The sequence below is a fragment of the Frankia sp. BMG5.23 genome (assembly GCF_000685765.2).
Lineage (GTDB): Bacteria > Actinomycetota > Actinomycetes > Frankiales > Frankiaceae > Frankia > Frankia casuarinae.
This window is the reverse complement of record NZ_JDWE01000027.1, coordinates 1-45,814: the sequence shown is the minus strand read 5'-3', so window position 1 is coordinate 45,814 and position 45,814 is coordinate 1. Positions and strand designations below refer to the sequence as shown.

Below are 45,814 nucleotides of genomic sequence, written 5' to 3'. Positions count from 1 at the left end.
GGCTTCGCCGCAGTGCGGGGACCCCTGGCCCAGGGCGCCGTACGGGGCCTCCGTCAGCTCGCCTTCAGCCGGTGAATGTGGGGATCTGAGCACGGTCCGCGGTCCCTGGACCGTGCACTGGCTCCCCACAACTCGACTGCCGCGTCCTCAGAAGAGAGCGGCTGCCAGGGAGCGTCGAGCCGGGGCCACCGCGGGCTCCTCGTCACCCAACGCCTGGAACAGCCCGACGAGGTGCGCTCGGACCCTTTCCCGCTCCGGTCCCGCCGTCCGGCGGACGACCTCGACGAGACCAGCGAGGGCCCCGGCCACGTCTCCCTGCGCGATGCCCAGGTCGGCCGCGGCAACCGCGGCCTCGACGTCGTCCGGATTCGCCACCAGCCGGTTGCGGACGTCCACCGGATCGTACCCATGCACCCGGCGCAGCAGTTCGGCCCGCGCGAGCCCGGTCAGGGCCTCGGGATCCGCGGGCGCCTCGGTGAGCCGGATGCGGTAGGACTCGACCGCGGTGTCGAAGTCGCCACGGGCAAGCGCCGCCTCGGCCGCCGCCACATGTGGGTCACGGGCGGGGCCGCCCGCGGCTGCCGCGCCCGGGACTGCGCCCATCGCCTCGCCGACCAGGGAGAGCAGCTGATCGAGCCAGCTCCGCACCTCCCGTTCGGGCACGGCGCCGGTGAACTCTCCGATGATCCGCCCGCCGATCACCGCCTTCACCGCGGGGATGCCCTGCACGTCGGCGGCCTGCGCGAGGCCCGGGTTCGCGTCGACGTCGATCTTGGCGAGGATCCACCGGCCGCCGTCCGCCGCGGCGAGCTTCTCCAGGATCGGGCTGAGCTGCTTGCACGGGCCGCACCAGGAGGCCCAGAAGTCCAGCACTACGGGAACCTGCATCGACCGGCTGACCACGTCGGTGGCGAAGCTCGCCTCGGTGACGTCGATGACCACGGGCCCGGCTGGCGCGCCGGGACGGGCGTCCGGCGCGGCCGTGGCGGCGCTGCTGGCGGGGGGAGGCGGGGTCGCCGGCTTGGGGTCGAGCGGGACGGCGCCGGCGAGGCGCAGACCGCCGAGGCTTTCGGGCAGACGTCCCGCGCCTCCCGCACCGCGCGGCGATCTGGATGGGACTGGTGGCCTACGTTGCATGCCTCCATCGTGGCATCTGGTCGCGGTCAGTGGGCTCGGCACCGGACGACTTTTCCGGTCCTCATGTCCGCCTCGCCCGGGGTCGGACACAGACGCCCAATCCGGGCCGGCGGGCCGCGGGCCGCGGGCCGTTGCCCGCCGGCCGCGGTCAACGATCAGTGGCGTCCGCGCCGGTCTCGCCCCCGGCCAGCAACCGGTCGATCGCGGCGACCTTCGTGTGCAGAGCGTCGGTGACTCCCGGGCGAAGATCGGCCTTCAGCACCAGACTCACCCGGCCAGCACGGGCCGAGACCGCCTCGGTGGCCCGGCGGACGACGTCCATCACCTCGTCCCACTCGCCTTCGATCGTGGTGAACATGGCGGTCGTCTCATGGGGCAGCCCACTGGCCCGCACTATCCGGACCGCCTCGGCGACCAGATCCGCGACCCCCTCGCCCTGACCGATGGGCGTGACACTGAAGGCAACAAGCATGCGGTCAGACTTATCACGACAGTCCGCTCACCGCGCATCGAACAACGCAGGGCCACTACCCTGCTACGCCGACGCACCGAGGTCGTCGGTAAGCTATTTGCATGTCACGAAACGTCGCCAGAAAACCGGCCGGCGATCCAGTTGAGCAAACCCGGAACAACGGTCTCTGACGGTACGCCCTACCATTGCCCGCCGTGGGGTGGAAGAAGACGGATAATGAGGCGTAGGTGGGGTCACGCATCTTGCTCGACGCGCTGACGGACCTGGCTGTGGTCGTCGGCACGGATGGTCGTGTCACCGACATGGGTGCCGCCGCCCGCGCCTTCCTCGGTGACCGGGTTCCCCGCGTCCCCCATCTGCGCGATCTTGTCGACGTCGTCGATCCCGCGTTCCGCCTCGCTCTCGGTGAGGCGGTGACGGCCGCGCTGGGGCGGACCGGGCAGTGGCGTGGCTCGGTGGGACTCGTCGACCTGGCCGGGGCCACCGTGCCCCATCACGTGACGGTCCGGGTCGACCCGGAGGGCGGGCTGGTCGTCGTCGCTCGGGACACCAGCGACCAGCGCGCCCGCGAGGTCGCCGAGAACGAGTCACGGGCCAAGGACGAACTGATCGCCCGGCTCGGCCACGAACTGCGGACCCCGCTGAACGCCATGCTGGGCTTCGCGCAGCTGCTGGAACTCGAACCGCTCACCCCCGACCTCCACGACGACGTCGAGCGGATCATCACCGGTGGCCGCCACATGCAGGCGTTGATCGATGACGTGCTGGACCTGGCCAGGCTCCGCGCGGGCCGGGGGGACATCAACAAGGGGCCGGTCAACGTCCTCGACATCGTCCAGGGCGTGGTGGAGCTCGTCGAACCGCTCGCGGCGCAGCGCAGCATCCGGCGGGTGATCCATCCGGCGCTGCCGCTCGTCGCCGACGCGGACCGCCGCCGCCTGTGGCAGGTCCTGCTCAACCTTGTCGGTAACGCGCTGAAGTACGGCCGGGAGGGCGGCAGCGTGCGCGTCGGCATCGTGCCCATCACCGGCTCGCGGATCCGTATCGAGGTCGAGGACGACGGCGCGGGGCTCTCCCCCCGGGCGATCGACCGACTGTTCCGGCCCTTCGAGCGCCTCGGCGCCGAGCGCAGCGGAATCGAGGGCAGCGGGCTGGGCCTCGCGCTGTCCCACGCCCTGGTCACGGCGATGGGCGGGGTGCTTACCGTCGCCAGCCGGTACGGCGTGGGAAGCGTGTTCGCCGTCGTGCTCGACGCGGTCGACCTGCGTTTCGAGGATCTCGATGATGACAGCGGGTTCGTGGGCAGTTACGGTGGCCTCCCAGGTCGCTCCGGCGAGTCCGGCACGGTCACCCTCGGCCGTCCTCCCACACCCGGCGGCCTGCGGGTCGTGCACGTCAGTGGCGATCCCGCCCTGCGTTCCCTGGTCGCCGAGACCCTCACCGATTTCCTGGCTGCGGACACCGTGACCGTTCCCCGCGCCGGTCTCGCCCTCGACGCGGTGCGGGGGGCCCGGCCGGCGTTCATCCTGCTCGACCGGGACCTGCCCGACACGACCGCGGCCGAGCTGCTCGCCCAGCTCGCGGCGGACCCGACCGCCGGCGTCATCCCGGCCCTGGTCCTCAGCGAGGACACCGACCCCCGCGAGCGGGCGTACCTGCGCCGAGCCGGCGCCGTGGACGTCCTGAAGATCCCGCTGGATCCCGGCGCCCTAGTCGCCGCGGCAGCCGCGCTCACCACCGCGATGACCGCCCCGAGCTGACCTGACCGGGCCGCCCCGAACGGCGCCTGATGCGGGGAAGAGCTCGAAGTCCAGAAAGTCGAAGCCAGGCGCCACCACGCAGCCGACCAGGACGTGCTGTCCATCGCGCGGGACCGCGGTCTGCCATTCGCCGGCCGGCACGACGAGCTGCGGCGCTTGGCCCGCGGCCAGATCGGGCCCGAGGATCCGCCGGTCGGCGGCGACCGGCGCCCGGCCCGGCCCGCCGAGAGTGAGATCGAGGGCCCCGCCGCCCTGCCAGAGCCAGATCTCGGCCGAGGCCACCCGATGCCAGCCGGACACCTCTCCCGGACGCAGCAGGAACAGGATGGACGTCATGACGGGGCGCCTGCCGCCATGTGCGTCGATCTGGTCGGGACTGGCCCAGGTCCGGCGGTACCAGCCGCCCTCGGGATGTTCTTCGAGACCAAGCTCCCGCACCAGGTCGTCGGCCAGCGTCGCGGGGTCGTCGATGCGGGTCATCGCGGGAGCCTCCCCGAGGCCTGCCGTCACGCCGGAACGCGCAGCACCAAGGCGTCTCCCTGGCCGCCGCCGCCGCAGAGACCGGCGGCCCCGATCCCGCCGCCGCGGCGCTTCAGCTCGTTGGCCAGGGTCAGGGCGATCCGGGCACCGGAGGCTCCGACGGGGTGACCGATCGCGATCGCGCCGCCGTTGACGTTGGTGATCTCCGGGCCGATCCCGAGGTCGCGCATGGACTGGATCGCGACCGCGGCGAAGGCCTCGTTGATCTCGACGAGGTCGAGATCGGCCGGGGTGAGCCGCTCCTTGGCCAGCGCCGCGAGGATGGCGCGCGAGGGCTGGGACTGCAGGGAGGTGTCCGGACCGGCCACGAAGCCGTGGTGACCGACCTCCGCGAGGATCGGCAGGCCGAGCTGTTCGGCCTTCGCCCGGCTCGCCACGATGACGGCGGCGGCGCCGTCGGAGATCGGCGACGACGAACCCGCGGTGATCGTGCCGTTGCCGTCGAAGGCCGGCCGCAGCTTCGCGAGCACCTCGACGGTGGTGTCGGGACGCACGCTCTCGTCCTGGTTGACGACCAGCGGCTCGCCGCGGCGCTGCGGCACCGCGACCGGGACGATCTCGTCGTCGAACAGCCCGTTCTTGGTGGCGGCGGCGGCCCGCTGATGCGACTGGGCGCCGAACTCGTCCTGCTCGGCCCGGCCGATGCCAAGCCCCGCGTTGTACCGCTCGGTGCTCGCCCCCATCGCGATCTGGTCGAAGGCGCAGAACAGCGCGTCGTGCTCGGTGGCGTCGAGCAGCTCGGCCCGGCCGTACTTCACCCCGGAGCGCAGCGAGCGCAGCAGGTGCGGGCCGCCGGTCATGGACTCCATCCCACCGGCGACGACGAGGTCGAACTCCCCGCTGGAGATGTACGTGTCGGCCAGGGCGATCGCGTCGAGGCCGGACAGGCAGACCTTGTTGATCGTGATGGCGGGCACCGACAGCGGGATGCCGGCGGCGACCGCCGCCTGCCGGGCGGTGATCTGACCCGCACCGGCCTGGATCACATGCCCCATGATCACATAATCGACCGCGTCGCCGGACAGGCCGGCCCGCGCGAGGGCACCCGAGATCGCGATGCCACCGAGATCCGTCGCGGTGAAGCTCTTCAGCCCGCCCGACAGTTTCCCGAACGGTGTCCGCACTCCGGCCACGATCACGGAACCAGGCATGGATGCCTCCTCATCTCCAGGAAGATCTTCGGACCGGGACGGCGCCGGCACACGGCATGCGGCATGCGGCATGCGGCATGCGGCATGCGGTGACGTCGTCTCGTGGCGACGGCCTCGAGAACGGCCGTTGCTGATATAATAGCTTGGTCACGTCTGAGATTCCCGGCCGCGATTCTGGCCTCTCAGGGACAAGCGCACCCAGCCGGACCGGCGGGACGGCCAGGAGAAGCGGACCGTCCTGACAGGGACCGTCAGGACAGCTGGCCGCAGGCTGCCACGAACGGCGAGGTGGCCGGGTCCGCCGGCAGGCGTACCTGGTCGGACCGGCTGTCTTGGGCGGCCAGGCCCTCCGGGGTCAGCGCCAGGATGGTCGTGGCCACGGTGAACAGCGAACCGTCGGTCGAGGTCCCGCTGTTGATCCGCAGGGCCCGGTCCATGCAGCGGAACCCGGCGCCGACGTTGCCCTGAACTCCGGCGGCGAGGGTGAGCTGAGCCGGCAGGGAGACGGAGGCCAGCGTGTCGAGACTGGCGTAGCGCACCAGCGCGTAGTTGTCCATCCCGCTCCTCGACGTGGTCTGCACCAGGATCTCGCCGAACCCGTTGGCGTCGATGTCGACGACCGTGTAGTGCAGGGGCACCACGATCGCGCCCAGGTCGACCTGCCCGACAGTTCCGTCCCGGGAGAACACGACCTCGAGTTTGCTCCCGGTCGCCCGCACCTGGTCGGAACGGCCGTCGCCGTCGACGTCGCCCGCCACCGCCGGCTTCACGACGGCCGTCGGCAGCTGAGGGCTGTCCTGGGTCACCGTCGTCGGACTGGCTGACGAACCGGCCGTGACGGGCGGGGAGGACACGCTGGTGCTCGGGAGGGCGGTCGGCGGGGTAGTCGCCGACCAGGTCGCCGCTCCCCCTCCGGACCCACCGCCGGCCCTGGCAGAACGGCCGGTGCCGCCGGTCGAGGGCGCGACGGGTGTCCGGCTCGGCCCCGTCACGGGTGCGGTCACGAGCGGCGGGACGGCTGGCTCGACGAGCTCGTTGCTCGACGGAGGGGGCCGCAGCGCCACCACGGCGAGCCCGATGAGCGCGGCCATGACCATCCCGGCCGCCGTCATCAGCGGCAGACGCCACCGGCGCCGACGGTCGATCCCGGCACGGATCTGCCGGTAAGCGTCCGGCGAGGGCCGGATGGGCTCCACCGCCTCGGTGAGCAGGCGGGCGAGCTCCTCCGGTTCCAGACCACTCACCGCAGGCCCTCCAGCTTGCCGCTCAACGCCGACAGCCCCCGGGAGGTGTACGCCTTGACGGAACCGACACTGCAGCCCATCACCGCCGCGGCGTCCGCCTCGGACATGTCGGCGTAGTACCGCAGCACCACCGCCTCCCGCTGCCGGCGGGGCAGCTCGCGCAGCGCCTGGATGACCGCCGCCCGTTCGACGAGGGAGTAGGCGCCCTCCTCGGCGCTCGCGGCGTCGGGCATCGGCTTGGGAGCGTGTTTGAGAGCGACGAGTCGACGACGCAGTGTCGAACGTGCGAGGTTGACGACGGTCTGCCTGAGGTAGGCCAAGGCCTTGTCCCGGTCCTGGAGCCGCCCCCAGGCCGCGTGGACGCGGATGTAGGCGTCCTGCACAACCTCCTCGCAGAGGCCGAGATCGTCAAGTAGTAACGCTGCAAGACGAACCAATGACCGATAGTGTTCGGAATACAACGCGGTCAGGGCGGCATCGGCGTCCCGCGCGACATCGCTACGGGCGGCGTCGCTCCGTGCAGGCACGGGCCGCCACCCTTCCACGACAGTCATGGGCGCGATCACACCCAGTTGGACGCGTACCGAGCACTCGAAGTTGTCCCAAAAGTTCTATCGCGTCGCGCACGAAACAGACAGCCTCCACATCCCGCGACCCCGCCTCCCACCTATGGGTAACATCTGCCGTCTATCCGCCACCAGCACCAGCGTCCTACGGAGGCCGACCGTGAAGGACATTCTCGAAGCGATCATTGCCCAGAGCCCTCCGTCGCCCGCCCGGCGGGCGGAGTTCGCATCCCTCCCGGTCCCCGAGTCCTACCGCGCCGTGGTCGTGCGCCGGGACGAAATCGGGATGTTCGAGGGCATGCCGTCCCGGGACAAGGACCCCCGCCGCTCCCTGCACGTAGACGACGTGCCGACCCCCGAGCTCGGTCCCGGCGAAGCCCTCATCGCGGTCATGGCCTCCTCCGTGAACTACAACACGGTCTGGACGTCGATCTTCGAGCCGATCCACACCTTCAACTTCCTCGAGCGCTACGGCCGAACCTCTCCGCTTGCATCCCGTCACAACCAGCCTTACCACGTTGTCGGCTCGGATCTGGCCGGAGTTGTGCTACGGACAGGGCCTGGCGTACAGGCCTGGTCCCCCGGGGACGAGGTCGTCGCCCACTGTCTGTCCGTGGAACTTGAGCGTCCCGACGGCCACAACGACACGATGCTGGATCCCGAGCAACGAATCTGGGGATTTGAGACGAATTTTGGCGGACTCGCCGAGCTCGCCCTGGTCAAGACCAACCAGCTCATGCCGAAACCCGCGCACCTGACCTGGGAGGAGGCGGCCGCACCCGGTCTGGTCAACTCGACCGCGTACCGCCAGCTGGTCTCGGTCAACGGCGCGAACATGAAGCAGGGCGACGTCGTTCTCGTCTGGGGCGCGTCCGGGGGCCTGGGCTCCTACGCCACCCAACTCGTGCTACGCGGCGGGGCCATCCCGGTCTGCATCGTCTCCTCGCCGGAAAAAGCCGACATATGCCGCTCCCTCGGCGCAGAGCTGATCATCGACCGCGCCGCCGAGGCCTATCAGTTCTGGAGTGACGAACACACCCAGAACCCCCGGGAATGGCAGCGGTTCGGCAAGCGCATCCGCGAGCTCACCGGCGGCGACGACCCCGACATCGTCCTCGAACACCCGGGCCGGGAAACCTTCGGCGCCTCCGTCTATGTGACCCGCCGCGGCGGAACTATCGCCACCTGCGCCTCCACCAGCGGTTTCCAGCACGAGTACGACAACCGGTACCTGTGGATGAATCTCAAGCGCATCGTCGGCTCGCACTTCGCCAACTACCGGGAGGCCTGGGAAGCCAACCGACTCATCATGCGCGGGATGATCCATCCGACCCTGTCCCGGGTCTACCCGCTTACCGAAACGGGGCAGGCCGCCTACGACGTGCACCGCAACCTCCACCAAGGGAAGGTGGGCGTGCTGTGTCTCGCCCCGGCCGAGGGGCTGGGTGTCCGCGACGAGGCACTCCGCTCCCGCCACCTGACCGCAATCAACCGGTTCCGCGGCGTATAAACCCGGAAATCGGCCAGGTCGACAGCCGGCTCCCCTCACGCTCGCATTGACCGTCTGAGATGCTGAGGTCCTATGACCGAACACACCGATCTCATCCCAATGGCCGGCGAGACCGACGGGCCCCCCGCCTTTGATCTGGTGCGCCGTGGCTACGACCCCAATCAGGTCACCCATCACGTGAACTGGCTCGTCGAGCAGCTACGCGAGGCCGAGGCGCACCGGGCGGCGGCGGAGGCGGCCGCGTCGGAGGCTGCGACCGAGGCGGCCCGGGTACGCGACGATCTGGCCGCCAACCGTCCCGCCTGGGAGGAGTTCGGTGGCCGCGTTACCCAGATCCTCCAGCTCGCCGAGGAGGAGGCGGCCACCGTTCGGGCTGAACGCACCCGGGAGGCCGATGCCCAACTCGAGGAGGCCCGCCGGATCGTCACCGAGGCCGAGCAGACCCGGGAGAAAACCCTGCGCGACGCCGACGAGCAGGCCGCGGCCATCGTCTCGACGGCCCGCGCGGAGGCCGAACGGATCGTCGAGGTCGCTCGGGCCGCGGCCGCGCAGGCCGAGGACGACTCGAAGCGTCGGCTGGCCGACCTCGAACGCCAACGCGAACAGGTGACCTCGCAGCTTGCCACCCTGCGTGACCAGGTGACGGCCCAGCTGGGCGCGCTGCGCGACAAGCTGACCGCCGCCTCCGCGTCGATCGCCTCCATCGAGGCACCGCCGCCTGAGGAGCGTAAGGCGCTCGGCAGCGAGCCGAACGCGTTGCCCGCGTCGGCGGTCTCCCGCGGGGTCTAGCCCGCACGGGAGACCGTCGTCTCGTGGGGTCAGCCGTCACGGACGCGCGGCCGGGCCGCTCGGCATCGGCGTTCCCAACACGGCCGGTGCCAGTGTCGACGGTCCTCGATCCGCTCGGGCGGCCAGACCACCACGTGAGCGGCGCCCGGAGTGATCTCATAATCACAACCGGGACACCGGTAGACCTTGGTGGTCGCCGCGCCGCTCGTCGGTCGCACACCCACTCACCGTCCCGCAGGACGACGACCGGATCCGGCATCCACCAGCCGACCGGGTGCCCGCGCTGCGCATCCGACGGCCGGGCCCGGCGTCGGCGCGCCTTCCTCGTCACCGCCCGCGAGCGGGTCTGCCCGATGCCCGGAACCGATCCCGCCGGGTGCGGGAACCCGAACCCGGGGTATCGCCGGCCGGCGGGCCCGCGACCCACTCGCCCCGGTCCACCACCTCGCCGTCAACGATCCGAGGCCGGTCATCCGCCGCCGGTCCGGCCGAGGAGGCCGTCGTGCGCCCGCCCGTCCCCGCCCCGAACCTCTCGCCCGTCCACCGCACCCGCCCGCCGACCCGCTCGAAGCCGGCCATCACGAGCGAGCGGGCGAGCTTGGCCTTGCGCACGGCCCCCGCCGGACTCGCCAGGGCGGACGACGCACCGATGAGCAGCTGGAAGCCGCGATCGCTGCCACGCCAGTGCTCACGCAGGATCGGCTCCCCGGCTCCGACGGCCAGCCGCCGGAAGGCGAACGCGATGACCGCGACGTCGTCGAGCTGACCCACCACCGGAATCGCGTTGGTCAGCCGGTTCTTCGGCGACACGAGGTACGCGAGCGCCGCGGCGGCCTCCACCTTCGCGGACTGCGGGACCCGCGGATCGGCGACGACCCGCCGCAGCAGCTGGACCAGATCGGGAAGGAACATCGTGACTTCCCGACTGAACGCTCGCACGGCGTCCCTGTCGAGCACGACCATCGCCGCTCCAGCCTCCTCCCGCGCGAATCGGGATTTCCCGCCGACCGTCGACATCCTAGTCCGCGCGGACAGAAGCGATCTTGTTCTCGGCGTGACGGGTGGGCTCAGCGCGGCGGGTGGTCGAGGAACCCCCGGCCGGTCTTGCGTCCCAGGAACCCAGCCCGGACCAGCTGTTCGAGCAGGGGTGCCGGGGCGTAGCCGGGCTCGCGGAACTGCGCGTACAACGAGCGCGTGATCGCGAGCGTGACATCGAGGCCGACGACGTCGGCGAGCGCGAAGGGGCCCAGCGGATGGCCGCAACCGACCGTCATCGCCGTGTCAACGTCCTCGATCGTCGCATAGTGCGCCTGGAGCATCTTCACTGCGTCGTTGAGATAGGGAAACAGCAGCGCGTTGACGATGAACCCCGCCCGGTCGGCGCAGAGCACCGGATGCCGCCCGGCCGCTCGGGACAGCGCCAGGACCGTGGCTGTCACGTCGTCGCCGGTGAGAACCGTGGGCACCACCTCGATCAGCTTCATCGCCGGGGCCGGGTTGAACCAGTGCATACCGATGACGTCCCGCGGCCGGCTGGTGGCCATGGCGCACTCGATGACCGGCAACGAGGACGTGGTGGTCGCCAGCACGGCGCCGGGCGCCGCGATCTTGTCCAGGTCGGCGAACAGCTCCCGCTTCACCGCCAGGTCCTCCACCACCGCCTCAAGCAGCAGCTCGCAGTGGCCGAGCTCACCCAGATCGGTCGTGCCGCGCACCCGGGCCAGAGCCGCCAGCCGGTCGGCGTCGGACAGCCGCCCCCTGGCCACCGACGCCGCCAACGACGACTCGATCTTCGCGAGGGTGGCGGCGAGGGTGCGCTCGCTCCGGGCCCGCAGGAGGACGTCGTGCCCGGACCGGGCCAGCACCTCCGCGATGCCACCCGCCATCGTGCCGCTCCCCACGACGCCGACCGAGCGCACCGGGCGGCCCCGCCCCAGGCGGTCGGCGAGCGGATCGACCGCGTCGACCACCTCGGAGGAGTCCGGTGCCGCGTAGGTGTAGAAACCACGACCGGTCTTGCGGCCGAGCAGGCCCGCGCGCACGAGCTGGCTCAGCAGCGGTGCCGGAGCGTGCAGGTGGTCACGGGACTGCCGGTACATCGAGTTGAGAATCTCGTGGGCGGCGTCCAGACCGATCAGATCGAGCAGGGCGAGCGGGCCCATCGGATGCCCGCACCCGAGCCGCATGGCCGCGTCAATGTCCTCCCGGGCCGCATACCGGGCCTCGAGCATGCGCACGGCGTTGTTGAGATAACCGAACAGCAGCGCGTTGACGATGAAGCCCGCCCGGTCCTCCGCGACGACCGCGGTCTTCCCCACGTCGTTGACCAGGCCGATCACCCCGGCCAGCACGGTCGGGTCGGTGACGACCGTGCGTACGACCTCCACCAGGCGCATCACCGGCGCCGGATTGAACCAGTGGGTGCCGAGCACCCGTTCCGGGCGGGCGGTGCCCGCCGCGAGTTCCGTTACCGACAGGGAGCTGGTGTTCGTCAGGAAGACGGTGGCCGGGGGGCAGATCTCGTCGAGTCGGGCGAAAAGCGCCTGTTTGGCGCTCATTCGTTCGTCGATCGCCTCGATCACCAGCTCGCAGTCGGCGACCGCCGCGAGCTCGGTGCCGAGACGCATGCGGGCCAGCACGGCCTCCCTGGTCGCGTCGTCGAGCTTGCCGTGGCGGCCCGCGCGGTCGAGGGAGTGCTCGACCCGGGCCCGGCTGCGGGCGAGCGCGTCGGCGTCACGCGCGATGCCGACGACCTCCAGACCGGCCTTCGCCAGCACCTCGGCGATGCCCGCGCCCATGGTGCCGAGCCCCACCACCCCGACCCGGCGGTGTCTCACCGCCTCGTCCCGGCTGTTCTCCGGCTTCTTCTCCTGGTTCGCGTTCTCCTGGTTCGCGGCCGGCCCCGTTCCCGATGTGGTTCCCGATACGGGCCTCTCGATCATGCCCAGGCTCCTCTACTTCGGCGCACGGGCCCCGGGCGACGGGTGGGCGTCGCGGGCCGGGCGGTGTCAGACGGCGAACGCCGCGATCCTCCCATATTCTCGAGACGCCGGCCCATGATCGCACTACGGGAACGGACCGGCCGCCGGACGGGGAAGCCGGACGGGCGGCCGTCGCAGGTTCGGCGGACCGGGCAGGCTCGGCGGAATCGCTTTCAGAAAAGCGTCGGAATGGACGGTTCGAGGCCCCGCAGCTCGTCATAGTCGACGACGGCGCAGCCCAGCCCCCGGTCCGCCGCCAGCAGCCGCGCCTGCGGGGTGATGGACTGCGCCGCGAGGATGCCGCGCACGGGATGCGGCAACGCCGGGTCGGCCTCCAGGCGGACAAGGTAACGGGTCAGCTGCTCCACCCCGTCGATCTCACCCCTGCGTTTGATCTCGACGGCGACCGTCGAGCCGTCCGCGTCGCGGCACAGCAGGTCGACCGGCCCGATGCCGGTCTCGTACTCGCGGCGCACCAGGGTGAGTCCGGGCGCGATCGCGTCGGGCCGGTCGGCGAGCAGCACCTGCAGATGCGCCTCCACCCCGTCCTTGCGCAGACCCGGGTCGACGCCGAGGTCGTGCGTGGAATCGTGCAGCACCTGTTCGAGGGTGATGACGAGCTGCTCGGCCGCGCGGTTGGTGACCCGCCAGACCCCGTCCGCCTCGGCGATGACGCACGGGGGACTCATCCAGTTGAGCGGCTTGTACGCTCGCCCGTCGGCGTGGATGGAGACGGATCCGTCCGCCTTGACGAGTACCAACCGGACGGCGCTCGGCAGATGTGCGGTGAGCCGACCGACGTAGTCCACGCTGCAGCGAGCGATGACGAGCCGCATGACGTCACGCTATCGCGGCCGTTTCCGGCGCCCGGCGGCGGTGGGACCGCCGCGCACCGGGCGATCGCCTGACGATCACCCGACATCGCCGCCGCGAGCCGCCACGAGGTCGTCCAGAATCCGGCATCGATCCACGTACCGGGCCGACAACCGGGCGGCGTCCTCGGGCGGCAACCGCCTCAGCCTGGCCGGATCGGCGTTGTCCTGTATGTCGGCCCGTTTCACGACGACGGCAAGCGGATCGGCGGCCACCCGGGCGAGATAGTCGGGCACCGGCTCGCCCTCCCGATGGGACAGCGCGTCGACCGCCGCGACGACCGGGGCCGGATAGCCCGCGGCCACGAGATCCGCGAGGGTGGTCTCGCTGTCCTCGACGACGTCGTGCAACACCGCCGCGAGCTGGGCGGCGTGGGCGTCCACCCCGGCGGTGGGAGCCGTGCGCGCGACTGCCGCCATCACGCGCAGCGGATGGCCGATGTACTCCTCACCGACCTTGTCCAGCTGACCGGCGTGCGCCCGGGTGGCCAGGGCGACGGCGTCGTGCAGGGTGGGCGTCGCGGCGCGGTGCGGACCGTCCGCCTCGCCATGACCGGGCCGCGCGTCGTCAATCCTGGTTGAGGGCACAGACCGACCGTACGACGTCGAGGGTGCCCCGGGCTGTCAAGGGTACCCCGGGCCCATGGCGGTGCAGGTCACCCGGTGCAGGGCGGCGGGGAGACCTTCCACAGGGTGATCAGAGCGCTCGGAAGCACATCACAGGCCCGCGGGCCGTTGCGGACGATCGTCCAGGGCCCGGCTCCGATCCGCCGCCACACGTGCGGGTCGACCGGCGGCGTGGCCGGCCCTTGGACCTCGATGCGACCGATCGCCCAGTACTCGTCGTGCGCCGCGTCAACGCCCTCGACGGCGCCGAAGTACATCCCGTTCACGATCGTCACCTGCCGGGCGGAGATGGTGGAAGCACCCCCGGCCGCCTTGATCGAGTCGGCGACCGTCCACGACAGCGCGAGCCGCAGGGCATCCGGATCAGGCTCGTCGAGGACCCGCATCTGATGGGCCGTGCCCGGTCGGCGGGCGCCCTCCCACGGGGCGGTCCGCAGCGCGGGGGTCAGCTCCGGGGCGGGCGAGGTGGCGGTCCGAGGCGCATGCACGGTGCCGGACTGCCGGTCCGCGGTCACGTAGCCGATGGCCACGCCGAGCAGGACCGCGACCACGAACGCCACCGGGACCAGGACCGACCGGTACTCGCGCACCCCGGCCAGCCCGGCGGATCGCGCGCTCCGATCGCCGACGGCATTCACCCGCGCGGGCACCTCCACGTCCTGCACGCCTCCGTCCGGCATCACACCCTGCCAAGAGCCGGGCCCGTCACCCGAAAGCAGTACCCGATCAGCAGGTACCCGGCAAGCATGCCGCATCGCGTGTCCGCCCGGCACACGGGCGCGCCTGACATGACGGTGCGCAGCCACCCTGGTTCGTTCCGCTCCGGGCTCCGTCCCGATCGGGACGGAGCCCCTCCTGGCGGGCCTAGGTGGTGGTCGAACGGATGAGCCGCCCGGGCAACCCGCTCAGGCGTGGCCGACGTGCACCAGGTCGGCGGCCTCCTCGAACCGCAGCAACCCACCCAGCCGGTCCGCGACGAGCAGGCGTTCAAGCGGGCTCGGCACATCGACCAGCACCATCGAGCGGCCAGCGGCACGGGCTCGGCGAGCGCCGCCAAGCAGCACCCCCAGCGCGGCATGATCGCCGAGCTCCAGGCCCGCGACGTCAACGCGCAGCGGCCCGCTCCCATTGTCGATCGCCGCGTGCAGCAGGCTGCGTAGTGTCCCCACCGTCCGCACATCCACCCGGCCAACCACGCGGGCCGTCTGCGCGCAGCCGGCCCGCGTGTCCCCGGAGCACTCCAGACTCAACACGTTCACGCCGATGTTCATGTGATCTCCCGTCCCGGCCGTCCGGCGCCCCCGCTGTCGTGACGCCGTTGCTACCAGCTATCCGCGCCGATCGCGGGTAGCACTCAGGTGCGGCTCGCCCCGGGCGGACCGCGACGTACCCCCTCGTCTCCATCGAACTGTCGTCGTTCGGCCACAGAGAGGTCGGGCCGGTTACCTCAATGGTGGCAGCGGTTGACGGGCGATGTTTCCTCTGTCGGATTCCGTGGAGGTGTCGAGGCCCGGATCCAGGTCCGTCGCGAGGATGTCTGGGACGATGCAAGGTGGCGTCGAAGAGCGGCACGATCGGAGGTGCGGGATGCCCGCAACGGCCGGGGCACTTCTCCTCGAGCCGCTGATCGCGCTGCTGGCCGTCGGCCTGCTGATGGCGATCGGGCGCTGGGCCCATGCTCCGGCACGGCCGCGGCCGGCCGGTTCCGTCCCCGGCCACGACTTCGGTCTGCTCGTCCCGGTGGCCACCGTGGACACCCCCGCCGAGATCACTCGGCTCCGCGCGGCGCTGTGGGCGCGGGGTATCCGCTCGACCTGGGCCACGGCACCGGCCGGTCCGATTCGCATCGACGCCGCCGGGAACATCATCGCCCGGCCGCGGGACCGCCGCCACGTGCTCGTGTTCGGCACGGACGCGAACCGAGCCGCCCGTGCCCTCGTGAACCTGCTCGGCTCGCGCCAGTCGCCCACCTGACCCCGCCGGCCGGGCCGGCGGGGTCACGATGCCAGCGGGATCAGGCCGATGCCGGTGAAATCAGGCTACGGCGCGGTCGGAGACCCGGCGGATGTCGGCGCCGAGGTCCGTCATGTTCTCGACAAACCGGGCGTATCCCCGGTCGATGTGGTGGACGTCGCTTACCTCGGTGACGCCGTCCGCAACCAGGCCGGCGAGCACGAGACCCGCGCCGGCCCGCACGTCGGAGGCCGTCACCCGGGTGCCGGACAGCCGCGCGGTGGGCCGGACGATGACGTGGTGGCCGTCCGTACGCAGGTCGGCGCCGAGTTTGTGCAGCTCGCGGCAGAAGGCGAACCGGCTGTCGAAGATGTTCTCGGTGATCAGGGAGGTACCCCGGCTAACCGACTCCAACGCGATGATCTGCGGCAGCAGATCAGTCGGAAAGCCGGGGTACGGCAGCGTCACCACGTCGATCGACCGGGGTTGTCCCCGTCCGACGACCCGGAATCCGTCGTCCCGGACGTCGACCTCGGCACCGGCCTGCACCAGCTTCTCTAGGACGATGCTGAGGTGGGCGGCCTGACCGTGCCGGATCAGCACGTCGCCACCGGTCATCAGGGCGCCGATGGCGTACGTGCCGGCGACGATGCGGTCCGCCACCGTCCGGTGTTCCACCGAGGTGAGCTGGTCGACCCCGTCGATGATCAGTGTCGACGATCCCGCGCCGTCGATACGCCCGCCCATCGCCGTCAGCATCGCGCACAGGTCGGCAATCTCGGGTTCCTGGGCGGCATTGTCGATCACCGTCGTCCCCTTGGCGAGAACCCCGGCCATCAACAGGTTCTCGGTGGCGCCCACGCTGGGGAAGTCGAGCCAGATCGAGGCTCCCTGCAGCCTGCCGGAGCAGCGCGCGACGAGGACTCCGGACTCGACGTCAACCAGCGCACCGAGTTTGGTCAGGCCGTTGACATGAATGTCGAGCGCGCGCGATCCGATCGCGTCCCCACCGGGCAGGGCGACCCGCGCCTCCCCACGGCGGGCGACCAGCGGACCGAGCACCGCCACCGACGCCCTGATCTGCCGCACCAGCTCACCATCGGCCGCGACGCCCGGAGCCTGGGGCACCTCAATGCTCAGCCGCCCGCCGGCGGCGTCCCGCTCGACGGTCGCACCGAGCCCCGCCAGCACCTTGGACATCACCGACACGTCCAGGATGTCAGGAACGGCGGACAGCATCGTCCGGCCCGCGGCCAGCAGGCTCGCGGCCATCAGCTTCAATACCGAGTTCTTCGCGCCCGGGACGGCGACCTCGCCGGCCAGCCGGGTACCGCCTGTCACAACGAAGCGCTCCACGAACCTCGATGCTAGGTCCTGGCCTGAAGATCTTCACCGCCACCCGCCGGACCGACCGGCGCAACCCTGCGCGGTCGCCTCATTCCGCTGCGTCGGACGGAAGGACGGACACCCCGTCGTGGGTGCGGATAAACGGCTCGAGCCGTCCGGCCACCGCGTCCGCCACCCGGATTGCGAAAGCCGGCACAAACCGCGTACGGACCTCGTCGATTCCTGGAGATCATGGGGTTACTCGCGGCAGTGATCGCCTTCATCACCACCGCCGCGAACGTCGCTGCGGGGCAGCCGGCCCGACCGGCCGCCGGCCTTCTCACGCTCGCTGGCGGCGTGACGTTGCTCGTCTTCTGGGGCTTTCACGTCCTGCTCGTGGGGACCGAACCGGCCCGGCGTCGGGTCGTCGCGGCGGTCGTCGGGACGATACTCGTGGTGGCGGGGTTTCTCATGACGGAGTTCTCATGACCACGGTGGGGGCCAACGGGTGCGTGTGCTGCGGTCCATCAGCCGGTCGGACAAGCTCCACAATGAGGATGCCGCCGGTTCCCGCGCCGATGGCCTGTGGGTGATCGACGGAGCGACGCCGCTGCACGACGATCCGACGATCAGCGGCCGGTCCTCGGCGGCCTGGCTGAGCGGCGCGGCCGACGCCTTCCTCGCCACGGTCCCCTGGCGGGATAGATCCCTGCCCGAGGTGGTGCGGGAGCTGATCGCACATGTCCGCGCCGAGGGACGGCGCCTGGGGCTCGCCGCGGGTCGGTTCCCGACCGCCACGATCGCCCTCGCCCGGCAACGGGGCCCGCTACTCGATCTGTACCTCCTCGGGGACAGCCCGGTGCTGCTCCGTCATCCCGGCGGGGAAGTGGTCAGTTTCACCGATCCCCAGTTCGATGGGGTCGAAGAGGCGCTGCTCGAACCGGTCCGCGCCGAGCTGGCACGCGGCATCGATGTCGCGCAGGCCTACGGACGGGCACACACGATGACCCGCGAACGCCGCCGGCAGCGCAACACCGCGGCCGGGTCCTGGATCCTCGGTGACGTCACCGCTGCCGCCGACCACGCGTTCGTCACCACCATGCCGGTGGAACCCGGCACGGAGCTGGTGGCGCTGTCCGACGGCTACGCCCGGGCCGTCCGTCCCTTCAGCCTGGTCGCCGACGACGCGGCCCTTGTCGACGTGCTCGCCCGCGGCGAACAGGCCATACTGCTGGAACGGCTGCGGGCGGCGGAACGGGCCGACCCGGACTGCTCGCGGTTCCCCCGGTTCGGGATGAGCGACGACGCGACCGCGCTCTACGCCCGGATCTGACAACCCGGCCGCGCGGTCAACGACTGCCTAGAGTGGTCCCCATGGCAGTGCACCTGACTCGGATCTACACCCGCACCGGGGATGACGGTACGACGGCGCTGGGCGACATGTCGCGGGTGGCGAAGACCGATCCGCGGCTGGCCGCCTATGCCGACGTGGATGAGGCGAACGCCGCGATCGGCGTGGCCCTCGCCCTCGGCGGGCTTCCCGACGAGCTGCGGGCGGTGCTCGGCCAGGTCCAGAACGACCTCTTCGACGTCGGCGCGGATCTGTGCACCCCGGTCGACCCGGCGCCGGCCTACCCACCCCTGCGGATCACCGAGGCCTACGTGGAACGGCTCGAGGAGGCGTGTGACCGTTTCAACGCCGGCCTGCCGAAGCTGGCCTCCTTCATTCTTCCGGGAGGGACTGCCGGGGCGGCGCTGCTGCATGTCGCCCGCACGGTCGCCCGCCGGGCGGAACGGTCCGTCTGGGCCCTCCTCGAGGCCGAGCCGGACCGCACCGGCCCGCTGCCGGCCCGCTATCTCAACCGACTGTCGGACCTGCTGTTCATCCTCGCCCGGGTGGCGAACCCCGAGGGGGACGTGCTCTGGCGCCCGGGGGCGCACGCCTGAGACCCGCTCGATACCCGAGGGTCGCCAAGCCAGTCAACCGAATTGATGACTGACGATCATGAGTACCACGGTGCGCGTGAGGTACAGGACGCGGCAACGGGTCGCGGCCATGGCCGCGACCACCGGCCAGCAGATGCAGACGATCATCGGCCAGGCCGGCGAGGCCTACGAGCGCGAGCTGTTCTGGCGCGGCTTCGAGGAGGGGTACGACCGCCTCGCGACCGACTCGCTCGCCTGGGACGAGCTCGGTGCCGAGCGCTCCGCCGAGGCGGGGGGCGCTGCGGGCTGCCCTCCCACGTCGAGCTCGCGCCCGGCGGCACCGGTCTGCGCGAGACAAGCTACGCGAAGGTCGAGGACGTGAAATCGGTGTCCCAGCAGCGCTTTGGTCGCCGGCTCGGCGTCGTGGGTCCCGATCATCTGCTGCGGATGACCGAGGCCCTGCAGTTTCTGATGGGCCTGTAGGGCCCTGTCGCGACCTGTGACGTGACGCGAAAGACGCGTCCCCCGATGCGGAGAACGCGCCCTTGGCCGCGGGAAACTCAGGTCAGCTTCGCGGTCTCGGCGAGGATGCTGACACCCTGGTGTGTCACCGAGATGAAGCCGCCGTCCACCGAGGCCGAGATCTCCCGGCCACCGGTCTTGACCCGGACCGTTCCGCCCGGCGCCAGCAGACCCAGCAGCGGCACATGGCCGGGCAGCACGCCGAGATCACCGTCGGTGGTCCGGGCGACGACCATGTCGGCGTCGCCGGACCACACCTCCTGCTCGGGCGAGACAATCGCCACCCGGATCGGCATTACAGGTTCTCCGCGTTCTTCTCCGCGTCCTCGATGCCACCGCACATGAAGAACGCCTGCTCCGGCAGGTGGTCGAAGTCGCCCTGGGTGAGCCGCTTGAACGAGTCGATCGTCTCGTCGAGCGGGACGAACTTGCCGGGGATGCCGGTGAACTGCTCGGCCACGAAGAACGGCTGCGACAGGAACCGCTGGATCCGCCGCGCCCGGTTGACGAGAATCTTGTCCTCTTCGGAGAGCTCATCGATACCGAGGATGGCGATGATGTCCTGCAGGTCCTTGTAGCGCTGCAGGATCCGCTGCACCTCACGGGCCGTGTCGTAGTGCTCCTGCCCGAGATAGCGCGCGTCCAGGATCCGGGAGTTGGAGTCGAGCGGGCTCACCGCCGGGTAGATACCCAGGTCGGAGATGGCCCGGTCGAGCACGGTGGTGGCGTCGAGGTGGGTGAACGTCGTCGCCGGCGCCGGGTCGGTCAGGTCGTCCGCGGGCACGTAGATGGCCTGCAGCGAGGTGATCGAGTGGCCCCGGGTCGAGGTGATGCGCTCCTGGAGCACACCCATCTCGTCGGCCAGCGTCGGCTGGTAGCCGACGGCGCTGGGCATCCGGCCGAGCAGCGTGGAGACCTCGGATCCGGCCTGGGTGAACCGGAAGATGTTGTCGATGAACAGCAGCACGTCCTGCTTCTGGACGTCCCGGAAGTACTCGGCCATCGTGAGCGCGCCGAGCGCGACCCGCAGCCGGGTACCCGGCGGCTCGTCCATCTGGCCGAACACCAGCGCGGTGTCCTCGATGACGCCGGCCTCGGTCATCTCCAGGAACAGGTCGTTGCCCTCACGGGTACGCTCGCCGACCCCGGCGAACACCGAGACGCCACCGAACTCCTTGGCGACCCGGCGGATCATCTCCTGGATGATGACGGTCTTGCCGACGCCGGCACCGCCGAACAGGCCGATCTTCCCGCCGCGCACGTACGGCGCGAGCAGGTCGATGACCTTGATGCCGGTGGTGAACATCTCGGTCTTCGACTCGAGCTGGTCGAACGCCGGCGCCGACCGGTGGATCGGCCAGTACGTCTCGGCCTCGATCTGCTTCACGTCGAGCGGCGTGCCAAGCACGTTGAACACGTGGCCCTTGGTGGCGTCGCCGACCGGGACCGAGATCGGCGCGCCGGTGTCGTGGACGGGCGCGCCCCGGACGAGACCGTCGGTCTGCTGCATGGAGATGGCCCGCACGGTGTTGTCACCGATGTGCTGGGCGACCTCGAGCGTCAGCGTCAGCGTCTCGTCGCCGATGGTCCGGTCGACCTGCAGTGCCTGGTAGATCTCGGGGAGTTCGTCGGGAGCGAACTCCACGTCGACAACCGGTCCGATGACTCGGGCGACCCGGCCGATCCCCGGGGTCCGGCCCGGTGCCGTGGCCGGCGAGCTGGTGGTGACGGTCATGGCGTCCTCAGTTTCCGATCAATGCCCGCCGCCGCAGCCTCGGGCTCGCGTTCGCTGGCACCTGGGACGGAACGGCCCGCGTCGCGCGCGCTCCGCCTTCGGCGTCGTCCTTCACGTTCTGTTGTCGTCGCTGTCCTCATCGGTTCCGGTCACACGAGTCCGGCCACACGAGTGTGAACCGCCGCCCACCCATATCAGGTTCCCGAAGCCAGAGCGTTGGCGCCACCGACGATCTCGGAGATCTCCTGAGTAATGGCGTCCTGTCGGGCCCGGTTGGCCTGCCGGGTGTATCTCTTGATGAGGTCCTCGGCGTTGTCCGTAGCCGACTTCATGGCCCGCTGTCGCGCCGCCGACTCCGACGCCGCCGACTCGAGCAGCGCCGCATAGAGCCGGCTTTCCACGTAGCGCGGCAGCAACGCGTCGAGCACCCCCTCGGCGGAGGGCTCGAACTCATACTGGGGCAGCGGACCGCCACGCGGCGGTTCGTCGGTCTCGGTGAGCACCATCGGCAGCAACCGGCGGGCGACCGGCGTCTGGGTGATGGCGCTGACGTACTCCGTGTGGACCACGTGGATCTCGTCCNCCCCGCCGTTCTCGCTCGTGGCGATGAAGGCCGCGATGAGCGCGTCCGCGACCGACTTGGCGTCCGCGTACGACGGCTGTTCGGAGAAACCGGTGTACTCGCCGCTCATCGCACGTCCCCGGAAGCGGTAGTAGCCCGTTCCCTTGCGGCCCACGACGTGCAGGTCGGTCTCCTTGCCCTCCGAATGCAGCAGCTCGATGAGCTCCCCGGTGCGCCGCAGCGCGTTCGAGCTGTACCCGCCGGCCAACCCCCGGTCGCTGGTGATCACCACGACCGCGGCCCGGGCCGCCCCGGGCCGCTCGGTGGTGAGCGGATGGTCGATCGTGGTCTGCGCCGCGACCGCCTCGATCACCCGGGTGATCTCCTCGGCATAGGGGCGGGCCGCGGCGACCCGCGCCCGCGCCTTGGCGATGCGGGAAGCCGCGATCAGCTCCATCGCTCGGGTGATCTTCTTCGTCGACTGCACCGACCGGATGCGCCGCCGGTACTCACGAAGCTGGCCCGCCATGGATCAGCCCTCGTCGTCTTTGCGCGCCGCGGGCCGGTGCACCGGGATCGACTCCTGCCGCACCAGCCCCGGGTCGAGCGGGCTCGGCGCCGGCTCGTTGACCAACGGCTTGCCGTCGGACAGCGTGAACTGCTTCTTGAACTCCGCGACGGCCGACTCCAGCATGGCGATCGTGTCGTCGCTGAGCTTGCCGGTGGTCACGATCGCGTCGTACACCCCCGGGTAAGACCGGCCGACGAAGTCCAGGAACTCCGACTCGAAGCGACGGATGTCCGCCACGGGCACATCGTCGAGCTTGCCGGTGGTTCCGGCCCAGATCGACACGACCTGGCGCTCGACCGGGAAGGGCTGGCCCTGCGGCTGCTTGAGCAGCTCGACCAGGCGGGCGCCGCGCGCGAGCTGGTCCCGCGAGGCCTTGTCCAGGTCGGAACCGAAGGCCGAGAACGCCTCGAGCTCGCGGTACTGGGCGAGGTCCAGCCGCAGGCGGCCGGCGACCGACTTCATCGCCTTAACCTGCGCGCTACCGCCGACCCGGGACACCGAGGTGCCGACGTTGATGGCCGGGCGGACACCCTGGTTGAACAGGTCGGACTCCAGGAAGACCTGCCCGTCGGTGATCGAGATGACGTTCGTCGGGATGTAGGCCGAGATGTCGTTGGCCTTCGTCTCGATGATCGGCAGTCCGGTCAGCGAGCCGCCGCCGAGCTCGTCGGAGAGCTTGGCGCAGCGCTCCAGCAGGCGGGAGTGCAGGTAGAAGACGTCACCCGGGTAGGCCTCGCGGCCCGGCGGACGGCGCAGCAGCAGCGAGATCGCGCGGTAGGCCTCGGCCTGCTTGGTCAGGTCGTCAAAGACGATCAGCGCGTGCTGGCCGTTGTACATCCAGTGCTGGGCGATCGCCGAGCCGGTGTAGGGCGCGATGTACTTGAAGCCCGCCGGCTCGTCAGCCGGCGCCGCCACGATCGTGGTGTAGGCCAGCGCGCCGGCCTCCTCCAGAGAGTTCACCACCTCGCGGATTGTCGACTTCTTCTGGCCGATCGCCACGTAGACGCACTTGACCTGCTTCGACGGATCACCAGAGGTCCAGTTGTCCCGCTGGTTGATGATCGCGTCGATGGCCACCGTCGTCTTGCCGGTCTGCCGGTCGCCGATGATCAGCTGGCGCTGACCACGGCCGATGGCCGTCATCGCGTCGATCGCCTTGATACCGGTCTGCAGGGGTTCCTTCACCGGCTGGCGCTGGACGACCGTCGGCGCCTGCAGCTCCAGCTCCCGGGATCCCTCGGCCACGATCTCCCCGAGGCCGTCGATCGGCCGCCCGAGCGGGTCGACGACCCGGCCGAGGAAGCCGTCACCGACGGGAGCGGAGAGGATCTGGCCGGTGCGGCGGACCTCCTGCCCCTCCTCGATGTTCTCGGATTCACCCAGGATGACGGTTCCGATCTCGCCGACCTCGAGGTTCAGCGCGAGACCCAGCACACCGCCGTGGAACTCCAGCAGCTCGTTGGTCATCGTGTGCGGGAGACCCTCGACCCGGGCGATGCCGTCACCGGTGACGACGACCCGGCCGACCTCCTCACGGCCGGCTGAGGTGGCCTGGAAAGAGTCGACGTACTCCCGCAGGGCGTCGCGGATCTCCTCCGGCCGGATGGAGAGCTCAGTCATCGCTTACGTCCTTCGTCCTTCATTGCGGGCAGGGCAGGTCGCCCCGGGTCGGGATGCGGGTCCGCGGTGGTCGCGGCGACGGGGACCGTCACGATCATCGTGGTCACGGTCGCCGCCTATCGGAGCAGGGCCCGGCGGGCGGCGACGAACCGGCGCAGCACGCTGCCGTCCACCACCTCGCCGCCGACCTGGACCACGACACCACCCAGGATGTCGGGGTCGAGATCGACCTGCAGCTGGATCTGGCGGCCAAAGTACCGGCTGATCGCCGCACCCAGACGGGCGACGACTTCGCTACTCAGCGGAACCGCCGTACGGACGATCGCCACCACCCGACCCCGGCGGGCCGCGGCGATCCGGCTGAACTCGGCCAGCCGGCGCTCGACGTCGCCGTGGATCCGGTCGGCCGCCGCCTGCTGGACCAGGCGCACGGTGACCGGGTGCGCCCGGCCGGCGAGCAGCCGGGTGAGCAGCCTGTCCTTGACTGCCGCCGGCGCGGCCGGGTCGGTCAGCGCGAGCGCGAGCGGAGCGTTCTGGTCGAGGATCCGGCCGAACCGGAACAGCTCGTCCTCGACCTCCTCCAGCGCCCCGTCCCGCTCCGCCTCGACGAGCAGCGCCTCGACGCTCAGTTCGAGCAGCGCGTACTGCAGATCGAACGGCCGCGACCAGCGCGCCCCGACCGCCGTGTGCACGATCCGCAGGCTCGCCGGGGCGAGCTGAGTTCCGAACAGCCGGGTGACCAGCTCCGTGCGCGCGGCCACGGGTGCCCCCGGGTCGGTGAGGGCGCGGCGCACGGCCGGCTCCCGGGCGAGGAGCTCGGCGACGGCCCGGAGGTCCTCGGCGATCCGCCCGGCGTCCACCGGGCGGGGCGCGCCCGGTGCCGTCGCGGTTGCCTCGTCGAGCGTCGCCCGCGCGGCCGCCAAGCCGTGCCTGCTGGCTCCCTCCACCGTCAGCCTCCCGGCCTGACCGGTGCGGCCACGGTACCGACGCCCTCGGCCGAGTTGTCAAGCGCTGCGATGAAGTCGTCGATCAGCCGGTTCTGCGTGGCGCTGCTCTCCAGCTGGAATCCGACGATCTTCGAGGCCAGATCGACCGCGATCTCACCGACCTCCCGGCGGACCTGGGCGACGATCTGCGCCCGGTCGGCCGCGAGCTGGGCGTCCGCCCGGGCCTTGATCTCGGCGATCTCGCGCTGCGCCGCGGCGCGGAGTTCCTCGGTGATCTGCCGGCCCTCGCTGTGCGCCTCCTCGCGGATGCGCGCGGCCTCGGTCCGAGCCTCGGCCAGCTGGGCGCGGTACTGCTCCAGCAGGGCCTGCGCCTCGCGTTGCGCCGCCTCGGCGCGGGCGAGCCCGCCCTCGATCCGCTCGGTGCGCTGCGCGTAGGTCCTGGCGATCTGCGGCCTGATCTTCCAGAAGAAGAAGGCCACGAGCAAGGCGAACGACAACGTTCCGATGAGCAGTTCACTCAGCGGCGGGATCAGAACGTTCTCGTCGGAGTGCCCGCTCTCGGCGGCGGCGATAAGGATGGATGTCGCGCTCATGATTGCCCCGCCGGTTTACGGGAAGACGAAGGGAACGACGAAGCCGATGAGCGCGAGGGCTTCGGCGAGGGCGAAGCCGATGAGCATGTACCGGAAGGCGACCTGCTCGGCCTCGGGCTGGCGGGCGATCGCCTGGACGCCCAGGCCGAAGATGAGACCGATACCGATACCGGGACCGATGGCGGCGAGGCCGTAGGCGACGGCGCCCAGGCTTCCGCTCACAGCGTCCTTGGCGGCGAGAATGTCTGCCATTGCGGTGCTTTTCCTATTCAGTCGGGCACCGGGACTCGCCGGTGCTGGAAGGGTGTGTCGGGAATCTAGGCCCGGGCCGATACCGGCACGCCCGCCGGAGCAGGCGAGGCGAGTTCCTCGGACGGAGCTACCTCGTGCTCTCCGTGCACCATCGCACCGCCGATGTAGGCGGCTGTGAGGATCGTGATGATGTACGCCTGGAGAGCGTCGATGACAAGCTCGAACGCCGTGAGGATGATCGCCACCAGCAGTGAGGCGGCGCCGAACACATAGGGGGGCTTGGGCAGCAGGTAGTCCGCGCCCAGCGAGAAGACCAGCAGCAGGATGTGCCCGGCGAACATGTTCGCGAAGAGCCGGACCGCCAGCGTGAAGGGCCGAACGATCAAGGTCGAGAGAATCTCGATCGGCGCCAGGAGCACGCGGATCCACAGCGGCGCGGTGGGAGCCGGGTCAATCATCTCCTTGAAGTACGGACCGGCGCCGTTGGCCTTGATGCCCGCGTAGTTGAACAACACGTACGTGACGAGCGCCAGAACCATCGGGACGGCGATGCGCGAGGTCGCCGGGAACTGGGCCCCGGGCACCACCGCGAGCACGTTGCAGATCAACACGAAGCTGAACAGGACGAGCAGGTAGGGCGTGTACCTCGTGCCCTTCTCGCCGATGACACCCCGGGCGATCTGCAGATCGATGAAGTCGTAGGCCGACTCGCACAGGTTCTGGAGGCCGCGAGGTATGATTTTAGCTCGGCGGAATCCCAACCAGAAGATCACACCGACAAACAGTGCAGCAAAGATCGTGAGCGCGGTGGCCTTGTTGAGGTAGAGATTGACCGAGCCGATCCCGACATCGAACCAGTGCGGAGTCTGGAAGACCTCCTTGGTGGGGCCTTCGAAGCCCTCGTCGGCGAGGACCGGCACGACAAACACCTCCATGATCGATTAGGTAGCGCGTTCACGGCCCGGCAAGGTTGCCGTGCTCGGCGGCAGATTGCCTCCACCCTACCGGGTTCGCACGACACGCTCACACCGAAGAACGACCCGTCGCCAACCGGGTACAGCGCTCCGAAGGACACCTCGACAAGCCCAGGCCCTGATGGGTGTCGGCAGGCCGACGTCCTGTTGCCCGCGATACTATCCACACCGGCACCCCACAAGCACGGACTCGCTTCGACGTTCGCGCTGGTTCATCCGCGCGTTGTCTATGGGTTTCACTCCGTTGCTACCCATTCCACACAGCGCGACGAGTTGATGACACGCGGCTTCCAGCTGCACCCATCTCCCGCCGTCGGCTACGCCCAGTAGCGTCACAACGTCTGCCAGATGAGCATAATTCGGCTCTCCCTTCCCCGTCTCGGCGACCTGGGTCCACTCTGACCGGAATCGGTTGCGCCGTCGATGACCTTCGAGGTCATCGACGGCGAGGACCGGCCCGATTCAATGGAACAGCCGGGGCGGTCGGTACAGCCAGGTCCAGCAGGACGGAACTACCAGGACAAGCGGGACAGAACGGTCAGGCCGAACGAACTGGGCGAACAGGACCAACGGAGCGTATTTCGCCAAGACCGCCGAGCTGGCCGGAAGCCTGGCTATCCGCCCTCTCACCGGGTAAGTCGATAGATCACGAGGTACATCGCGGCGGCGAGGCCGACGGTCAGTCCGATCGGCAGGAACAGCACGTGAAAGCCGAGAAGGCGATCCGCTCCAAAACCGACCAGTCCCCAGAAGAGCATTCCGGCGATCAACGTGCCGAAGACGTTCCACGCCTCGCCGGGACCGTTTCCCCCCGAGGTCATCAGACCGGCGGACGGCGCGAGGCGTCCCACGCGCCGGGACGCTCCGGGTCGTAGAAGGGCATCCGGGTGTGGGTCGCGACCCAGAGCTCGGCACCCATCCACCCGAAGACCCCGGCGAAAATCGACCAGGCGAAGGCCGGCAGGTCAAGGGCCTCCGTGTCCTGGATCACCACGAGCAGGACACCCAGCAGTGCTACCTTCGCCGCGTAGGTGCCGAGGGCCGCCGGCAGGAGCAGATGCGGCGCCCGGCGCGCGACGGCCCCGACCGCCACCTTGCTGATGCCGAAGAACGCCATGACGATCATCAGGCCGACCGCGGCGCTCAGGGCGCCCGTCCCGCCGCGCAGGACCGCCGCGAGCCCCACCGCCGGGACCGCCAGCACCCCGGTCAGCGCCGCTCCCAGCCGGATCACCCGGGCCGCCGGCACGATCATGCGCGCCGCGCCGATCGCTGGGTCCTGATCAGCAGCGCGATCAGGGCCGCGAGGCCCACTCCGACGGTGGCGACCAGGATCGGCAACGGGGAGTTGGAGAACGACGCGGCGACACCTCCGAACCCGACCAGAGCCGCCCAGAAATACATGAAGAGAACCGCCCTCACGTGCGAATTACCGATTTCCAGCATGCGGTGGTGGAGATGCATCTTGTCCGCCGCGAACGGCGAGCGCCCCGCCCTCGTCCGCCGGACGACCGCGAGCCCGAGATCGAGAAACGGAACGGCGAGCACGGCCAGGGGTATCGCCAACGGGATCAGCGACGGGTACGACCGTGAGGGTCCAGCGTAACCCCCGTAGGCCACCTGACCGGTCACGGAGATCATCGATGCGGCCGACAGCAGGCCTATGAGCATCGAGCCCGAGTCCCCCATGAACAGCCGGGCCGGATTGAAATTGTGCGGCAGGAACCCGATGCAGACCCCGGCGGTCACGGCGGCCAGGAGCGCCGCCGGGGAGGCCCGGTAGAAGCCGTTGATCACTGCGATCTGATAGGCGAAGTAGAAGGTCGCGCCGGCGGCGATCGCCGCGACGCCCGCCGCGAGGCCGTCCAGGCCGTCGATGAAGTTCATCGCGTTGATAAGCACCACCGTGGCGAGGATGGACAGCGGGACCGCGGTCTCCGGTCCCAGGCTCAGCGTCGTCTCGCTGTCCCGATTGATCGCAAACGTCCATTGGACGCCGAGGAGCACCATGATGCCGGCCGTGGCGACCTGCCCGGCCAGTTTGGTCAGGGAGTCCAGTTCCCATCGGTCGTCGGCGACGCCGAGCAGGCAGATCAAGGTGCCGGCGACGAGCACCGCCCGGATCTCCGACCAGTCCTGGGAGACCACCGAGAGGAACGGCAGGCGGTCCGCCACCCCGAACCCGGCGTAGAGCCCGGCAAGCATGGCCAGGCCCCCCAGCCGGGGCGTCGGGGTGGAGTGGACGTCGCGGGCACGTACCCCGGCGACGGCACCGATGCGCATGGCGAAGACGCGTGCCACCGGCGTGGCGAGAAAGGTCACCGCCGCCGAGACCACGAAGACGAGCAGGTACTCGCGCACCGTCGGGCATCTCCCGCCTGCCGGACCCGGATCCGGCTACTGCCGCCTACTGCCGCCTACTGCCGCGGCCGTGCGGAACCGCCTGATCCCCTACCGCGGATCGACCCCTACCGCGGATAGGCCGGATGCCGGGCGACGAGCGCGGACACCGCCGCAGCGACGTCGGCGGCGGCTTCCGGCTCACGCACCGCGTGGGCGATCAGCCCCGCGATCTCCTTCATCTCCCCCTCGCCCATCCCCTGGGTGGTGACCGCCGGGGTTCCCACCCGGATGCCGGAGGAGATCGCGGGCGGCTGCGGGTCATAGGGAATGGCGTTCTTGTTCAGGGTGATGCCGGCCGCGTCGCAACGCGCCTCGGCTTCCTTGCCGCTGACCCCGAGTTCCCGCAGGTCGAGCAGGGCGAGATGGGTGTCGGTGCCACCGGCGACGGGCCGGATGCCCTCGGCGGCAAGCTCGTCGGCGAGCCGCTGCGCGTTGGCCACCACCTGGCGAGCGTACTGCGCGTAAGCGGGCGAGGCCGCCTCCCGCAACGCGACGGCCTTCGCCGCGACCGCGTGCATCAGCGGGCCACCCTGGCTGAACGGGAACACGGCCTTGTCGATGCGGGAAGCCAGCTCCTCACGCGCGAGGATCATGCCCCCTCGCGGGCCGCGCAACACCTTGTGGGTGGTGAAGCTGACAACGTCGGCGTAGGGAACGGGGCTCGGGATCGCGCCCCCGGCGACCAGACCGATGAAGTGCGCCGCGTCCACCATCAGCCACGAACCGACCTCGTCGGCGATCGAGCGGAACGCGGCGAAGTCGATCAGACGTGGGTAGGCCGTCGCCCCACAGATGATCATCTTGGGCCGGTGCTGGCGGGCGAGCTCCCGCACCTGGTCGTAGTCGATCAGCTCGGTGTCCTCCCGCACGCCGTAGGCCACCACGTTGAACCACTTACCGGAGAAGCTCACCTTGCTGCCGTGGGTGAGGTGACCGCCATGCGGCAACGACATCGCCAGGACCGTGTCACCTGGCGTGAGTAGCGCCGCGTACACGGCGAAGTTCGCCGACGAGCCCGAATGCGGTTGCAGGTTGGCGTGCTCCGCGCCGAAGAGCTGCTTCGCCCGGGCGATGCCGATCTCCTCGGCCCGGTCGACCACCTGGCAACCGCCGTAGTAACGCCGACCCGGATACCCTTCGGCATACTTGTTCGACAACGTCGAGCCCAGCGCCGCCAGCACCGCCGGGGACGTGAAGTTCTCGCTCGCGATGAGTTGCAGGCCGCCGCGCAGCCGGTCCAGCTCATCGAGGACCACCTCCGCGATCTGCGGATCCGTCGCGCTCAGCTGGTCGAAGTCCGGGCCCCAGAACGGGGTGCTCATGACGTTTCTAACCTCCTGCGTTAGAACGGCGACCGCGCTGGAACGGCGACCGCGCCACAACCGGCAACCGCGCCACAACCGGCAGCCGATGACCGGTGCCGCCGCGCGGGCGACCCGGTCACCCCATGCTCCTCTGGCCCGGGAACACCATCCACCCGGATCTACCCGAAGCCACCCGCTGTGACCATCGCCCCGCGACCCGGTTCAGGATCGTACGGGACTCTCCCGCCGGGACGATCAGCGGCGTCATGCCCACCCCACCCCGGCCCGGACCGTATCCCGGCCCGGACCGTCCGGACCGGCTCCGGCACGCGGGGTCGCCTGCGAGCTACGGGCTCATCGGTTCACGGGCTCATCGGTTCACGGGCTCCCGGATCAGCGGCAGCACCGCACGCAGCGCGGTGAGGCCAATCGCGCCGCTGCGCAGTACAACGGGCACCTCCCCGGTGCAGTCGACGATGGTCGAGGGGACGGCGGCCGGGCACGGTCCCCCGTCGAGATAGACATCCGCGGCACCGCCGAGCTGGTGCAGCGCCTCGTCGATCGTCGTCGCCGGAGGCTGGCCACTGATGTTCGCGCTGGAGACGGCCATCGGCCCGGTCCGACCCAGCAGCTCGATCGCCACCGGGTGCAGGGGCATGCGCACCGCCACCGTGCCCCGGCTCTCCCCGAGATCCCAGCGCAGCGACGGGGTGTGCCGGGCCACCAGCGTCAGCCCGCCCGGCCAGAATGCGGTGATCAACTCCCGGACCTGGGGGGTCATCCGCTCGATCAGCCCGTCGAGGGTGCGCCAGGAGCCGACCAGGACCGGAACCGGCATGTTCCGGCCACGCCCCTTTGCCGCCAGCAGCGAGGCCACCGCGTCCCGATCGAAGGCGTCGGCGCCCAGCCCGTAGAGCGTGTCGGTGGGGAGCACAACCAGCCCGCCCCGGGCGACGGTGCTGACCGCCGCGTCGAGACCGCGGGCCCGCTCCCGTTCGTCAGAGCAGTCGAAACGTTCCATTGCCCGTCCTCTTCTCAAGGATCAGGGTTCGTCCTCAGGATCGGGGCTCACGGGACGCCCCGCGCCGGCCGGCGACGAACCGGTCCCGGCCGGCCAGGTCCCGATAATCCGCCACGTGCGACCAGCGACCGTCGGCGCGAAGCAGCTCGGGCGCCGACACCCCGTGGCCGTCGGCGTGTTCGATGACGAGGAGACCGCCTGGCCGCAGGAGCCGCGCAGCCACCCCGACAACCGTACGCACCACGTCGAGCCCGTCGGGCCCCCCCCACAGGGCGCGGGCCGGATCATGCTCGCCCACCTCGGGCTCCACCGTGTGGCGGTCGGCGTCGGGGAGGTACGGCGGATTGCTGATGATCAGGTCGACCGTCCCGGCGAGTCGGGTGAGCGACTCGGGCAGCGCCGCGGCGATGTCGGCTGCGTGCGCCGTCACGGGAAAACCGGTGCCGGCGATGTTGCGTCGCAGCCAGACCACCGCCGCCGGGTCGACCTCCACGGCGTGCACCGTCGCGCCGGGCAGCTCCGCCGCCAGGGACAGCGCGATCGCCCCCGAGCCCGCGCACAGATCGACGCACAACGGTCCCGGCCGCCGGGCCCCGGCGGAGCCGGTGAGCTCTGTAAGCGCCCATTCGACGACGGACTCCGTCTCGGGCCTCGGGATGAAGACCCCGGGGCCGACGGTGAGATCGAGGTGGCGGAAGCCGGCGACACCGGTCAGGTGCTGCAGCGGCACCCGCTGCGCGCGCCTGGCCACAAGATCGTCCAGCCGCCGCGCCGCCGCCGCCGTGACGTCGTCGAGCAGTGCCAGCCGGCCGCGGGGCACCGCGAGCACGAAGGCGGCGAGCTGCTCGGCGTCGGCGCGGGGGCTCGCCACCCCGGCCGCACGCAACCGGTCGGTCGCCGCCGCCAACCACGCGCCCAGCGGTGTCAGGTCGGCCGCGTGGCGCACCGGGCTCAGGGGATCCGTGGAGCCCGGATGCGGGGACGCACCCCGGCCCGGCTGCTCCTGCTCCGTGCCCCGTGAGCGCCCCTGCGCGGCCGGCGGGCCGGTCATGACGCCTGAGCCGCCAGCCGCGCGTCGAGGTCCGCGGCGGCCAGCGCGTCGAGGACCTCGTCGAGCTCCCCGTCGAGCACCTGGTCGAGGTTGTGTGCCTTGTAGCCGACCCGATGGTCGCTGATCCGGTTCTCGGCGAAGTTGTAGGTCCGGACCCGCTCCGACCGGTCCACCGTGCGGACCTGGCTGGCACGCGCCAGCGACGCCTCCGACTCGGCCTTCTCCCGGGCCGCCCCGAGCAGACGGGCCCGCAGGATCCGCAGCGCGGACTCCTTGTTCTGTAGCTGGCTCTTCTCGTTCTGACAGGAGACCACCACACCGGTCGGGATATGGGTGATCCGGACCGCGGAGTCCGTGGTGTTGACACTCTGCCCACCGGGGCCGGACGAGCGGAACACGTCGATGCGCAGGTCGTTCGGGTCGATCTCGACATCAACCTCCTCGGCCTCCGGAAGCACCAGGACCCCGGCCGCCGAGGTGTGGATACGTCCGGCGGACTCGGTGACGGGCACCCGCTGGACGCGGTGCACCCCGCCCTCGAAGCGCAGCCGGCCATAGACACCGTCCCCGGGGCCCGCGGGTCCCCGGGCCTTCACCGCCACGCTGACATCACGGTAACCGCCGAGGTCGGAGGGGTTGGCGTCGAGGATCTCGGTCTTCCAGCCGCGCCGTTCGGCATAGCGCAGATACATCCGGAGCAGGTCTCCGGCGAACAGCGCCGATTCTTCGCCACCGGCGCCGGCCTTGACCTCGAGGATGGCGTCCCGGGCGTCGTCGGGGTCGATCGGGACGAGGTAGGCCCGCAGTCGGTCGTTGAGCCGGGCCAGCTCCTCGCCGAGATCCTGGACCTCGTCCCGGAACGACGGGTCCAGCAGCGCGAGCTCGCGGGCGGCAGCGAGGTCTCCCTCCACCCGGTCGAGCTCGCGCGCAAGATCCACGACCGGGGCGAGCTGCGCGTAGCGACGGCTCAGGGCGCGCGCCTTCGCGGGGTCGTTGTGCACCGCCGGGTCGGCGAGCTGCCCCTCGATCTCGGCGTGCTCGGCGATCAGGCCGTCGAGCGGGGACGTCATCGTGGTTCCTTCGCACGTCATGGTCCTGGAACGCGTCACGGTTCCGGGAGGGGGTCGGTGGGACGGGTATCGTCCGTCCCAGACGCGAACGGCGCCCGTCCGGAGTCCGGACGGGCGCCGCGGCCGAGCTACTTCGCGCCGCCGACCTTCTCGCCGGGGCGCCGCCGGCCGAACCGGCGCTCGAACTTCTCGACCCGGCCGCCGACATCGAGGATCTTCTGCTTGCCGGTGTAGAACGGGTGGCACTGCGAGCAGACCTCGGCGTTGACGACGCCGTTCTCCTTGGTGCTGCGGGTGGTGAAGGTGTTCCCGCAGGTACAGGTGACCGTCGTCTCGTGGTAGGTCGGGTGGACGTCAGGCTTCATGATCCCTCTTTCAAAGTGGCCGCCGGGTCGTCGTCTCGCGTGGACGACGTGAACCGGAGCCGGTCTGCTGCCAGTCTGCCAGAGGCCGGATGCACCGACCGCCAGCCGATGCAAGGGTCCCCACACTGCGGCGAAGCCCCCCGACGACCCCCCAGCAAGATCGCCGAAGGCGATCGCGCGGAAACCCCGAACGGCGCCCTGGGCCAGGGGTCCCCACACTGCGGCGAAGCCCCCCGACGACCCCCCAGCAAGATCGCCGAAGGCGATCGCGCGGAAACCCCGAACGGCGCCCTGGGCCAGGGGCCCCCACACTGCGGCGAAGCCCCCCGACGACCCCCCAGCAAGATCGCCGAAGGCGATCGCGCGGAAACCCCGAACGGCGCCCTGGGCCAGGGGTCCCCACACTGCGGCGAAGCCGCCGTGTGGGGGAAGGCTAATCCTGAGGCGGTGCGGTCTTGGCGATCTGCATCAGGAACTCGTAATTCGTCCTGGTCTGCTTGAGCCGATCGAGCAGGAGCTCGAGGGCCTGCTGGGTCTCCCTGGTATGGAGCACGCGACGCAGCTTGTGCATGATCACGAGCTCGTCCGGGGCAAGCAGGATCTCCTCCTTGCGGGTACCGGAGGCGTCGACATCCACCGCGGGGAAGATCCGCTTGTCGGCAATCTTGCGATCGAGCTTGAGCTCGGCGTTGCCGGTTCCCTTGAACTCCTCAAAGATCACGGTGTCCATCGTCGAACCGGTCTCCACCAGCGCCGTCGCAATGATCGTCAGAGACCCGCCGTTCTCGATGTTGCGGGCCGCGCCGAGGAACCGCTTCGGCGGGTAGAGCGCCGTCGAGTCGACACCGCCGGACAGGATACGACCGGAGGCCGGGGCCGCCAGGTTGTAGGCACGGCCCAACCGGGTGATCGAGTCGAGCAGCACGACGACGTCGTGGCCCAACTCGACCAGACGCTTGGCCCGCTCGATGGACAGCTCGGCGACATTGGTGTGGTCGGCCGGTGGACGGTCGAAGGTGGACGCGATGACCTCGCCCTTGACCGACCGCTGCATATCGGTGACCTCCTCCGGCCGCTCATCGATGAGCACGACCATGAGGTGGACTTCCGGGTTATTCGTCGTGATCGCGTTCGCGATGGACTGCAGCACCATCGTCTTACCCGCCTTGGGCGGGCTGACGATCAGGGCCCGCTGCCCCTTGCCGATCGGCATCACGAGGTCGATGACCCGCGTGGTCAGCATGTGGGGCTCGGTCTCCAGCCGCAGCCGCTCCTGGGGGTAGAGCGGAGTCAGCTTGGTGAACTCCGGCCGGCCGCGTGCCTCCTCGGGCTCCATCCCGTTGATGGTGTCGAGCCGGACCAGCGCGTTGTACTTGTCCCGGCGCTGCTCGCCCTCTTGCGGGGCGCGGACGACACCGGTGATGGCGTCACCGCGGCGCAGCCCGTTGCGACGCACCTGGGCGAGGCTGACATAGACGTCGGTCGGGCCGGTCAGGTACCCGCTGGTCCGCACGAAGGCGTAGTTATCCAGAACGTCGAGAATGCCGGCGACGGGGACCAGGACGTCGTCCTCGCGCAGGACCGGCTCGTTCTCGCTCGGGCCGGCCTGCCCGCCGCGACCGCGGTTACGACCGCGTTCCCGGAAGCGGCCCCGCCGGCCACGGGCGGCGAAGTCGTCCTCGCCTTGCCCCCCTTGCCCTCCCTGCCCGGGCCGGTCGCCGCCGGAACGCTCTGCCCCGGACCGGTCACCCTGCTGGGTGCGATCCACGCGGCTGGGACGATCAGCGGACTGACGGTCCGTACCGGAGCGACGGTCCGCGCCCTGGCGGTCCGCCGTGGCACGCTCGCCGCCGGCCTCACCGCCCTGACGGTCACTCGCGCTCACCCGGCCGTTGTCGGCGGAACGATCCCGGCGGTCCTCCCGACTCCGGGGACCGGCATCGGTCTGGCGGTGGGACGCGGCGGCCGGCGGAGCCGACGCGGGCGCCCCGGTCGGCTGGGCGGACACGGTCGGCTGGGCCGAAGCCACGGCGGAGGCGGCCGATCCGGCCCGGGCGTCCACAACCGATCCGGCCCGGGTCTCCACGACCGTGTCCCCAGCCGCCGTTTCGGGCAGGGTCGGCTGCTCGGCGGCGGGGCTCGCCGCCGCCCGAGAGGCTCCACGGCGGGAACGGGTGCGGGTAGCGGTGCCGTCCGAGCCGGCAGCCTGCCGGGACACCCGCGGCGCGGGGGATGTCTCGCTCGCGGCCGGAACCGGTCCGGCGGGCGAGGCCGGCCCCGACTCCGCCGGGGGCGGCGGTGCAAGGGCCGTGGAGGCCGTGGAGGCTGCGGAGGCCGAAGAAGTCGCTGGGGCCGCCGCGACGGGCGTCACGGCCGCGGACTCGTTGTTCTGCACGTTCTGGATCGCGGCGATGAGCTGGCCCTTGCGCAGCCGGCCCACGCCCTGGATCCCCAGGGACGAGGCCATGGCCTGCAGCTCGGGGAGCAGCATCGCGGACAGACCGGTGCCCTGCCGGCGGCGTCGGGTCACGGCCGCACCTTCTCCGGCCGGAGAAGGTGCGGCGAGAGCGGTCCGGGTGATACGGCCTGCGCGCGAGTCACCGTTCCCGGTGGACTCAGCCGAGATGGCGTCTGCGGACGAGGTGCTCGCCGCCGGGTCACTCTCCCGGGGCGATGCAGGCGTCACGGGCGGCGCAGGCGTCACGGGCGGCGCAGACTCACGTGCGCTCTGCGGCAGCACGTTGGTGGTGTCGCTCAAGGTTTTCCTTCCCTGAAGGAACTGGCTCCTGGTGAGCCGGGCGTTGCTTGTGGACCTTCTTCGCCTGCACACATGCCGGATGAAGGGGTATACAGCACCGAATGGGCGAGCATCGCGCCCGTGTACGGCGCCAGCGGCCGACTGCCGCGAGCGAACTCGCCGATCCCGCCTGGGAGTGCCGGTGTGGAGCCGAGGCAACGACGACGAAGCTTATACACCGGAGTCCCGAACCATGTTCCACCTGGCGAGACCAGAGCGGCATGGCGGGAGCGAGCACGCGCCGCGGTGGCAGCGGGTGCAGTCACCAGACTATCCAGCGGCAGACGCCTCGGCAACAACCTTGAGACGTCAGGACTTCCCGATGTGACACACAACCGCGCATCGGGAGCTCACAGCGCCAGCCGTCGCAGCGGATCCCACCGCGGGCAACGGGGTCATGGCGCTGCGGATCGACATCGGATGACGCGTGCACCGTGTCTGTCCACCGGCAGCGGGGCGACGGAGAACCCGGCACCCGCCACGTCCACCGCCGCCGCGGCCTGTTCACCACCGACGGCGAGGGCGATGACGGATGGCCCCGAACCGGACAGGGCCGCCGCGATCCCCCCGCCGCGCAGCCGACCGACGAGGTCCGCCGACGCCGGGACGCCGGGGAACCGGTAGGGCTGATGCACCAGATCCTCGGTGGCACGCAGGAGTGCCTCGGCACGTCGGGACGGCTGCCCGGCGGCCGGCTCGGCGGCCGACATCGTCAACGCCAGCAGCGCGGCCCGACCGAGGTTGCGGGCGGCGTCGGCGAACGGAACGCCGCTCGGCAGCGCCCCGCGCGACTGCTCGGTCGACTGCCGTATCGCGGGGATGAAGATCACGGGTCTCAGCTCGGCGAAGGGATCGACGCGCAGGGACCGGGCACCGTCGCCGTCCTGCCACGCAACGGTGAAGCCCCCGCTCAGCGCCGCGGCGACGTTGTCCGGGTGCCCCTCGATGGCGCTGGCGAGCCGCAGCATGCCCGCGGGCCCGAAGAAGCCGGCTCCGGACGCCGCTCTGGACACCGGGTCCGGCTCGGGTGCGTCATCGGGCGCGGACACGGAGTCCGCGCCGGCGTCAAAGGCGGTATCGGCGTCAAAGGCGGCATCGGTCTCGAAGGCGGGCCCGAGGTCCGGCTGCGCGAGCGCGGCGGCGGCGACGACCCCGGCGACGATCGCCGCGGCCGATGATCCCAGCCCGCGGCCGTGCGGGATCCGGTTGACGCAGTGCAACGCGAGACCGGGCTGCGCCCGGCCGAGGGTGTCGAAGGTCGCCCGGATCGCCCGGACCACGAGGTGCGTCTCGTCCCGGGCGACGACGTCCGTGCCGACGACGTCAACGGTGAGACCGGATCGGGTCGTCTCGACATCGACCTCGTCGTACAGGCCCAATGCCAGGCCGAACGTGTCAAAGCCGGGGCCGAGATTCGCGCTGGTCGCCGGCACCCGGACCCGGACCCGCCGCGACACGCCGTCGGCGGCGGTGACCGGCCCGGACCGGCCGACCCGCTCGGCGAAGGCCGCCGTCCCGCCTGGGCGCGGGGAGGACCGAGTGGTCACGAGCGCTGCAGCCCCAGCGCCTCGGCGGCGCCCGCGACGGTCGGGCGGATCGTTTCCGGCCGGGCCGCGCCGCTGATCGCCCAGTCGGGGTCCTTGAGCCCGTTGCCCGTGACGGTGCACACGACCTGCTCGCCGGGTTCAATCCGGCCGGCCGCCCGTGCCTTCAGCAGGCCCGCGACGCTGGCGGCGCTGGAAGGCTCCACGAAGACGCCCTCCCTGCGGGCCAGCAGGCGGTAGGCGGCGAGGATCTCCCGGTCGTTCACGGCGTCGATCAGACCACCGGAGGCCTCTCTCGCCTCGACAGCGAGATCCCACGACGCCGGGTTGCCGATGCGGATCGCCGTGGCGATCGTCTGCGGCGAGGTCACCACCTCGCCCCGCACGATGGGCGCGGCACCCGCTGCCTGGAAACCGCACATCCGCGGGCGGCCGCTGGCGATCCGGTTGTTCTCCTCGAGGTAGCCCCGCCAGTAAGCGGTGATGTTGCCGGCGTTGCCGACCGGCAGGCAGTGGACGTCCGGGGCCCGGCCGAGCGCCTCCACGATCTCGAAGGACGCCGTCTTCTGCCCCTCGAGACGGAAGGGGTTCACCGAGTTGACCAGGGTCACCGGCGAGGTGTCGGCGAGTTCGCGCGCCACCCGCAGGCAGTCGTCGAAGGAGCCGTCGAGCTGCAGCAGCCGGGCCCCGTGGACAAGCGCCTGGGCGAGCTTGCCCAGGGCAATTTTTCCGCTGGGCACCAGCACCGCGCAGGTGATGCCGGCGCGGGCCGCGTAGGCGGCGGCCGACGCCGAGGTGTTGCCGGTGGACGCGCAGATGACAGCCTGGGAACCGGCGCCGACAGCCCGGCTGATGGCCACCGTCATCCCGCGGTCCTTGAAGGAGCCAGTCGGATTCGCCCCTTCGATTTTGAGATGAACCTCACATTCGGTGAGGTCGGAGAGGTGTGCCGCGGGCAGCAGGGGCGTCCCACCCTCACGCAACGTGATGACGGGCGTGTCGTGTGCGATCGGCAGACGGTCCCGGTACTCCTCGATGATTCCCTGCCACGGCCGGTGCGGCCGATCGGGCGCCGCGGACAGCACCGGCACGGCCGGCTCGTCCGCGAGCGGTGTGGATGACGTCGTGGTCACGGCTCACCTCCCTCAACCCGCATCACGCCGGACACCGCCCGGACACCGGCGAGGCCGCGGAGCTCCTCGACGGTGGCGGACAGTGCCGCGTCCGGGGCGGCATGCGTCACCAGGACGAGGCTCGCGTCGTCGCCGCGGCCGTCCTGACGAACGCTCCTGATAGACACATCGTGACGCGCGAACGCCCCAGCGACCGTCGCGAGCACGCCGGTCTTGTCGGTGACGTCGAGATTCACGTGATACCTCGTCACGGTACGGCCCATCGGCAGCACAGGCAGCGCGGCGTAGGACGATTCACCAGGGCCGCGACGGCCAGCGATACGGTTGCGCGCGACCGCGACCACATCCCCGAGCACCGCCGAGGCGGTCGGCGCCCCGCCGGCGCCCTGGCCGTAGAACATCAGCTGGCCCGCCGCCTCGGACTCGACGAACACCGCGTTGAAGGCCTCCCGCACCCCGGCCAGCGGGTGGGTGCGCGGGATCATCGCCGGGTGGACCCGCACGCTGATCCCCTCGGTCTCGGCCGAGCGTTCCGCCACCACGAGCGCCTTCACAGTGCAACCGAGCTCCCGGGCGCTGGCGATGTCGGCGGTGGTGACCTCACCGATGCCGACCCGGTAGACGTCGTCGATCGTTACCCGGGAGTGGAAGGCCAGCTGGGCCATGATGGCCGCCTTCGCGGCCGCGTCGAACCCATCGATGTCGGCGGAGGGATCGGCCTCGGCGTATCCGAGCGCCCCGGCCTCGGCGAGTGCCTCGGTGAACGACGCGCCGATCTCGTCCATCCGGGTCAGCACGAAGTTGGTCGTCCCGTTGACAATGCCGAGCACCCGGTGCACACGATCCCCGGCCATGCTCTCACGCAGCGGGCGGATCAGCGGGATGGCCCCGGCCACGGCGGCCTCGTAGTAGAGATCGGTGCCGGCCGCGGCGGCCGCGTCGTGCAGCGTCGCGCCGTCCGAGGCCAACAGGGCCTTGTTCGCGGTGACCACCGACTTACCCCCCCGCAGGGCGGACAGCAGCCAGGAGCGGGCCGGCTCGATGCCGCCGACAAGCTCGATCACGATGTCGACGTCGTCCCGGGCGACGAGGCCCGCCGCATCCCCGGTGAACAGCGCCGGATCCACGTCGAGGGCGCGGGCGCGGCCCGGCCTGCGCACCGCGATCCCGGCGAGCTCCAGGGGAGCCCCGACCCGGGCGGCGAGATCGGCGGCGTTGGCCTGCAACAGCCGGACGGTCTCGCTGCCGACGACCCCACAGCCGAGCAACGCGATCCTCACCGCGCCACCTCCGGGGAGGCCGGGTCGGCGCCCGGCTCGACCTTCACGCCCGGATCGACCTTCACGCCCGGATCGACCTTCACGCCCGGATCGACGTCCAGGCGCAGCAGGTCGTCCTCGGTCTCCCGCCGGACGATGATCCGGGCCGCGCCGTCGCGCACGGCGATCACCGGTGGCCGCGCCACGTGGTTGTAGTTGCTGGCCATCGACCGGTGGTAGGCGCCGCTGGCGGGAATGGCCAGCAGGTCACCGGGCCGGACGTCGTCGGGCAGCGGCACGTCGTGGGCGACGACGTCCCCGGACTCGCAGTGCCGGCCGACGATCGTGACGACGTGCGTCGTGGCCAAACCGGTCCGGGAGACCAGCCGGGCGGTGTAGCGGGCGTCGTAGAGCGCCGTGCGGATGTTGTCGCTCATGCCGCCGTCCACGCTGACGAAGGTGCGCAGCCCGGGCAGCTCCTTGACAGTGCCGACCTCGTAGAGGGTCACCGTCGTCGATCCGACGATGGCCCGTCCCGGTTCCACCGCGAGGCGCGGGACGGTCAGGCCCGCGGCGGCGCACTCCTTGCCGACCACGGCGGTCAGCCGCTCGGCGACGTCGGTGACCTCCAGCGGGGCGTCCTCGCCGGTGTAGGCGATGCCGAGGCCACCGCCGAGGTCGAGCTCGGGCAGTTCGAGGTCGTGGGTGTCGCGGATGCGCGCGAGCAGGCCCACCAGGCGGTGCGCCGCCAGGCCGAACCCGGCCGTGTCGAAGATCTGCGAGCCGATGTGCGCGTGCAGGCCGACGAGTTCGAGGGAACCGGCGGCCGCGAGCACGCGTTCCACCGCCTCGGCCGCCGACCCGCCGGCCAGCGAGAACCCGAACTTCTGGTCCTCCTGCCCGGTGGAGACGTAGTGATGTGTGTGCGCCTCCACGCCCGGGGTGACGCGGATCAGCACGCGCTGGCGCACGCCCGCCTCGGCGGCGACGGCTGCCAGGCGGGTGATCTCGGCGAAGGAGTCGACGACGATCCGCCCGACGCCATAGCCGACGGCTGCCCGCAGTTCCGCGACGGACTTGTTGTTGCCGTGGAAGAGCAGTCGATCCGCCGGGAAACCGACCGAGCGGGCCACCGCGAGCTCCCCGCCCGTACAGACGTCGAGATTCAGACCCCCCTCATCCACCCAGCGAGCGATCGTGCGGCACAAAAAGGCCTTGCCCGCGTAGTAGACGTCACATTCGGCGAACGCCCGCCGCCAAGCCGCGCACCGGGCCCGGAAGTCGGCCTCGTCGAGAACGAAGGCCGGCGTGCCGAACTCGGCGGCCAGCTCGTTAACCCGGATCCCACCGATTCGCAGCACACCGTCGGCGTCCAGCCGGGCCGTGGCCGGCCACAGATTCTCCTCCAACGGCTTCTCCTCCAACGGCACCACCGCCGGGCTGTCGATCTCGCTCATCTCGCCTCTGCCTGCCTCATGCCGCCTGGCCTGCCTCATGCCGCCTGTTTCACGCTTTCCAACCGGCTCGTTCCCGAACCCGCCAGGATGCCCGGACGCCCGGACCGACCGCTCGTCACATCCGCTCGGGGGCGCTGACCCCGAGCAGTCCCAGGCCGTTCGCGAACACCACCCGGGTCGCTGCCACGAGCAGCAGCCGCGCGCCGGTGGCCGGACCGGGCTCGGCGTCGCCCTGCGGAAGCACCCGGCAGGAGTCGTAGAACCGGTAGTAGACCCCGGCAAGTTCCTCGAGATAGCGGGCGAGCCGATGGGGGCCACGCAGCCTCGCGGCGGACTCGATCACTCGGGGGAACTCGCCGAGCGCGCGCAGCAGCTCACCCTCCCGCGGCTGGGTCAGCAGGGCGACGTCGACCGGCTCGGTCGCGGCCGTGAGGCCCAGGGAGCCGGCGTCGCGCAGCAGCGAGCTGATCCGCGCGTGGGCATACTGCACGTAGAAGACCGGGTTGTCACTGGTCTGGCGGGCCATCAGGTCCAGATCCAGATCGAGCGCCGAATCCGGCGAAGACCGGACCAGCCAGTACCGCGCCGCGTCGGCCCCGACCGCGTCGACCAGGTCGTCCAGGGCCTGCTCGGACGCCCCGCGGTCGTAGTAGTACTCCGTGCCCACGTGGTACTCCGTGCCCACCTCGAACCCGGCCGCGGGCAGGATGCGCCCCAGGGCGTCCCCGACGGCCGCCCGGCGCGCCGAGGCCAGCGTCACCGGGCCGGTCGGGTTCGCGCTGACGAACTCCAGGTTGACCCGGACACCTCGTGGCCTGACCGCCCGGCCGTACCGGTCACCGGCCGACACCACCGTGCGGGCGATCTCTCCGAGGGCGGCGTCGGCCAGCCGGAAGTTGAGGAACCCCGGGCCGGCGACGTCCACGGCGGCGAGCTCGCTGTCGGTAGCGAGCCGCCGGGCCAACGTCTCCGCGACGGCGCGCGGCGGACGACGGGCGGCCCTGGCAAGCTGGAGCGCGACCGGGGAGGCGTAGTCCCCGTGCTCGGGCGTCTTCGGCCGCTCCACCGTGACGGCGGTCGGCACAGTCACGTCCAAGTCGCCGTCCGCGACCGCGCGGCCGATGGCCGTCACGATGGCGTCAGCGAGATCGGCGGGGGTCATGACGGCGATGTTATCGGCGCCGGGTCAGACCGGCTGGCCGGCAGCCAGCCGCTGGACCACACCGATGAGTTCGTCCGGGTCGAACGGCTTGGTCAGGTAGTAGTCCACCCCGACCCGCATCCCACGCTTGACGTCGGCCTCCTGGGCCCGGGCGGTCAGCATAATCATTTTGATGGCGGCGGTGTCCGGCTCCTCCCGCAGCCGGGCGGCCACGTCCCAGCCGTTCATCCTCGGCATCATGATGTCCAACGTGATCACCTGTGGGGCGATCTCGCGCACCATCTCCAGGCAGTCCACGCCGTCTACGGCGGTATGGACCTCAAAGCCCTCCAACTCAAGGTTGACGACCACGAGCTGACGTATCACCGCGTCGTCGTCGACGACGAGGACTCGGGGGGTGGCAGGGTACACACCGGAAGCTTACGGCGACCCGGATTCCCGATCCGGCGTTCCGTCCTGGTAACGTATGCCGCGTTGACCCGGGGCCCCCGTAGCTCAGGGGATAGAGCACCGCCCTCCGGAGGCGGGTGCGCAGGTTCGAATCCTGCCGGGGGCACGTACAGCATCCACGCGGCGACGAGTTCGCGGGATCGCTGCACGTGGGGCAGCGCCGACTCGGCCCGGCCGATCTGACGGATGACCAGGATCGATCACGCTGCCTCCTCATCCGATGTGTTGTCCGATGTGTCGCCATCAGCTGCCCCTTCCCCGGCAGCCCAGATCAGAAGATCGTGGGTGGCGTCCGCCAACCCCACCCACGGCCCATATCCACCATCGGACAGCAACCCGAGGGTGAGGCCGTTGAGCTTGCAGGGGCCGTCCTCGGGGTCGAAGGCTGGGCGTCTAGGAGTTCTGTGTGGCACGCAGTGCGTATTGCACCGGGACGGGCTGGCCGGTGAGGATCAGCCGCCAGCGGCCGTCCTGCCCGCACCTCATCTGGTCTGAGCGTCCTTCCGGGCCGTCGGAGTCGAGGTATTCGGTAAGCGCGTCCACGTGCAGTCCAGCGGTAGCCGCCGCGGTCACGATCTCGCCCAGGCCGTGGGGATACTGCACGGTCTCCGTGGTCGTCAGCTGGGTGGCACTGCCCGCGTAGAAGCTGGCGGATCGGATGTGGTGAGCGGTGCTGCCCTGGTACGGAAAACCGAACCTGACAGGGTCGACGGTGTCGATCATCTGGGTGAGCGGGTGCCCGTCCACCAGCACCAGGACGCCGCCGGGACGCAGCGCCGTGGCCGCCGCGGTCATCCACGCCGTCACGTCGGCGATCCAGGGCAGCACACCGTAGGAGGCGAACACGACGTCGAACGCGCCGGCCAGGTCCGCCGGCAGCCGCTGGGCGTCCGCCTGGACGAACCGCGCGTCGATTCCCGCCGCGGTGGCCAGCGAGCGGGCTCGTTCCACCGCGACGGGGGAGAAGTCCAGGCCGGTGACCTGCGCGCCGAGCCGGGCCCACGACAGCGTCCCCAACCCGAAATGGCACTGCACATGTAGGAGATCGAGGCCCGAGACGGACCCGACGGCCGCGACCATCTCCTCCCGCTCCCGCCCACTCAGCATGATCTGCCCGGCGAGAAAACCCTCGACGTCGTAGTAGTCGTCCTGCCCGTGCAGGCGCGCCAGCTCATCCCAGCGCGCCCGGTTCAACTCCGTCGCGTCATCCACGAAGCAGACAGCGTAGTGCGGCACATGCCATACGTCCGGGATGCGGGCCCGTGCCGCCGCACCCGAGCCAGCGGGAACGGGCCGTGCCACGGAGTGTGACTACCGACTGCGATCACCCACATGCATCCGACCATCGGGCACTGGCCGCAAGATCATGTCACTTTGACCCGGGAATGCTGTAGTGAGCACGCTCCGGATCACCGCATGCCCTAGGGTCGGGTGGCCCAGGGGAATTGCACCCCTGGGCTCCAACAGAACGGAGCGTGACAGTCTCCCGTCACTCCGCTCTTGTCATCCTCATCGCCAGGCGTTGGACGTCCATGCCCAGTGGGCGAAGAGCCCGGGGCGTTGGCGGGTGATGCGTTGCCAGCAGGCCAGGGCCTTATGGAACGGTCTCAGCCGTTTGTACTTCTTGCGGAGCCAACGCACCAGGTAGGCGTTGATGCGCTGTAGGAGGGGAAGCAGCGCGGAGCGGTAGAACGCCCCGTAGTACTGCGCCCAGCCGCGCACGATCGGGTTGATCTTTCGTGCCAGCTCGTCGAGGGTGTGGCCGGTCCGCAGGTGTAGCCGCCATCGGCGGACCTGCCCGCTGACCTTCTTCTGGGCTTCCTTGCTGATCGCGGGCAGGAAGTTCGTGAAGAACTTCCCGTGCCTGCTGCGTGCCTTGCGGGCGCGGAAGGTGTAGCCGAGGAACGTGAACGACGTGTGCTCATGGGAGCCGCGCCGGTTGCTGTCCTTGCAGTACACGATCCTGGTCTTGGTCGGGTGCGGTCGCAGTCCGACCTGTCCCATCCTGTCGTCGAGCGCGGCCAGCACGTGGCGAGCCCGACTCCTGCTGTCGCAGTGCACGATCGCGTCGTCGGCGTAGCGCTCGAACGCGACGCCCGGGTAGGTCCGGGCCAGCCACGCGTCGAACGCGTAGTGCATGAACAGGTTCGCCAGCACGGGTGAGATCG

The 45,814-nt window shown here is 70.7% G+C and carries 47 protein-coding genes, 1 tRNA gene and 1 pseudogene; 10 read left to right on the top strand and 39 right to left on the bottom strand.

The window, feature by feature from the left end; translation table 11 throughout:
* Positions 1 to 147: 147 nt before the first annotated feature.
* Together BMG523DRAFT_RS13740 and BMG523DRAFT_RS13735 are read right to left on the bottom strand one after the other, a co-directional pair.
* The gene (locus BMG523DRAFT_RS13740; protein ID WP_011438059.1) at positions 148 to 1,137 is read right to left on the bottom strand and encodes a tetratricopeptide repeat protein; all 990 of its coding nucleotides are present in this window, start codon (positions 1,135 to 1,137) and stop codon (positions 148 to 150) included.
* Between the two features lie 148 nt (positions 1,138 to 1,285).
* Complete coding sequence (locus BMG523DRAFT_RS13735) at positions 1,286 to 1,609, bottom strand: MTH1187 family thiamine-binding protein (protein ID WP_011438060.1); 324 nt, start codon at positions 1,607 to 1,609, stop codon at positions 1,286 to 1,288.
* Between the two features lie 227 nt (positions 1,610 to 1,836).
* On the opposite strand from BMG523DRAFT_RS13735, the gene BMG523DRAFT_RS13730 reads away from it, so the two are divergent.
* A complete protein-coding gene (locus tag BMG523DRAFT_RS13730) occupies positions 1,837 to 3,369 on the top strand; it encodes a HAMP domain-containing sensor histidine kinase (RefSeq protein ID WP_011438061.1) in 1,533 nt (510 codons plus the stop codon).
* On the opposite strand, the gene BMG523DRAFT_RS13725 is transcribed toward BMG523DRAFT_RS13730, so the two are convergent.
* The 4 genes from BMG523DRAFT_RS13725 to BMG523DRAFT_RS13710 form a co-directional block, all read right to left on the bottom strand.
* Positions 3,319 to 3,849, bottom strand: a complete 531-nt coding sequence (locus BMG523DRAFT_RS13725) for a cupin domain-containing protein (protein WP_011438062.1) — start codon at positions 3,847 to 3,849, stop codon at positions 3,319 to 3,321. The genes BMG523DRAFT_RS13730 and BMG523DRAFT_RS13725 overlap by 51 nt on opposite strands.
* Before the next feature lie 26 nt (positions 3,850 to 3,875).
* The gene (locus tag BMG523DRAFT_RS13720; RefSeq protein ID WP_011438063.1) at positions 3,876 to 5,060 is read right to left on the bottom strand and encodes an acetyl-CoA C-acetyltransferase; all 1,185 of its coding nucleotides are present in this window, start codon (positions 5,058 to 5,060) and stop codon (positions 3,876 to 3,878) included.
* Between the two features lie 251 nt (positions 5,061 to 5,311).
* The gene (locus BMG523DRAFT_RS13715) at positions 5,312 to 6,304 is read right to left on the bottom strand and encodes a VCBS repeat-containing protein (protein ID WP_023841098.1); all 993 of its coding nucleotides are present in this window, start codon (positions 6,302 to 6,304) and stop codon (positions 5,312 to 5,314) included.
* Complete coding sequence (locus tag BMG523DRAFT_RS13710; RefSeq protein WP_011438065.1) at positions 6,301 to 6,858, bottom strand: SigE family RNA polymerase sigma factor; 558 nt, start codon at positions 6,856 to 6,858, stop codon at positions 6,301 to 6,303. Before BMG523DRAFT_RS13710 ends, BMG523DRAFT_RS13715 begins: the two co-directional genes overlap by 4 nt.
* A 172-nt stretch (positions 6,859 to 7,030) precedes the next feature.
* On the opposite strand from BMG523DRAFT_RS13710, the gene ccrA reads away from it, so the two are divergent.
* Together ccrA and BMG523DRAFT_RS13700 are read left to right on the top strand one after the other, a co-directional pair.
* Positions 7,031 to 8,380, top strand: coding sequence for a crotonyl-CoA carboxylase/reductase (gene ccrA, locus BMG523DRAFT_RS13705; protein WP_011438066.1), 1,350 nt, complete (start codon positions 7,031 to 7,033; stop codon positions 8,378 to 8,380).
* A 72-nt stretch (positions 8,381 to 8,452) separates the two neighbouring features.
* On the top strand, positions 8,453 to 9,169 hold the full coding sequence (locus BMG523DRAFT_RS13700; RefSeq protein WP_043591316.1) for a sugar-binding protein: 717 nt from the start codon (positions 8,453 to 8,455) through the stop codon (positions 9,167 to 9,169).
* A 29-nt stretch (positions 9,170 to 9,198) separates the two neighbouring features.
* Here BMG523DRAFT_RS13700 and BMG523DRAFT_RS27110 read toward each other — a convergent pair.
* The 7 genes and pseudogenes from BMG523DRAFT_RS27110 to BMG523DRAFT_RS13670 all read right to left on the bottom strand — a co-directional run bounded on the left by BMG523DRAFT_RS27110 (position 9,199) and on the right by BMG523DRAFT_RS13670 (position 14,920).
* Positions 9,199 to 9,428: pseudogene (locus BMG523DRAFT_RS27110) on the bottom strand (hypothetical protein).
* A gap of 68 nt (positions 9,429 to 9,496) precedes the next feature.
* A complete protein-coding gene (locus BMG523DRAFT_RS13695; RefSeq protein ID WP_011438069.1) occupies positions 9,497 to 10,132 on the bottom strand; it encodes a YkvA family protein in 636 nt (211 codons plus the stop codon).
* Positions 10,133 to 10,236: 104 nt separating this feature from the next.
* On the bottom strand, positions 10,237 to 12,111 hold the full coding sequence (locus BMG523DRAFT_RS13690; protein WP_011438070.1) for a 3-hydroxyacyl-CoA dehydrogenase family protein: 1,875 nt from the start codon (positions 12,109 to 12,111) through the stop codon (positions 10,237 to 10,239).
* A gap of 212 nt (positions 12,112 to 12,323) precedes the next feature.
* On the bottom strand, positions 12,324 to 12,986 hold the full coding sequence (gene nucS, locus BMG523DRAFT_RS13685) for an endonuclease NucS (protein ID WP_011438071.1): 663 nt from the start codon (positions 12,984 to 12,986) through the stop codon (positions 12,324 to 12,326).
* A 75-nt stretch (positions 12,987 to 13,061) separates the two neighbouring features.
* Positions 13,062 to 13,610: an HD domain-containing protein gene (locus tag BMG523DRAFT_RS13680; protein WP_011438072.1), complete on the bottom strand. Its 549-nt coding sequence runs from the start codon at positions 13,608 to 13,610 to the stop codon at positions 13,062 to 13,064.
* A gap of 68 nt (positions 13,611 to 13,678) precedes the next feature.
* The gene (locus tag BMG523DRAFT_RS13675; protein ID WP_011438073.1) at positions 13,679 to 14,329 is read right to left on the bottom strand and encodes a hypothetical protein; all 651 of its coding nucleotides are present in this window, start codon (positions 14,327 to 14,329) and stop codon (positions 13,679 to 13,681) included.
* A gap of 225 nt (positions 14,330 to 14,554) precedes the next feature.
* Complete coding sequence (locus BMG523DRAFT_RS13670; RefSeq protein WP_011438074.1) at positions 14,555 to 14,920, bottom strand: STAS domain-containing protein; 366 nt, start codon at positions 14,918 to 14,920, stop codon at positions 14,555 to 14,557.
* Positions 14,921 to 15,236: 316 nt separating this feature from the next.
* On the opposite strand from BMG523DRAFT_RS13670, the gene BMG523DRAFT_RS13665 reads away from it, so the two are divergent.
* Positions 15,237 to 15,623, top strand: a complete 387-nt coding sequence (locus BMG523DRAFT_RS13665) for a hypothetical protein (RefSeq protein WP_011438075.1) — start codon at positions 15,237 to 15,239, stop codon at positions 15,621 to 15,623.
* A 60-nt stretch (positions 15,624 to 15,683) separates the two neighbouring features.
* Here the strand turns inward: BMG523DRAFT_RS13665 and murA are convergent, their stop codons facing one another.
* Entirely contained in the window at positions 15,684 to 16,958 is a 1,275-nt protein-coding gene (gene murA, locus BMG523DRAFT_RS13660; RefSeq protein ID WP_235463138.1) for a UDP-N-acetylglucosamine 1-carboxyvinyltransferase, read from the bottom strand.
* A 222-nt stretch (positions 16,959 to 17,180) separates the two neighbouring features.
* Between murA and BMG523DRAFT_RS13655 the strand changes: the two genes are divergently transcribed.
* From BMG523DRAFT_RS13655 to BMG523DRAFT_RS13635, 5 genes are all read left to right on the top strand, one after another.
* Positions 17,181 to 17,417: a hypothetical protein gene (locus BMG523DRAFT_RS13655; RefSeq protein WP_235463137.1), complete on the top strand. Its 237-nt coding sequence runs from the start codon at positions 17,181 to 17,183 to the stop codon at positions 17,415 to 17,417.
* 19 nt (positions 17,418 to 17,436) lie between these two features.
* Entirely contained in the window at positions 17,437 to 18,261 is an 825-nt protein-coding gene (locus BMG523DRAFT_RS13650) for a protein phosphatase 2C domain-containing protein (RefSeq protein WP_011438079.1), read from the top strand.
* A gap of 41 nt (positions 18,262 to 18,302) precedes the next feature.
* Positions 18,303 to 18,875 carry a cob(I)yrinic acid a,c-diamide adenosyltransferase gene (locus tag BMG523DRAFT_RS13645; protein ID WP_011438080.1) on the top strand — a complete coding sequence of 191 codons (573 nt, stop codon included), beginning with the start codon at positions 18,303 to 18,305 and terminating at the stop codon, positions 18,873 to 18,875.
* A 70-nt stretch (positions 18,876 to 18,945) separates the two neighbouring features.
* Positions 18,946 to 19,236: a hypothetical protein gene (locus tag BMG523DRAFT_RS13640; protein WP_023841095.1), complete on the top strand. Its 291-nt coding sequence runs from the start codon at positions 18,946 to 18,948 to the stop codon at positions 19,234 to 19,236.
* Positions 19,161 to 19,337: a type II toxin-antitoxin system PemK/MazF family toxin gene (locus BMG523DRAFT_RS13635; protein ID WP_235463143.1), complete on the top strand. Its 177-nt coding sequence runs from the start codon at positions 19,161 to 19,163 to the stop codon at positions 19,335 to 19,337. The genes BMG523DRAFT_RS13640 and BMG523DRAFT_RS13635 overlap by 76 nt, the downstream gene beginning before the upstream one ends.
* Positions 19,338 to 19,414: 77 nt before the next feature.
* On the opposite strand, the gene BMG523DRAFT_RS13630 is transcribed toward BMG523DRAFT_RS13635, so the two are convergent.
* From BMG523DRAFT_RS13630 to BMG523DRAFT_RS13520, 23 genes are all read right to left on the bottom strand, one after another.
* Positions 19,415 to 19,672, bottom strand: coding sequence for a F0F1 ATP synthase subunit epsilon (locus BMG523DRAFT_RS13630; protein ID WP_011438082.1), 258 nt, complete (start codon positions 19,670 to 19,672; stop codon positions 19,415 to 19,417).
* Positions 19,672 to 21,111, bottom strand: a complete 1,440-nt coding sequence (gene atpD / locus BMG523DRAFT_RS13625) for a F0F1 ATP synthase subunit beta (protein ID WP_011438083.1) — start codon at positions 21,109 to 21,111, stop codon at positions 19,672 to 19,674. Before atpD ends, BMG523DRAFT_RS13630 begins: the two co-directional genes overlap by 1 nt.
* A gap of 194 nt (positions 21,112 to 21,305) precedes the next feature.
* Entirely contained in the window at positions 21,306 to 22,202 is an 897-nt protein-coding gene (locus BMG523DRAFT_RS13620; RefSeq protein ID WP_035732850.1) for a F0F1 ATP synthase subunit gamma, read from the bottom strand.
* Positions 22,203 to 22,205: 3 nt separating this feature from the next.
* Positions 22,206 to 23,864 carry a F0F1 ATP synthase subunit alpha gene (atpA, locus tag BMG523DRAFT_RS13615; RefSeq protein WP_011438085.1) on the bottom strand — a complete coding sequence of 553 codons (1,659 nt, stop codon included), beginning with the start codon at positions 23,862 to 23,864 and terminating at the stop codon, positions 22,206 to 22,208.
* 116 nt (positions 23,865 to 23,980) lie between these two features.
* Positions 23,981 to 24,811: a F0F1 ATP synthase subunit delta gene (locus BMG523DRAFT_RS13610; RefSeq protein WP_011438086.1), complete on the bottom strand. Its 831-nt coding sequence runs from the start codon at positions 24,809 to 24,811 to the stop codon at positions 23,981 to 23,983.
* Positions 24,812 to 24,813: 2 nt separating this feature from the next.
* Entirely contained in the window at positions 24,814 to 25,404 is a 591-nt protein-coding gene (locus BMG523DRAFT_RS13605; protein ID WP_011438087.1) for a F0F1 ATP synthase subunit B, read from the bottom strand.
* A gap of 15 nt (positions 25,405 to 25,419) precedes the next feature.
* Complete coding sequence (locus tag BMG523DRAFT_RS13600) at positions 25,420 to 25,656, bottom strand: ATP synthase subunit C (protein WP_011438088.1); 237 nt, start codon at positions 25,654 to 25,656, stop codon at positions 25,420 to 25,422.
* A gap of 65 nt (positions 25,657 to 25,721) precedes the next feature.
* On the bottom strand, positions 25,722 to 26,591 hold the full coding sequence (atpB, locus tag BMG523DRAFT_RS13595) for a F0F1 ATP synthase subunit A (RefSeq protein ID WP_035732856.1): 870 nt from the start codon (positions 26,589 to 26,591) through the stop codon (positions 25,722 to 25,724).
* Positions 26,592 to 27,256: 665 nt separating this feature from the next.
* The gene (locus BMG523DRAFT_RS26510) at positions 27,257 to 27,481 is read right to left on the bottom strand and encodes a hypothetical protein (protein WP_011438090.1); all 225 of its coding nucleotides are present in this window, start codon (positions 27,479 to 27,481) and stop codon (positions 27,257 to 27,259) included.
* Positions 27,451 to 27,885, bottom strand: coding sequence for a hypothetical protein (locus tag BMG523DRAFT_RS13585; protein ID WP_011438091.1), 435 nt, complete (start codon positions 27,883 to 27,885; stop codon positions 27,451 to 27,453). The genes BMG523DRAFT_RS26510 and BMG523DRAFT_RS13585 overlap by 31 nt, the downstream gene beginning before the upstream one ends.
* Positions 27,882 to 28,991 (bottom strand): MraY family glycosyltransferase, encoded by a 1,110-nt coding sequence (locus BMG523DRAFT_RS13580; protein WP_011438092.1) that lies wholly within the window; start codon positions 28,989 to 28,991, stop codon positions 27,882 to 27,884. Before BMG523DRAFT_RS13580 ends, BMG523DRAFT_RS13585 begins: the two co-directional genes overlap by 4 nt.
* Positions 28,992 to 29,098: 107 nt before the next feature.
* Entirely contained in the window at positions 29,099 to 30,355 is a 1,257-nt protein-coding gene (glyA, locus tag BMG523DRAFT_RS13575; protein ID WP_011438093.1) for a serine hydroxymethyltransferase, read from the bottom strand.
* A gap of 352 nt (positions 30,356 to 30,707) precedes the next feature.
* Positions 30,708 to 31,358 carry an L-threonylcarbamoyladenylate synthase gene (locus tag BMG523DRAFT_RS13570; protein WP_011438094.1) on the bottom strand — a complete coding sequence of 217 codons (651 nt, stop codon included), beginning with the start codon at positions 31,356 to 31,358 and terminating at the stop codon, positions 30,708 to 30,710.
* Between the two features lie 34 nt (positions 31,359 to 31,392).
* On the bottom strand, positions 31,393 to 32,409 hold the full coding sequence (gene prmC, locus BMG523DRAFT_RS13565; RefSeq protein ID WP_083494826.1) for a peptide chain release factor N(5)-glutamine methyltransferase: 1,017 nt from the start codon (positions 32,407 to 32,409) through the stop codon (positions 31,393 to 31,395).
* Positions 32,406 to 33,479: a peptide chain release factor 1 gene (gene prfA, locus BMG523DRAFT_RS13560; RefSeq protein WP_011438096.1), complete on the bottom strand. Its 1,074-nt coding sequence runs from the start codon at positions 33,477 to 33,479 to the stop codon at positions 32,406 to 32,408. The genes prmC and prfA overlap by 4 nt, the downstream gene beginning before the upstream one ends.
* Before the next feature lie 128 nt (positions 33,480 to 33,607).
* Positions 33,608 to 33,844: a 50S ribosomal protein L31 gene (gene rpmE, locus BMG523DRAFT_RS13555; RefSeq protein ID WP_011438097.1), complete on the bottom strand. Its 237-nt coding sequence runs from the start codon at positions 33,842 to 33,844 to the stop codon at positions 33,608 to 33,610.
* Positions 33,845 to 34,277: 433 nt separating this feature from the next.
* On the bottom strand, positions 34,278 to 36,602 hold the full coding sequence (gene rho / locus BMG523DRAFT_RS13550) for a transcription termination factor Rho (protein ID WP_035941632.1): 2,325 nt from the start codon (positions 36,600 to 36,602) through the stop codon (positions 34,278 to 34,280).
* A gap of 434 nt (positions 36,603 to 37,036) precedes the next feature.
* Entirely contained in the window at positions 37,037 to 38,188 is a 1,152-nt protein-coding gene (locus BMG523DRAFT_RS13545) for a homoserine kinase (protein WP_051623870.1), read from the bottom strand.
* On the bottom strand, positions 38,185 to 39,276 hold the full coding sequence (gene thrC / locus BMG523DRAFT_RS13540) for a threonine synthase (protein ID WP_232235122.1): 1,092 nt from the start codon (positions 39,274 to 39,276) through the stop codon (positions 38,185 to 38,187). Before thrC ends, BMG523DRAFT_RS13545 begins: the two co-directional genes overlap by 4 nt.
* 38 nt (positions 39,277 to 39,314) lie before the next feature.
* Positions 39,315 to 40,598, bottom strand: coding sequence for a homoserine dehydrogenase (locus tag BMG523DRAFT_RS13535; protein ID WP_011438101.1), 1,284 nt, complete (start codon positions 40,596 to 40,598; stop codon positions 39,315 to 39,317).
* A complete protein-coding gene (gene lysA, locus BMG523DRAFT_RS13530) occupies positions 40,595 to 42,034 on the bottom strand; it encodes a diaminopimelate decarboxylase (RefSeq protein WP_023841091.1) in 1,440 nt (479 codons plus the stop codon). The genes BMG523DRAFT_RS13535 and lysA overlap by 4 nt, the downstream gene beginning before the upstream one ends.
* A 115-nt stretch (positions 42,035 to 42,149) precedes the next feature.
* Positions 42,150 to 43,196: a DALR anticodon-binding domain-containing protein gene (locus BMG523DRAFT_RS13525; RefSeq protein WP_011438103.1), complete on the bottom strand. Its 1,047-nt coding sequence runs from the start codon at positions 43,194 to 43,196 to the stop codon at positions 42,150 to 42,152.
* Positions 43,197 to 43,220: 24 nt separating this feature from the next.
* Positions 43,221 to 43,607 carry a response regulator transcription factor gene (locus BMG523DRAFT_RS13520; RefSeq protein WP_011438104.1) on the bottom strand — a complete coding sequence of 129 codons (387 nt, stop codon included), beginning with the start codon at positions 43,605 to 43,607 and terminating at the stop codon, positions 43,221 to 43,223.
* Positions 43,608 to 43,680: 73 nt separating this feature from the next.
* Here BMG523DRAFT_RS13520 and BMG523DRAFT_RS13515 point away from each other — a divergent pair.
* Positions 43,681 to 43,752, top strand: a tRNA-Arg gene (locus BMG523DRAFT_RS13515).
* Between the two features lie 287 nt (positions 43,753 to 44,039).
* On the opposite strand, the gene BMG523DRAFT_RS13510 is transcribed toward BMG523DRAFT_RS13515, so the two are convergent.
* Positions 44,040 to 44,882, bottom strand: coding sequence for a class I SAM-dependent methyltransferase (locus tag BMG523DRAFT_RS13510; RefSeq protein WP_108913732.1), 843 nt, complete (start codon positions 44,880 to 44,882; stop codon positions 44,040 to 44,042).
* A 273-nt stretch (positions 44,883 to 45,155) separates the two neighbouring features.
* Positions 45,156 to 45,814: group II intron maturase-specific domain-containing protein (locus tag BMG523DRAFT_RS13505; protein WP_035958444.1), on the bottom strand; the 659-nt coding region annotated here is incomplete at its 5' end.

What these genes read in the sequence shown, in the direction of transcription:
- BMG523DRAFT_RS13740 (WP_011438059.1), bottom strand. Translation starts at nt 1,137, where the DNA reads ATGCAACGTAGGCCACCAGTCCCATCCAGATCGCCGCGCGGTGCGGGA.
- BMG523DRAFT_RS13735 (WP_011438060.1), bottom strand. Translation starts at nt 1,609, where the DNA reads ATGCTTGTTGCCTTCAGTGTCACGCCCATCGGTCAGGGCGAGGGGGTC.
- BMG523DRAFT_RS13725 (WP_011438062.1), bottom strand. Translation starts at nt 3,849, where the DNA reads ATGACCCGCATCGACGACCCCGCGACGCTGGCCGACGACCTGGTGCGG.
- BMG523DRAFT_RS13720 (WP_011438063.1), bottom strand. Translation starts at nt 5,060, where the DNA reads ATGCCTGGTTCCGTGATCGTGGCCGGAGTGCGGACACCGTTCGGGAAA.
- BMG523DRAFT_RS13710 (WP_011438065.1), bottom strand. Translation starts at nt 6,858, where the DNA reads ATGACTGTCGTGGAAGGGTGGCGGCCCGTGCCTGCACGGAGCGACGCC.
- BMG523DRAFT_RS13700 (WP_043591316.1), top strand. Translation starts at nt 8,453, where the DNA reads ATGACCGAACACACCGATCTCATCCCAATGGCCGGCGAGACCGACGGG.
- BMG523DRAFT_RS13695 (WP_011438069.1), bottom strand. Translation starts at nt 10,132, where the DNA reads ATGGTCGTGCTCGACAGGGACGCCGTGCGAGCGTTCAGTCGGGAAGTC.
- BMG523DRAFT_RS13690 (WP_011438070.1), bottom strand. Translation starts at nt 12,111, where the DNA reads ATGATCGAGAGGCCCGTATCGGGAACCACATCGGGAACGGGGCCGGCC.
- nucS (WP_011438071.1), bottom strand. Translation starts at nt 12,986, where the DNA reads ATGCGGCTCGTCATCGCTCGCTGCAGCGTGGACTACGTCGGTCGGCTC.
- BMG523DRAFT_RS13675 (WP_011438073.1), bottom strand. Translation starts at nt 14,329, where the DNA reads ATGCCGGACGGAGGCGTGCAGGACGTGGAGGTGCCCGCGCGGGTGAAT.
- BMG523DRAFT_RS13670 (WP_011438074.1), bottom strand. Translation starts at nt 14,920, where the DNA reads ATGAACATCGGCGTGAACGTGTTGAGTCTGGAGTGCTCCGGGGACACG.
- BMG523DRAFT_RS13665 (WP_011438075.1), top strand. Translation starts at nt 15,237, where the DNA reads ATGCCCGCAACGGCCGGGGCACTTCTCCTCGAGCCGCTGATCGCGCTG.
- BMG523DRAFT_RS13655 (WP_235463137.1), top strand. Translation starts at nt 17,181, where the DNA reads ATGGGGTTACTCGCGGCAGTGATCGCCTTCATCACCACCGCCGCGAAC.
- BMG523DRAFT_RS13645 (WP_011438080.1), top strand. Translation starts at nt 18,303, where the DNA reads ATGGCAGTGCACCTGACTCGGATCTACACCCGCACCGGGGATGACGGT.
- BMG523DRAFT_RS13630 (WP_011438082.1), bottom strand. Translation starts at nt 19,672, where the DNA reads ATGCCGATCCGGGTGGCGATTGTCTCGCCCGAGCAGGAGGTGTGGTCC.
- atpD (WP_011438083.1), bottom strand. Translation starts at nt 21,111, where the DNA reads ATGACCGTCACCACCAGCTCGCCGGCCACGGCACCGGGCCGGACCCCG.
- atpA (WP_011438085.1), bottom strand. Translation starts at nt 23,864, where the DNA reads ATGACTGAGCTCTCCATCCGGCCGGAGGAGATCCGCGACGCCCTGCGG.
- BMG523DRAFT_RS13605 (WP_011438087.1), bottom strand. Translation starts at nt 25,404, where the DNA reads ATGAGCGCGACATCCATCCTTATCGCCGCCGCCGAGAGCGGGCACTCC.
- BMG523DRAFT_RS13600 (WP_011438088.1), bottom strand. Translation starts at nt 25,656, where the DNA reads ATGGCAGACATTCTCGCCGCCAAGGACGCTGTGAGCGGAAGCCTGGGC.
- atpB (WP_035732856.1), bottom strand. Translation starts at nt 26,591, where the DNA reads ATGGAGGTGTTTGTCGTGCCGGTCCTCGCCGACGAGGGCTTCGAAGGC.
- BMG523DRAFT_RS13585 (WP_011438091.1), bottom strand. Translation starts at nt 27,885, where the DNA reads ATGATCGTGCCGGCGGCCCGGGTGATCCGGCTGGGAGCGGCGCTGACC.
- glyA (WP_011438093.1), bottom strand. Translation starts at nt 30,355, where the DNA reads ATGAGCACCCCGTTCTGGGGCCCGGACTTCGACCAGCTGAGCGCGACG.
- BMG523DRAFT_RS13570 (WP_011438094.1), bottom strand. Translation starts at nt 31,358, where the DNA reads ATGGAACGTTTCGACTGCTCTGACGAACGGGAGCGGGCCCGCGGTCTC.
- prmC (WP_083494826.1), bottom strand. Translation starts at nt 32,409, where the DNA reads ATGACCGGCCCGCCGGCCGCGCAGGGGCGCTCACGGGGCACGGAGCAG.
- prfA (WP_011438096.1), bottom strand. Translation starts at nt 33,479, where the DNA reads ATGACGTCCCCGCTCGACGGCCTGATCGCCGAGCACGCCGAGATCGAG.
- rpmE (WP_011438097.1), bottom strand. Translation starts at nt 33,844, where the DNA reads ATGAAGCCTGACGTCCACCCGACCTACCACGAGACGACGGTCACCTGT.
- lysA (WP_023841091.1), bottom strand. Translation starts at nt 42,034, where the DNA reads ATGAGCGAGATCGACAGCCCGGCGGTGGTGCCGTTGGAGGAGAAGCCG.
- BMG523DRAFT_RS13525 (WP_011438103.1), bottom strand. Translation starts at nt 43,196, where the DNA reads ATGACCCCCGCCGATCTCGCTGACGCCATCGTGACGGCCATCGGCCGC.